The organism is Nocardia sp. NPDC127579 (assembly GCF_042672005.1).
In the GTDB taxonomy this organism is placed as follows: domain Bacteria; phylum Actinomycetota; class Actinomycetes; order Mycobacteriales; family Mycobacteriaceae; genus Nocardia.
Genome location: NZ_JBHXVZ010000008.1, coordinates 158158 through 215828, shown reverse-complemented (window position 1 = coordinate 215828; position 57671 = coordinate 158158). Strand labels below are relative to the sequence as shown.

The following is a 57671-nucleotide window of genomic DNA, read 5'->3' as shown; positions in this document are numbered from 1 at the left end:
TGGAGTGGCGCCCGAACGCCACGCGCACTGCGGGGGTCGAGCACCTGCGTTATCGGCAGGTCAATGTGGCCGCCGTATCCGCGGTGGATCTGCACGCGCTGCACACCACCGTCGAACGGGTCGCGATACCGCTGATCAACGGCTTCTGCGGGGACGGCTACGCCGATCTGATCAGCCAGTACGCTTTCCCGCTGACCTTCGCGGTGCTCAACGAGATCATCGGTTGCTCGGCCGATATCGGACAGCAGATCGCCAGCGGCATGGCCGCCATCTTCGAAGGCGTCAATGCCGACAAAGGCAACGCCATGCTCACCGACGCACTGATGCAGCTCACCACCCGCAAGCGCAAAGAGCCCGGTGACGACATCGTTTCGCGACTGATCGCGCACCCGGCCAACCTCACCGACGTGGAAATGGTCCACCAGCTGGTGACGCTCTACGGCGCGGGTATCGAACCCTTGCAGAACCTGATCGTGAACACACTGTTGTTCATGGTCACCGATGACCGGTTCGCCGGGAATCTGCTCGGTGGCAGCATTTCCACCCGCGACGCGCTGGACGAGGTGCTGTTCAACGATCCGCCGATGGCCAACTTCTGTGCGACGTTTCCGCGTCAGCCGATGCTCATCGACGGGACGTGGCTGCCCGCGCATCAGCCGGTCCTGATCAGTATGGCGGGCTGCAACAACGATCCCGCCATCAACGCGGGGGAGTACACCGACAACCGTTCGCATCTGGCGTGGAGCCTGGGGCCGCATTCCTGCCCGGCCCGGTCGGTGGCCTACCTGGTCGCCCAGGAGGCGATCGACCAGATCCTGGACGCCATTCCGGAGATGAGTTTGGGCGTGGCGTCGGCGGCGCAGCTCGAATGGCGGCCGGGGCCGTTCCATCGTGCGCTGGTGTCGCTTCCGGTCACCTTTCCGAAATCGCCACCGTTGCACGTGTTCTGAGCGACGTTCTTCCGGGGGGATCAGTGCGGGCGAAGTGGGTCGTACGCGGCCTGGGCATGGTCGTGACGCTGCTCTGTGTGCTGGCGATGGCTCGGTTCGTGTGGCCGCAGCCCGGGCCGGGCGAGCAGCCCGGCTGCACCTATCGGCAACTCGCGTTCCTGCGTTCGGCGCTGGACGACGGTGCCGATCACGAGGCGCAGGAGCTGTTCCCCGAAGGCTATGTCTTCATGAACGCGCTGTACGGGCTGTCGTGGTTGCAGGCGGGCGAACGGGACATGGCCCGGCGCCCGCAGGCGTTGCGGGAATCCCGGTGGGCGCTGCGACGATTGGAATCGGCCAGCGGTACCGCGGTGTTCGATCCGCGCATGCGGCCCGCCTACGGCGTGTACTGGGCCGGGTGGTCGAACTGGCTGCGCGGCCGGGTCATCGCGCTCGGCGGTGGGGACGACGAACTGGTGCGGCGGTTCGAGGCGGCCACCGCGGAGCTCGCCGACGCCTTCACCGCCTCGGCCACACCGTTTCTCGCGGCCTATCCGGGACAGGCCTGGCCGGTGGATTCGACGGTGGCGATCGCCTCGCTGCGCCTGCACGATCGACTGCGGGTACCCCGCTTCGGCGCGGTGGTCGACCGCTGGCTCGCGGCCGCGCGGGATCGCCTCGATCCGGCGACCGGGCTGCTGCCGCACGAGGTTTCGGCCACGGACGGCTCCGTGCTGGAGGGTGCGCGGGCGACCTCGCAGACCTTGATCCACCGCTTCCTGCCCGAGATCGACGCCGAGTTCGCCCGCACCCAGTACGCGGCGTTCCGTCGGCAGTTCCTCGCCTACCCGGGGGGTTTCGGCCCCGCGCTGCGTGAGTTCCCGCACGGGCGCGACGGTGCCGGCGACGTCGATTCCGGACCGCTGGTCGCGGGAATCAGCCTGTCCGCCACCGTGGTCGGAATGGGTGCGGCCCGGGCCAACGGTGACCGGGAACTGGCGACGGCACTGGGCGCGACGGGGGAGTTGCTCGGCCTGCCCGTCACGGTGCCGGGCAGTAAACGCTATGCCTTCGGGCTCATGCCGATCGGCGACGCGTTCGTGGTGTGGTCGGCCACCGCGCGACCGGTGGTCCAGCCCGCGGCGGACTTCGCGATCCGCTGGTGGTGGCGGCTGCCGTGGCTACTGCTCGTCACCGTCGTCGCGCTGGCGCCGTGGATCCCGCTGCTGTGCCGCCGGATCCGGGCCCGGACCGCGAAAGCGTTCAGAGCTGGGTGATCGTGCCCAGCAGGGTGAGGGCGGGAACGGTGCCCTGTGCCGCGGCGGCCTTGACGAAGCGGCGATCGGTGCCGACCAGCACGCAGGCAGCCGCCAGCATCGACCCGCAGCCCATGATGATCAGCGCCCAGCCCGCGGCCGGGCACGGCCGGACCAGCGCGACGCCCACCACGGTCCCGATGGCCAGGAATAGGTTGTAGAACCCCTGATTGAAGGCCCACGGCCGGACGGCCTGGAGTTCGGTGTCGTCGACCAGGAAAAGCCCGGCGTGCACTTTGCGGTCGGTGAAGCGCAGGCTCTCCAGCGTGAAGATGTAGAAGTGGATGAGCGCGGCCAGGACTGCCAGGATCTGTACTACAGCGAGCACGGGCCCTCCTCGGATCGATCACTCGGCATGGCGCACGGTAGCCGGGAGGTTGCCGGTCGGCCAGTCGCCGCGCCGCACACCCATCGATGATCGCACCGCCGGGCAGTCGCCGGGCCGGATCGCGCCGCTCGGGCTCAGCCGGGCTCGGTCCAGTTGTAGGTGAGGTCGGCGGCCCGGGACCAGCGGCCGTATTCGCGGTCGCGGCGCTGCGCGGACATGGCAGGCCGCCAGCGGCCCGCGGTACGCCGGTTGCGGCGCAGCCCGGTCATATCGGGCCACAGTCCGACGGCCAGCCCCGCGGCGTAGGCGGCGCCCAGGGAGACGGTCTCGGAGTACAGCGGACGTTCCACCGGGATGCCGAGCGCGTCCGAGATCTGTTGCATCAGTAGATTGTTGGAGGTCATACCGCCGTCGACACGGAGCTCGGCGAGTGTTCGGCCGGTATCGGCGTTCATGGCCGCCACCACTTCGCGGGTCTGCCAGGCGGTGGCCTCGAGCACCGCGCGGGCCAGATGGCCCTTGGTGATGTAGGAGGTGAGCCCGGCGATGACGCCGCGCGCCTCCGCGCGCCAGCGCGGCGCGAACAGACCGGAGAACGCCGGAACCACATAGCAACCGCCGTTGTCCGCGACCGTGCTCGCGAGCGTTTCGATCTCGGGTGCCGCGTCGATCAGATCGAGGCGGTCGCGCAGCCACTGCACCAGGGTCCCGGTTGCGGCCATCGACCCTTCCAGCGCGTAATGCGCTGCCTCGCTGCCGATCTGGAAGGCGACCGTGGTGAGCAAGCCGTGTTCGGAGGACACGGGCGCGGTGCCGGTATTGGTGAGCAGGAAGCTGCCGGTGCCGTAGGTGCACTTGGCCTCGCCCGCGTCGAAACAGGTCTGCCCGAACAGGGCGGCCTGCTGGTCGCCGAGCGCCGCCGCGATCGGGATGCCCTGCGCGGTCCGGCCGTATATCTCTGCGTTGGACCGGATTTCGGGCAGGATCGCGCTCGGGACGCCGAAGAACTCGAGCAGCCGGTCGTCCCAGTCCAGGGTGCGCAGGTTCATCAGCAATGTGCGCCCGGCGTTGGTCACGTCGGTGACGTGCACCCCGCCCTCGGGTCCGCCGGTGAGATTCCAGATCAACCAGCTGTCCATGGTGCCGAACAGGATCTCGCCGCGCTCGGCGCGTTCGCGCAATCGCGGTCGATGGTCGAGCATCCACCGAATGCGCGGTGCCGCGAAATAACCGAGCAGTGGCAGTCCGCTGCGCTGCGCCACGTCGGCGGCGCCGGGCCGCCGCGCCAGCTGACCCACCAACTCCTCGGTGCGGGTGTCCTGCCAGACGATGGCGTTGCCCACGGGTTTGCCGGTTCGCCGCTCCCACAGCACGGTCGTCTCGCGCTGGTTGGCGATGCCGATGGCCACCACCTGATCGGCCGCGATCCGCGCCTTCGCCGTGACCCGGCCGACGAGACCGTCGACGTTCTTGCGGATCTCGAGTGCGTCGTGCTCGACCTGCCCGGCCGCCGGATAGATCTGCTGATGCTCCCGCTGTGCCACCGACACCAGATGCCCCGCGGCGTCGTAGAGGATGGCGCGACTCGAGGTCGTTCCCTGATCGATCGCCATCACATACCGCGCCTTGCCCGCCAGGTTCACCGCTGCCCTCGCGCCGTCGAACCCATGGCCGCCCGCATCTCACCCACCCGCCGATCGGGTAGCTCCCACACCACCACACGTCGAGAGCATCCGAAGGGAGTTGTATCGGGCCTGTTCAGTCCAGCAACGGCCCGATTCGACTCCTGTCGAGGGACAGGGGAATCCGGGGTGCGGCAGGGTGTTCACCGGGGGCGTTCGGTGGTCAGGTCGCGGGAGATCGCCGCGGCGGTGTCGCGGACCAGGGCCACCAGTTTCGCGTGGGTGGTGTGGTTGTCGAGGCGGTCGATCGCGGCCACGATCCCGATCGCGCCGATCACTCGGCCGCCCGCATCGCGGATCGGTGCGGCCAGGGCGGCGCGTTCGGCGTGGAATTCGCCTGTGTCCTCGGCAAATCCCTGTGCGCGGACGCGCGCGATCTCGGCCTGTAGGGGACGCGGCGCGGTGTGCGTGCGTGTCGTATAGGCCGGTAGCGCGGCGGTGGCGCGTTCGGTCAGTCCCGGGGTGTAGGCCAGCAGGACTTTCCCCAGAGCGGTTGCGTGTAAGGGGAGTTCGACTCCGAGCCGCAGGGATTGGGTGCTGCCGTCGGGTCGGAAGACATGGTGCACGATCGCGACTCGGTCGCCGCGCAGCACCCCGATGCGCACGGACTCGCCGGAGCGGGCGGCCAGGGTGTCGCCCCAGTTCATCGCGTAGGAGCGCAGCACATTCGCATCGAACGGGCGTGCGGTCAGCCCGAGCGCGGCCGCGCCGATTCGGTACTTTCCGGAGTGCGGGTCCTGATCGATGTACCCGACGCCCTGCAGGGTGCGCAGCAGGCCGTGGGCGGTCGGCTTGGCCAGGTCCAGCGCCCCCGCGAGTTCGCCGACACCGATGCCGAAGGGCGCGTCCGCGACCACGCCCATGATGGCGGCGGCGCGTTCGATGGACTGGATCGGGCCCGGCACCCTCCCACGGTAGCGCGGAAGCGTTCGACATTGTCGAACAGGTGCCATTGTCGCCCGGTCACACCGTCCTTAGGTTCGGTACTGGATCGGCCCGATCGGGGGCCGGACGGACGACGGAGTTGTGATGGCGGACCTCATCGGAGCGGTCGACCAGGGCACCACCAGCACCCGGTGCATGGTGTTCGATCGCGCGGGCACGGTGGTCGCACACCATCAGCTCGAGCACGAGCAGATCCTGCCGCGACCGGGCTGGGTGGAACACAATCCGGTCGAGATCTGGGAGCGCACCTCCGCTGTCATCCAGACCGCGCTGCACAGCCGTGGGCTGGGTGCGAACGATCTGGCCGCGCTCGGGGTCACCAATCAACGTGAGACCACGGTCATCTGGGACCGGCACACCGGTCGGCCCTACTACAACGCCATCGTCTGGCAGGACACCCGAACCGACCGGATCGCCGCCGAACTCGACGCCTCCGGCGCCGGCCGCCTGATCCGCCACCGCGCGGGTCTGCCGCCGGCCACCTACTTCTCCGGCGGCAAGATCCGCTGGATCCTCGACCATGTCGACGGCGTGCGCACCGCGGCCGAACGCGGTGACGCCCTGTTCGGCACCATCGACACCTGGCTGCTCTGGAACCTGACCGGCGGTACGCGCGGCGGCGTGCACGTCACCGATGTGACCAATGCCAGCCGCACCATGCTCATGGATCTGGAAACCCTGGACTGGGACGACGAACTGCTCGCCCTGTTCGACGTGCCGCGCGCCATGTTGCCCGCGATCCGCCCGTCCGCGGACCCGACCCTGTACGGCTGCACCACCACCCACGGACCGCTGGGCGGGCCGGTGCCGCTGGCGGCGGCGGTCGGGGACCAGCAGGCGGCCATGATCGGTCAGGTCTGCCTGGACGCGGGCGAAGCCAAGAACACCTACGGCACCGGCAACTTCCTGCTGCTCAATACCGGTGCGACACCGGTCCGTTCGGCCAACGGTCTGCTCACCACCGTGTGCTACCAGTTCGGGGCGCGGCCCCCGGTATACGCGCTGGAGGGTTCGATCGCCGTCACCGGTTCGGCGGTGCAGTGGCTGCGCGACCAACTCGGCATCATCCAGGGCGCCGCGCACAGCGAGACGCTGGCCGGGGAGGTCGCCGACAACGGCGGCGTGTACTTCGTGCCCGCCTTCTCCGGATTGTTCGCGCCGCACTGGCGTTCGGACGCGCGCGGCGCCATCGTCGGGCTCACCCGCTACGCCACCAACGCCCACATCGCCCGGGCCACGCTCGAGGCCATCTGCTATCAGACCCGCGATGTCGCCGATGCCATGTTCAAGGATTCCGGTGTGCCGCTGGAGGTGCTGAAGGTCGACGGCGGCGTCACCGCGAACAGCCTGTGCATGCAGATCCAGGCGGATGTGCTCGGGGTGCCGGTCAGCCGCCCGATGGTGTCGGAGACGACGGTGCTCGGCGCGGCCTACGCGGCGGGCCTCGCGGTCGGATTCTGGTCCTCGCCCGAGGATCTCCGGCAGAACTGGCGGGAACGTACCCGCTGGCAACCGCAATGGACCGACGAGCAGCGTGCCGCGGGTTACGCGGGCTGGAGCAAAGCCGTCGGCCGGACCCTCGACTGGGTCCCGACTCACCAGGAAGCGTGATCATCGTGCAGAAGGAAACCGAAATGCGTTCGCTCACAGCTCCCGTCGCGTTGAGCCCGGCGGCCCGGCAGCGGGCCCTGGATGCCATGGCCGCGACCGAACTCGACGTCCTGGTGATCGGGGCGGGCGTGGTCGGCGCCGGTGCGGCGCTCGACGCGGTCACCCGCGGACTGAGCGTCGGACTCGTCGAAGCCCGCGACTACGCGTCCGGCACCTCCAGTCGCTCGTCGAAACTGGTGCACGGCGGGCTGCGGTACCTCAAACAGCTCAACTTTCGGCTGGTGTTCGAGGCGCTGCGGGAACGGTCGCTGATCCTGGACACGCTCGCGCCGCATCTGGCCAAGCCGGTCGAATTCGTCTACCCGCTGGAGAAGCCGGTCCTCGACCGTGCCTGGGTCGGCGCCGGGGTCGGCGTCTACGACGTGCTCGGCGCCGGTCGCGGTGTGCCCGCGCATCACCGTCATCTGGGACGGGCCGCCACCACGCGCCGTTTCCCGGGCGCCAAGCGCGGGACCGTGCGCGGCGGCGTCAGCTTCTACGAGGGTCAGCTCGACGATGCCCGCCACACCATGATGCTGGCGCGCACCGCCGCCTCCTACGGTGCGCACGTCGCCTCCAGTGCGCGGGTGGTCGACTTTCTGCGTGCGGACGGCCGGGTGGTCGGCGCGCTGGTGCAGGATCTGGAATCCGGCCGTAGTTTCGAGGTGCGGGCTCGCCGGGTGGTCAACGCCGCCGGCGCCTGGACCGACGAACTCCAGGAAATGCTCGGCGGTGCGAGCCGATTCAGGATCAAGGCGTCCAAGGGCGTGCACATCGTGGTGCCGCGCGATCGGATCGACTCCGAAACCGGTCTGATCACCGAGACCGAGAAGAGCCTGCTGTTCGTGATTCCGTGCCCGTGGAGCGACGAGCACTGGGTCATCGGCACCACCGACACCGGTTGGGAGCACGACCTGGCACACCCCGCCGCCACCCGCGCCGATATCGATTACATTCTGGCGCAGGTCAATCGGCTGCTGGAGACGCCGATCGGGCATGAGGACATCGTCGGCGTGTACGCGGGTCTGCGGCCGCTGCTGGCCGCCGGTGATTCCGAGCAGACCGCGAAGCTGTCCCGCGAACACGCGGTGGTGCGGCCGGTGCCCGGACTGGTCCTGGTGGCGGGCGGCAAGTACACGACCTACCGGGTGATGGCCAAGGATGCCATCGACCTCGCGGTGGCAGATCTGCCCGGGCGCACCGCGAAATCGTGCACCGACCGTGTGCCCCTGGTCGGCGCGGAGCACTACCGCGAGTTGTCGAGGTCGCGGGCCCGGCTGGCCGAGGTCTTCGGCGTCGACCCGGCCACCGTCGATCACCTGCTCGGCCGCTACGGCAGCGCGGTCACCGAACTCCGGGCGCTGATCGAGGCGACCCCCGAACTCGCCGCGCCCCTGGGTAATTCGCGTTATCTCGAGGCCGAGATCGTCTACGCCGTCACACACGAGGGCGCTCTACACCTCGACGACGTCCTCGCCCGTCGCACCCATCTGTCGGTGGAGTCCACGGCCCGCGGCGTCGACATCGCCTCCGAGGTGGCCGAGCTCATCGCACCGTACCTCGGCTGGGACCCGGCCCGCACCGGTCGGGAGATCTCCATCTACCACCGCCGTGTCGAAGCCGAATTGGCCGCCAATCGTCAGTCCACCGATGCCGAAGCGGACGCGATCCGTGTCTCGGCCCCGGATTCCCGGACCTCCTTCGGCTTCCCCCTGGAAGACCAGCTCACCGTCTGATGCACCGGCCCGCGGTGAAGATGATTCGTGTGTGACCGGCGACAGGCCCGGCCTATCGAAATTATCACCGCAATTTGGTCTTCAACAAGAATTGTTTTCGAGATTGTGGATCTGATCTCGCACAATATTCACAATCCTTGGGAAAGGGCTCGGTGTGTTGGGCCTTCGTTGTCGAGGTCAGGAGTGTCGATGAAAATCGGGGTACCACGGGAAGTCAAGAACCACGAGTACCGGGTGGCTTGCACGCCGGCGGGGGTACGGGAACTGGTGGCGCGCGGGCACGAGGTCGTGGTGGAGGCGGGGGCCGGGGCGGGGTCGGGGTTCGACGATGCCGCGTTTGCGCTGGCGGGGGCGCTGGTGCTGGAGACGGCGGACGCGGTGTGGGGGAGCGCGGACCTGGTACTCAAGGTGAAAGAGCCGGTGGCGCAGGAGTATTCGCGAATGCGGTCCGGGCAGGTGCTGTTCACCTACCTGCATCTCGCGGCCTCCAGGGAGTGCACCGACGCGCTGCTGAACTCGGGCATCACCGCCATCGCCTACGAGACGGTGACGGCGCGTGACGGGTCGCTGCCGCTGCTCGCGCCGATGAGCGAGGTCGCGGGGCGGCTCGCACCCCAGGCGGGGGCGTATCACCTGATGCGCAGCGAAGGCGGGCGCGGCGTGCTCATGGGTGGTGTGCCCGGTGTGCGCCCGGCGCGGGTCGCGGTGCTCGGCGCCGGGGTGGCCGGTCGCAACGCGATCGCCGTCGCGCTCGGCATGCACGCCGAGGTGACCGCGCTCGATGTGAACATCGCCCGGCTGCGCGAGATCGACGACCAGTACCGCGGTCACGTGCGGACGATCGCGTCCAACAGCCAGGAGGTCGAAACAGCGGTGTGCGCCGCCGATCTGGTGATCGGCGCGGTCCTGGTGCCGGGCGCGAAGGCGCCCACGCTGGTGTCGCGCGATCTGGTGGCCCGGATGAAGCCGGGCTCGGTGCTGGTCGACATCGCCATCGATCAGGGCGGTTGCTTCGCCGATTCGCACGCCACCACCCACGCCGAACCGACCTATCGCGTGCACGACTCGGTCTTCTACTGCGTCGCGAACATGCCCGGCGCGGTGCCGAATACGTCGACCGTGGCGTTGACCAACGCCACCCTGCCCTACGTGCTGGCGCTCGCCGATCGCGGCTGGCGCGACGCCGTGGCCGCGGACCCGGGTCTCGCCGCGGGGCTCAGCACCCACTCCGGCAGCCTGCTGTCGGAATCGGTCGCCGCCGCCCACGGGTACACCGTGGGCGATCCCGTGATCGCCGCCTGAGTGGTCAGGTCTGGGCGAGCGTGATCCGCGGCCGTAGGTGCTCGAAGATGAGAATGGTCTCGGTGGACGACACCGCCGGGTGCGCACTGAGATGTTCGAGCACGAAACCGCGCAGTTCCTCGGTGTCGGCGGTGGCGACATGGATCAGATAGTCGTCACCGCCCGCGATGAAGTACACGTTCAGCACCTCGCGCAGCACCGAGAGCTGCTGCCCGAACTCGGCCAGGTGCTTGCGCGAATTGCTGTGCAGCCGAACGGAAATCATCGCTTGCAGGCCGCGGCCGAGCGCGGCGGGATCGATCTCGGCGTGGAAGCCGCGAATCACGCCGCGTTCGACCAGTGAGCGCACCCGCCCCAGGCAGGTCGACGGCGCGATCCCGGCGGCGGCGGCCAGCGCGTTGTTGGTCATGCGACCGTCGCGCGCGAGATGGTCGAGCAGCACCCGATCGATGTCGTCGATCTGCACCGGGGTCCGCGGCCGGCTCGGCGCGGGCGGTAATCCCGCCGCCGACACTGCGCCGCGCCGTCGCTCGGTCCTGCCGTGTTCGCTCACAGGGGCAACGGTACCGAAAATGATTCGCTGAGATGCGGCGAGTTCGAATCATCGTTAGCCAAGCTGGTCTGTGCTGATAGTTGTTCGCTATTGTTCCGTCGCGGCGGGTCGCTGGCTATGCGCTAGCATCGATGCCGTGGACATCTACTGGCGCACAGTCACCCCGCCCCCGGTCGTCTGACCGGGCGCACTTCCGCGTAGCTTCCAGCCTCTGACCGGGCTGTCCTCGGTGTGCCCGTTTCCGAATCATTCCCAGGCATTCGAGAACGGAACGACTGTGTCCAACAACGTCACCTCCTTCGGCGGCTCCACCCCCATCCTCGCGGCTTCGGTGCTGTGGGGCACCACCGGAACCGCAAGCTCCCTGGCCCCCGCCGGCGCCCCGGCGGCCGCCATCGGCTCGGCGGGCCTGGCCCTCGGTGGTCTGCTCCTCTTCGCGGCTGGTCATTGGAAACCCCTGCGGGACAGGGAAATACGGCATCCTTACACGCGCAGGGAGGGGTGGTTGCTCCTGCTCGGCGCGGTGGCCGTCGCAGGCTATCCGGTCACCTTCTATCCCGCGGTCGCGCGCACCGGCGTCGCGGTCGCGACGGTCGTCGCCCTGTGCAGCGCACCGGTCTTCGCCGGTGCGCTGGCGTGGGTCCTGGGCCGTTCGAAACCCTCGGCGCGCTGGGTGCTCGCTACCTCGGCCGCGGTGATCGGCTGTGCCGCACTGGTATCGGGTGGATCCAGTGCCGCGATCGACCCGGCCGGGGTCGCGCTGGCGACCGTCGCCGGGCTGGTCTACGTGGTGTACTCCCTGGTCGGCGGCGAACTCATTACCGGCGGCCACGATTCGGACCGTGTGATGGGTGTGATGTTCGGCGCCGCGGCGCTTTTCGTGCTGCCGGTACTGCTGTGCACCGAGACCGCGTGGCTGTCGGGCACACGCGGTCTCGTGGTGGCGGCGCACCTGGCGGTCTTCACCACCTTCCTGGCCTACCGCCTCTTCGGCTACGGACTGCGCCACACCACCGTCGCGGTCGCGACCACCCTGACCCTCGCCGAGCCCGCGGTCGCCGCGGTGCTCGGCGTGACAGTCCTGGGTGAACGCCTTGCGCTCGTATCCTGGTGCGGCCTGGGGATTCTCGCGTCCGGACTGGTACTGCTCAGTCTTTCGCCAAGGGCCCGCTAGCGGTCTGCTCGAGCTTGGAGTGGGTGCGGGAGTAACCGATGTAGATCACCAAACCCACCACCAGCCAGGCCCCGAATCGCAACCAGGTCTCCCACGGCAGCGACAGCATCAGCCACACGGAGGCGATCACGCCGATGATCGGAATCACCGGCATGAACGGCAGCCGGAACGAGCGCTGCGCGTCCGGGCGGGTGTAGCGCAGCACGATCACCGCGACACACACCACGACGAAGGCCATCAGAATGCCGATATTGGTGAGTTCGGCGACGGTGTTGATCGGCAGCAGCCCGGCCAGGATCGCCGACCCGATACCGACGATCCAAGTGACCCGGGTCGGCACCTTGCGCACCGGATGGGTCTTGGCGAACCATTCCGGCAGCAGCCCGTCGCGGCTCATCGCGAACCACACCCGGGTGACGCCGAGCATGAAGGTCAGCACCACGGTGATGATGCCGACGATGGCGCCGATCGCGATGATATTGGCGACGCCGGGCATGCCGACCGCCTTGAAGGCGCTGGAGAACCCGCTCTCCGGATCGATCTCGGTGTATTTCTGCATACCGGTCAGCACCAGCGTCGCCAGGACGTACAGGACCATGGCGATGGCCAGCGAGTAGATGATCGCCTTCGGCAGATGCTTGCGGCCGTCGACCGATTCCTCGGCCGCGGTACTCATCGCGTCGTAGCCGAACACCGCGAAGAAAACTGTTGCGGCGCCAGTGAATACGGCGGCGGTGCCGAACGGGAAGTACGGGCTGTAATTGGAGCTGTCGATGTGGAAGACGCCGAGCACGATGATCAGCAGCACCAGTGCCACCTTGATCCCGACCGCGACGGTCTCGAACCGGCCCACGCTGCGGATGCCGCGCGCCAGCAGCCACGCGGTGCCCAGACAGAACAGCATCGCGAAGACGTCGACCACGCGGCCGTCCTCGGTGCCGTACGCGCCCAGCATCCAGGTCGGCAGATCGATATCGACCTGTTCGAGCAGGAATTTGAAGTACCCGGAGACGCCGATCGCGACGACCGCGGCCACCGCGACGTACTCCAGCAGCAGATCCCAGCCGATGAACCAGCCGCCGATCTCGCCCAGCGCCACATACCCGTAGGTGTAGGCCGATCCGGCCTTGGGGATCATGCCCGCGAACTCGGCGTAGCAGAGCGCGGCCGCCGCGCTGGCGATGCCCGCGATCAGAAACGAGATCAACACGGCGGGTCCGGTCACCGAATGTGCAACCGACCCGGCGAGGGCGAAGATGCCGGCGCCGATGATGCCGCCGACGCCGATCGCGGTGAGCTGCCAGAGGCCGAGGTGTTTGGCCAGCCGCTCGTCGTCGGGTATCTCGTCCTCGATCTCCTGGAGGGGTTTCCGGCGCAGCATCTGACGGCGCATCTCCGCGTTGAACATGCGACTTCCTTTCCTTCGCTGTGCCCTGCTCGGTCCAGGTGTACGGACACGAGCCGGGGACAGGACAGCCTGAGGGTGGTTAGGCGGCCGAGCCGACGGGTGGGCGAGCGCGGCTTCTGCTGGATTCAGCTAAACCGACCGGCGGGTGTGCCGGGCGGGGAATCGGTGAAATTGCCCGGCGTCAGGGCGCGCAGGAAGAAGGTGAGATTGGCCGGGCGTTCGGCCAGTCTGCGCATGAAGTAGCCGTACCACTGGTCGCCGTAGGGCAGGTAGACGCGCAGCCGGTGACCCGCGGCGGCCAGCCGCCGCTGCTCCGGGTCGCGGATGCCGTAGAGCATCTGGAACTCGAAATCGGCGTGCTCGCGTCCCGCTTCGCGGGCGTAGTGCCCGGCCGCCTCGATCAGGCGCGGATCGTGGGTGGCGATCATGGGGTAACCGGACCCGTCCATGAGAATGCGCAGACATCGCAGATACGCCGCGTCGACCTGCTCGGGGCGCTGGAAGGCGACGCTCGGCGGTTCTCGATAGGCGCCCTTGCAGAGCCGGATACGGGACCCGGCCAGCGCGCGGCAATCCGCCTCGGTGCGTTTCAGGTAGGCCTGTAGGACCGTGCCCAGGTCGGGAAAGTCGCCGCGCAGGTCCCCGACGATCGCGAGGGTCGAATCGGTGGTCGTGTGGTCCTCGGCGTCGATGGTGACCGCGACCCCGGCGGCGCGGGCCGCGGCGCAGATCTCCCGCGCGTGGTCCAAGGCGATCCGGGCGCCGTCCCGGGGCAGAGCCTGCCCCAGCGCGGACAACTTCAGCGAGATCTCCAGCGCGAGAGCGTCGTAGAACCCTTGCCCGTGTGCCAGCGCGGCCAGCAGTGACAGATAGTGCGTGACAGTGGCTCGCGCCTGGTCGATCTCGGTGGTGTCCTCACCGAGATAGTCGATGCTGATCCGGCGGCCGGAGGCCAGCAGCGGCGTCGCCACGGCGATGGCCTGGGCCTCGTCGTCGCCCGCGACGAAGCGGCCGACCAGCCGCCGGGTCGAGGACATCCGGCGCACGGTGCGTTCCAGGCGAGGGGAGCGGGCCGCGGCGAGCAGAGCGGGACGGAGCAGCATCACGGCTCCTGATGCGGGTAGCGATGCTCGGTCGGCGGGACGAAGGTCTCCTTGATGGTGCGGGCCGAGGTCCAGCGCAGCAGATTCAGCGGCGAGCCTGCCTTGTCGTTGGTGCCCGAGGCCCGGGAGCCGCCGAAGGGCTGCTGGCCGACGACCGCGCCGGTGGGCTTGTCGTTGACATAGAAATTGCCCGCGGCGAAACGCAATCCGGCGGTGGCGCGGGCGACGGCGGCGCGGTCGGTGGCGATCACCGATCCGGTCAGGCCGTACGCAGCGCCCTGATCGACGAGTTCCACCGCGGCGTCGAAGGATCCGGCCACCGAGTCGTCGTAGACGTGGACCGACAGGATCGGCCCGAAGTACTCGGTGTGGAACGCCTCGTCGGAGGGATCGTCGCCGAGCAGCACCGTCGGCTCGACGAAGTAGCCGACGCTGTCCTCGGCCCGTCCGCCGACCGCGATGGTCAGCCCGGCGGTGGCCTTGGCCCGCTCCAGCGCGTTCACATTGCGGTCGAACGCGCGCCGATCGATCAGCGCCCCACCGAAATTCGTGAAATCCGTGACGTCGCCGTACTTCAGCTCGGCGACCTGGTCGATCAGATCCGCGCCCATCCGCGCCCACACCGATTTCGGGATGAACGCTCGCGAGGCGGCGGAGCACTTCTGGCCCTGATAATCGAAGGCCCCCCGGATCAGCGCCGTGGTCAGTACCTCCGGGTCGGCCGAGCTGTGCGCGAGCACGAAATCCTTGCCGCCGGTCTCGCCGACCAGCCGCGGATAGGACCGGTACTCGCCGATATTGGCCGCCACCGACCGCCACAGATGCTGAAATGTCTTGGTGGACCCGGTGAAATGGATCCCGGCCAGGCGCGGATCGGCGAGCGCCACATCCGAGACCTTCGGGCCCGCGCCGTGCACCAGATTGATCACTCCCGGCGGCAATCCCGCGGCCTCCAGCAATCGCATGGTCCAGTAGGCCGCGACCGACTGGGTCAGTGCGGGTTTCCACAGCACCGTATTGCCCATCAGGGCCGGTGCGGTGGGCAGATTACCGGCGATGGCGGTGAAATTGAATGGCGTGACCGCGTAGACGAACCCTTCCAGCGGCCGATAGTCGAGCCGATTCCACACCCCGGGCGCCGAAACAGGCTGCTGCGCGAGAATGTCGCGCGCGAACCCGACATTGAACCGCCAGAAGTCGACCAGCTCGCAGGGCGCGTCGATCTCGGCCTGATACGCGGTCTTGGACTGACCGAGCATGGTGGCGGCCGCGATCGTCTCCCGCCACGGCCCCGCCAGCAGATCCGCCGCACGCAGGAAGATCGCGGCGCGTTCCTCGAAACCCAGTGCGCGCCAGCCGGGTGCGGCCTCGGTCGCCGCGGTGATCGCGGCGCGCACATCGGGTGCCTCGGCGGCGGTGACGGTGCCGAGGACAGCGGCGTGGCGGTGCGGCTGCACCACGTCGATCACCGGTCCGGCGGTGCGGCGATGCACCCCGCCGATGACATTGTTCACCTCGGTGGGTTCCCCGCCGAGCGTTTCCAGTCGCGCTCGCAGGCGGGCCCGTTCGGGGCTGCCCGGAGCGAAGGAGCTCACCGGTTCGTTGGCGGGCGGGGGCGTGGTCGCGATGGCGTCCATGAATTCCTCCTGGAGAGCGCGGTAGCACTGGCAGTGAGTGAACTCCGGAAATCGCTGCGAAGGATCGGCCGATCGGACAAAGATGGGCCCGAAGTGTTGTCCGATCGACCGAAGGTTGCTCTGCCCATGCGTGTCCAGCTCGACGGTGCGACCGATCTGTTCGGGCTGGCCCAGCTGGTCGCGCAACACGCGGGCGGCATGGTCTCCATCGAGGATCCCGAATCCCACGTGCTGGCCTACTCGGCCTCCGGCGACGCCGCCGATCCGCTGCGGATCCGGTCCATCCTGGGCCGCGAGGGGCCACTGGAGTACCTGCGGGTGCTGCGCGAATGGGGTGTGTTCGACCGGTTGCGGCGCGCCGACGAGGTCATCGACGTTCCGGCGCACCCGGAGCTGGATATCAAGCGGCGCTTGGTGATCGGCATTCGGCAGCCGTCCGCGGACGGCTCGCTCGCGCCGCGGGTTCTCGGGGCGATCTGGTTGCAGCAGGGCGACCGCGACTTCGAACCCGGCGCTGCGGAAGTGCTGCGCGGTGCGTCGGCGATCGCCGCGCGGATCATCACCCGCATTCTCGACGCACCGTCGACGGAGGCGCTGATGGTGCAGCGGTTGTTCGGGGTGCGCGGGGAGGGTGTCGATATTCCGTCGGTCGCCGGGGCGCTGCACATTCCGCTGGGTGGTCCGGTGGCGGTGCTCGGCTTCGCCGCCGACCGGGGCGCCGACGCGCTGGGCGGGCTGATCCGGTTGCACGCCAGCGCGTTTCGACGCGACTCGGTCACCATGGATCTCGGGCGGGTGTACGTGCTGCTGCCTGGATTTCGCTCCGAGCGGGCGGTCACGGCGTGGGCGCGGCAGCTGGTCGAGCGGTTCGAGCGGGACCGGGCGATGCCGGTGCACGCGGCCATCGCGATCCCGGTCGGCGAGCTCGGCGCGGTCGCGGCGGCCCGCCGGGAAGTCGACCGGGTGCTGGACAGTACGTCGGGATCGTTTGCGCGCGGCCAGGTCACCACGCTTGCCGAATCACGAACAGCGGTGCTGCTGGGCGAGATTCTGGATCTGCTGCGCGGGAATCCGGAGCTGCGCGATCCGCGGTTGGACGCACTGGACGCCTACGACAACGAGCACGCGGCGAATCTCCGCGCGAGTGTACGGGCCTACCTGCGCACCGGTGATGTCCGGTCTGCGGCGCGCGATCTGCGGATCCATCCGAACACGTTGCGCTATCGGATCCGGCGGGTCGAGCAGGTGACCGGGATGAGCCTGGCCGACCCGCACGATCGGTTGCTGCTCGAGGTGCAGCTCGCGTTGTGAATACGACGGGGCTGCGCCGATGTCCCCTCCATTGCGGACATCTCACCGGCGACGCCCCGGGTCTAGAAGCGATACAGCGGAACCACCGTGCACGGCACCGGGACCGGATGCACCGGGTCCAGGGCGTTCCCGATCAGCGCCACCGCGGTCGGTGAGTACGGCTGCGCGAAATGCTGGGAGTAGTCGGTCGGGCAGGCGTCATCGATGTACTGGGTGGTGGCGTGGGCGGCTCCCTCGGGCGGCAGCATTCCGCCGAGCATCCCCATCTCGTCGGCGCGTCCGGTGATCTCGGAGTATCGGATGGTCGGTTGCAGGACAAGGGCTTTGCCCAGCGACCACGGATCGAGAATGTTCAGCCACAGCGGCGGCACCTTGCCGTTGTAGAGGATCGCGTCGTAGAGATCCTTCGGGATGACGCGGCGGGCGAGTTCCCCGGCGTCGACCGGTAGGCCCGTGACGGAGTACGGCGAGGACAGCAGCACCATGCGGTCCACCTTCGCGGCGGCGTCGAACTCGTTGACATAGAAGCGGGCGAGCACCCCACCCTGCGAGTGGGAGACCACATCGATCTGCCGCGCGCCGGTCGCGGCGAGCACCCGGTCGACGGTGGCGGCGAGTTCGGGGGCCGACAGCGGGATCGGGTCCATGCCGTTGAGTCCGGGGGCCACGTCGTAGAGGGTGCGGCCGTAGTCGAGGGTGAAGACGCAGTAGCCCTGATTGGCCAGGTACGGCGCGACCGCGGTCCAGTTCACCGCGGCGGAGAGGAACGTCGAGCCGACCAGCACCACCGGTTTCGGGTGGGCCGGCGAGGGGCGGCAGGTGTAGTCGTCGGCGCCGGGAACCGGTGCGTCCCAGGTTGTTCCGGCGATCCGCAGCATCTCGGTGTTGCCGTAGTGCACGGGCAGTTCGGTCGCGTGCGCGGTGCCGCAGGTCAGAACGGCGGCCGCGCAGGCCAGCAGTGTGCGGGTGAACCGCATCCCCATCAGGTCTCCTACATCGTCGAACGCCCCGAGACTAACATGAACCTGAGTCATGTTCAGGTTTTCTGTGAAATAGTGGCCACGTGATCGCCCGCAATCCAGGCCCCCGCCGCGCACCGGTGCAGCAGCGCAGCCGTGCCCGCGTCGAACGAGTCCTCCAGGCGGCGTCCGAACTGCTCGACGAGCAGGGACTCGACGCCGTCACCACGCGCAGCCTGGCCGAACGCGCGCGAATCCCGGTCGCCACCCTCTACCAGTACTTCCCCAACCGCGAGGCGGTGCTCGCCGAACTCGCCACCCGCGCCGTCGACCGCGTCGACCAGGAGCTGGGTACGAGACTCGCGGCCCTGACGGCCACCTCGTTACCGGAAGCCGTCGAACAACTCCTGGAGTTGCACCGCGTCCAATACCGTTCGCACCCCGAGATAGTCGCCCTCTACTACGCCCACCGCGGCTCCGGCCACTTCCCCGACGCCCATGCCCACCGGTCCCGCATGGCCGCCGCCGTTCACGGCCTGCTCCTGGACCGCGGCTGGCTCGCTCCCGGCACCGACGTCCTGGTCACCGAGGTGGCCATCGAATCCGCCGACGGCATCCTGGAACTCGCCTACCGCCGCCACCCCGAAGGCGACCCGCGAACCGTCGCCGAAGCCACCCTCGCCATGACTCGCTACCTCGAGGCCTACGCCCCGAAGTAGCGAATGTCGCTACCGCACCGAGCGCCTGGCTGTGGCTGCCGAACGGGCCGCGCTTCAGGCCGGGTCCGAGTCGGCGGCGGATTTGGCCTGGCGCAGTACGGTTTCGAGCATGGCCGGCGTGAGCCGGCCCGTGAAGGTGTTCTGCTGGCTGACGTGGTAGCAGCCGAAGAGCTCGATCGGATTTCGATCGGAGTCCTTGGGGGAGAGGGTGATTCGTGCACCGTGCGCGAATTTGGGGCGGGGGCGCGGGATGGTCCAGCCGGCCGTGTCCAGGACCGGGAGCAGGGCCTGCCAGCCGAAACCGCCGAGAACGACGATGGCGCGGAGCGTGGGGGCCAGCAGGGCCAGTTCGGTGTCGAGCCAGTGACGGCAGCGGTCGCGTTCCTCGGGAAGCGGTTTGTTGTCGGGTGGGGCGCAGTGGACCGGAGCGGTGACGCGGGCGCCGAGCAGCCGCAGCCCGTCGTCGCGGTGCACCGCCGTTGGTTGATTCGCCAGTCCCGCGGCGTACATGGCTGCGTACAGCACATCGCCGCTGCGATCGCCGGTGAACATCCGCCCCGTCCGGTTGCCGCCGTGCGCGGCCGGGGCCAACCCTACGATGAGCAGCCGCGCATCGGCCGGACCGAACCCGGGAACCGGTCGCCCCCAATAGGTTTCGTCCCGGAATGCCGCCCGCTTGGTTCGCGCGACCTCCTCCCGCCACGCCACCAGTCGCGGGCAGGCCCGGCATTCGGACACGGCAGCGTCGAGTTCACTGACTGTGCGGCACATGCCTCGACTCAACCATGCCCGCCCCGTCATCCGCGGCATTGCCGAGGTCGCCCTGCGCCGACTCGGGTCGGTGCCGACCCCGGCGAAGGTCGATCCGGCGCGCGTGCCCGAGGTCCTCGGGCGATGGAGCTTGCGGGCGACTGGCCCGGGACGACGAACCGCGTCCTCCGCGAGCACGCGGCAGCGGCGACCGTCCTGCGACGACAGCACCGCGGCAACGCAGTCGTCCCGGCGGGTGCCGGTGCGCAGTTGGTGCGACGGGGGAGCACGACGGTGGATCATTCGAAGAAGGCCGACCGTAGGTAACTGAATGGTCGCTAGTGAGGTGATCGGCGCTGCCGAGTACGGGGGGAGGGGCATAGTTGGCGGCGATGATCGTGTCCAGAGATATAGGAACGGAGCTGTGATGTCGGAACCGATCTACGGCGAACTGGACAATCGAGCCGCGCGGGTGGCCGATCAAGTAGTGCGCTGGCGGCGGCATCTGCACCAGAATCCGGAGCTGTCCAACCGTGAGGACGCGACCTCGAAGCTGATCGCCGAGCATCTGGGCTCGCTCGGGCTCGACGAGGTGCGCACCGGAATCGCGGGCCACGGTGTTGTCGGAGTGCTGAAGGGGAGCCGAAAGGGAGATCGGGTGGCGGCCCTGCGCGCCGACACCGACGCGTTGCCCGTACCCGACCTGTGTGGGGTCGACTTCGCGTCGCAGGTGGTCGACGAGAACTATCCGGGCGGACCGTTCCCGGTCTCGCACGCCTGCGGCCACGACTGTCACACGGCAATGCTGCTCGGTGCGGCAACCGTCCTCGCGGGTGTGCGCGAAAGCCTGCCCGGCACTGTGCTTTTCGTCTTCCAGCCGGCCGAGGAGGGTCCGCCTGTCGATGAGAGGGGCGGCGCCGCCCAGATGCTCGCCGAGGGTGCGCTCGATGATCCCGTCCCCACCATGGCCTTCGGCTTCCACGTCACCCCGCTCCCCAAGGGGTACGTCGGCTACCGGGTCGGCAACCAGTTCGGCGCTTCCTGCCTGATCAAGATCGTGCTCACCGGCCGGCAGGTGCACGGCTCCACACCCTGGATGGGAATCGACCCGATGCCGCCCGCCGGCGCCGTTCTGACCGGTATCGGCCAGCTCTACCGGCAGGTGAACGCCTTCGATCCGGTGACGGTGAGCATCGGCCACATCGAGGATGTCGGGCGGTTCAATATCATCGGCCAGACCGTCACCCTGTGGGGCACGATCCGCTGCGCCGTCGAATCGGATATGGCCGACGTGCAGCGGCGCGTCGAGAATCTCGCGACACACACCGCGCAGGCCTACAACTGTACTGCCGCAGTGGAATTCCTCCAGGATGTGCCTGCGGTCCACAACTTGCCGCAGTGGATCGAGGCGGGACTGCCGACCTTCCGGCGGGTCGCGGGTGCGGACCGGGTGCTGGAAACCCCGCCGACGCTCGGTTATGACGATGTCTCGGAGTTCGTCAACAAGTACGGCGGTCTCTATGTGACGCTGGGCGTTCAGGATTCGGAGATCGGCCCGCAGGGGATGCCGCAGCCGACGCCCGGCGGGCGCGGCATGGTCATGAACCACAATCCGCATTTCTACGCCGACGACGACACGTTGGTCACCGGCGTGCGCCTGCACAGCCATGTCGCCTACGACCATCTCGCCGGGGCGCTCGCACCGCCTTCCTGAAACGTGTTCTAGACAAAAGTGGGGAACTGTCTTACCGTGACGACATGTCGTCAGGGTTGTCCAGCAACGTCCGGTTCGAATTGCGTTCGGGGGTGAGCTGGCGGGATCCATGGCCGATGTACGCGGCGCTGCGCGACCACGACCCGGTGCACCACGTGGTGCCCGACGCCGATCCGAGCTCGGATTACTTTGTGCTGTCCCGCTATTCGGACGTGTACGAGGCGGCGCGCGATTCGTCGACCTACTCCTCGGCCTCCGGCATCACCATCGACTACCAGGACCTGGAGAAGATCGGGCTCGGCGAGAATCGGCCGTTCGTGTTCACGGATCCGCCCGAGCACACCGACTTTCGCAAACACGTGTCCAAGGGCTTCACGCCGCGGCAGGTGAGCGCGGTCGAACCCGCGGTGCGCGCGTTCGTCATCGAGCGGATCGAACGATTGCGCGCGGCGGGCGGCGGGGACATCGTCGCCGAGCTGTTCAAGCCCCTGCCGAGCATGGTGGTCGCGCACTATCTCGGTGTGCCCGAGGCGGATCGGTCCCGTTTCGACGGCTGGACCGAGGCGATCGTCGCGGCCTCGGCGCAGGGCAATGTGGCCGACGCGCAGGCGGCGGTCGGGGAACTGCTCGGATACTTCACCGGCCTGATCGAACAGCGCCGCGCCGCGCCCGCGGACGACACCATCTCCCACCTGGTCGCCGCCGGAATGGGCGCCGACGGCGACTTCGCGGGCATCCTGGCCATTCTCGGCTTCGCCTTCACCATGATCACCGGCGGGAACGACACCACCACCGGAAACCTCGGCGGTGCGGTGCAATTGCTGCACCGCTATCCCGAACAGCGGCGGCTGCTGGTCGAGGATCCGAGCCTGATCCTGGACGCGGTCGAGGAATTCCTGCGCCTCACCTCACCTGTCCAGGGCCTCGCGCGGACCGTGCGCCGCGATATCGAACTGCACGGCACCACCATTCCGGCCGGCCGCCGAGCGCTGCTGCTGTACGCGTCGGCCAATCACGACGAACGTGAATTCGGCTCCGATGCAGGCGAACTGGATGTCCGGCGCAAACCACGCCAGATCATGACCTTCAGTCACGGCAACCACCACTGTCTCGGCGCGGCCGCCGCCCGCATGCAGGCCCGGGTCGCGCTGGAGGAACTGCTGGCTCGCTGCCCCGATTTCACCGTCGACCTCGACGGCGTGCGCTGGTCGGAGGGCAACTACGTGCGCTGGCCCACGAACGTCCCGTTCCACGTCGCATGAGCGGCTGGCTGCGCGACGAGCGGACCGACGCGGCGGTGGAACGTATTCTCGACGCCGCCGGTCGGCTCTTCGCCGAACGCGGTGTCGCCGACACGGGAATGGCGGAAGTCGCCCGCGCGGCGGGTTGTTCGCGGGCCACGCTCTACCGCTACTTCGACAACCGGCAAGCCCTGCGGCTCGCGTTCGTACACCGGGAAGCCCGGCGGCTGGCGGCAGCGGTCACCGAAGCGACGGCCGACATCGCCGATCCGGTCGAACGTCTCGTCGCCGCGATGCTCGCCGCCGTCCACGCGGTCCGCGCCGACCCCCTGCTCATCGCCTGGTTCACACCCGTCAACGCGGGTTTCGCCGGTGACATCGGGCAGTCCTCGGTGGTGATCGAGTCGATGGCCGCCCAGTTCCTCGGCGGCGACCGGTCGCTGCTGGCCCGCTGGATCACGCGAGTGATCGTGTCGCTGCTGACGGTTCCCGGCCGCGACGCCGCCGAAGAACGCGCCCTGCTGGAGCACTTCGTCGCTCCGTTGCTCGAGCGATCGTCGCAGGTGTAGCCCGACATCGAGTCCGGCGAAGGCGCTTGCCATGCAAAAACCCGCCTGTTCGACGTCGGCGATTCTCGGAAAGCCGCGCGATTCGGTCGGCCGAACCGGTCGATTCGCGAGCGTGTCGTGCAGGCGGTCCGGCGACCTAGGGTGCGGCGCCCACCAGCACCGCGACGACGCGGCGCAGGCGATCGACGTCGCCGCGGATGCCGGCGGCGCGGTCGTTGTAGAGGAACGCCTCGGCCAGGCGTACCAGGGAGTAGGCGAGCAGCGGGCGCTCGAGCGGGGGCCGGTAGCCGTCCTCGGCTTCGACGCGGGCGATCAGATCCTCCACGGCGGCAACGGCTCTCGTCTGCACGGGGCCATCGCCCGCCGTGATGATGCGCAACCCGGACAGCGGCTCGTTCTCGAAGTAGCGCCGGAACGGTACATTGTCGGATTCCCAGCGGGCCACCCGGTCGAACACCTCCAGGACGCGGTCCGCGCCGCGGGTGCGGCAGCGCGCGTCCGCGCGGGCGATCAACCCCTCGTACTCTTGGACCAGCATTGCGCCCAGCAGCCCGTCGCGGGAACCGAACCAGCGGTAGATGGAGGCGCGGCTGAGGCCGAGTTCGGCGGCGATCGCCTGCACGTCGACCCGCTCGCCGGCCAGGAAAGCGCGGCGGGTGAGGTCGAGGACCTGTTCGCGGGTCGCCGAGGCCGGACGGCCGGGGGAACGAGCGGGGTTGCGCATCGGAGGAATAGTACAGGCCGTAACGTATGTCTCGAACACCGACCATTCACGTCAGGAGTCTTCATGACCCGCACCGCCATTGTCACCGGTTCCGCTCGCGGTATCGGTGCGGCCACCGCCCGTCGCCTCGCTGCCGACGGCCTCGCGGTCGCCATCCTCGACCTGGACGAATCCGCCTGCAAGACCGTGGTCTCGGAGATCGAGGCCGCCGGCGGCAAGGCCCTGGCCGTCGGAGTCGACGTCTCCGACGAGCAGTCGGTGCAAGCCGCCGTACAGCGGGTCGCCGACGAACTCGGCGCGCCCACCGTGCTGGTGAACAACGCCGGCATCCTGCGCGACAACCTGCTGTTCAAGATGTCGCTCTCGGACTGGGATTCGGTGATGAACGTGCACCTGCGCGGCTCGTTCCTGATGAGCCGCGCCGCCCAGAAGTACATGACGGAGGCCAAGTGGGGCCGCATCGTCAACCTGTCCAGCACGTCCGCGCTGGGCAACCGCGGCCAGGCCAACTACTCGGCGGCCAAAGCCGGCCTGCAAGGCTTCACCAAGACCCTCGCGTTCGAACTCGGCAAGTTCGGCGTCACCGTGAACGCCATCGCCCCCGGTTTCATCCAGACCGACATGACCGCCGCCACCGCCGAACGGGTCGGTGTCCCGTTCGACCAGTTCATCGCGGCCGCCGCCACCCAGATCCCGGTGCAGCGCGTCGGCCAGCCCGACGATATCGCCAATGCCGTGTCCTTCTTCGTCGGTGCGGCCGCCGGATTCGTCTCCGGCCAGGTCCTCTATGTCGCCGGCGGACCCACCTGCTGAAGCCATGCGGATCTTCAACGGCATCGCCGAACTCGAGCAAACCGCCGGCAGCCATCTCGGCTACAGCGACTGGCACACCGTCACCCAGGAACAGGTGAATCTGTTCGCCGAGGCCACCGGCGACCACCAGTGGATTCACGTCGACCCCGTGCGCGCGGCCGCCGGCCCCTTCGGCGCGACCATCGCCCACGGCTACCTGACCCTGTCACTGTTGCCGCTGCTGGCATCGCAGGTCTACCGGGTCGACGGGCTGAAGATGGGAATCAACTACGGCGCCAACAAGGTTCGCTTCCCGGCTGCGGTGCCGGTGGGCAGCCGGCTCCGAGCCGGCGTCGAACTCCTTGCCGTCGACCGGAAGAACTCCGGCGCGCAGATCTCGACCCGGGTAACCATCGAGATCGAAGGCGGTGCCAAACCGGCCTGCGTCGCCGAACCGATCGCGGTCCTAGTCGACTGATCGCCGCGCGTCCCGGCTGTACGGGCCGGGACGCGGGGCGAACCCTGGACCGGGTGCGCCCCGCGTCTCGGAGCGGAAACGCGCTGGCGCGAACCGGCATGCCGGCGCGGGGTGAGCGGTTACGATCGGGCGCACTGGACCGGCCGGTGCGGGTTGGGGCGTGGCGGCATCCTGCGACGAGGGGCTGCGTTATGGGTGAGCGGAAGATCGGCGGGTATGTCGTTCGGTGTGGGGTGGTCGTGGTCCTCGGAGTCGTGACCGCGCTGGCCGGCGTGGGCGGGGCGGGCGCGACGGCGACGCATATCGGAGTGCTGCCGGATATCAATGTGGGGTCGGCGACCAATTACGGGACCGGGTGCAGTTATACGATCCAGGCGATCGTCGATGACGCGGTCGCGGCGGTCTACATCTTCGACAACGGTGTTCTGTTGCGTGCGTTGCGGCCCTCGGGTGGGACCGCCCTGCTGAACTGGGTTCCGGCCACAACCGGCGTGCACACGCTGAGTGTCGCGCAGGCTCCGGACACGGGCGCCACCGCGAGCATCGACGTGCGGGTCGGGACCGGGCACCATATCGGGTACGGCTGCGTCGTCACCGGCTAGCGGGGGCTCGCTTCGATCGCGTCCCGCACCGAGGTCTCCTCGTCGCCGAGGAACTGCGGGTCCGGGTCGGTCGCCATTTCCCAGACCGCCTTCGTGGCTGCGATCTGGTCGCGGACCCAGCATTTGATCCACACGCCGTTGGGCGGCTGATCGTTGTCGCCGACCGCGTCGGTGGCGATTCCGGCCGCCTGACACAGTGACACCGTGCGCGGCACGCTGAAATCCTGCGTCACGACGATGGCCCGCCGCACCCCGAAGACCTTGTAGGCGCGAACACAGGACTGATAGGTGTCGAACCCTGCGTAGTCCAGCGCGATCTTCGACTTCGGAACGCCCTTGCCGATCAGATACCGCCGCATGGCCTCCGGCTCGTCATAGGTCCGGCGGCCGTTGTCGCCGGTCAGCAGGAGCGCCTTCACCTTTCCGCTCTCCAGCAGCCGCTGCCCGATATCGAGACGCGCCGCCAAATAGGGCGACGGCTGCCCATCGTCGTAGACCTGCGCCCCGAACACGATCGCCACATCGGCCGCCGGTACCGCCGCGGCCGTGTACTCGTGGCCGCTGGCCCGGAAACGCACCCAGCCCACCGACCCCAGTACGGCGAGTAGTCCCGCCAATCCGGCATAGGCCGTCCACCGCAGAATCGCGCGCGGTTTGATCTCAGGAATCCCCACTCCTCTATCCTGCCGGATCTTCGAGGTCTCGACACCTATCCGTCGAAAGTGCCACGACTGCCACACGACCGCGCTTGCCCGTTGGGGGGGACGGTCAGCTGGTCGGGATGAGAGCCGCCAGCGCGGTGGAAGTGGTGGGGTGCCGGTCCAGCAGGGCGGCCAGAGCCTTGTCGGTGGCGGGGCCGGCGGTCGGCCACTCGGCGGGGTGGCCCAGTAGCTCGGCGAGCGCGTCGCAGGTGGCCGGGTTGGCACGGAGGAGATCGGCGGCGGGACCGCCGTCGGCAACCAGCGCCGCGGCAACCGGTTTCGGCCCCGCGACCCAGGGCGGCACCCACGAGTCGATCGCGGACAGCGCGGCCGGGAAGGTACGCCCCGCCTCCCGGGTGAGGGACGGAATGAGCTCGCCCGCTTGGCCTTTCAAGGTCGCGATGAGCTTCGGCAGCCAGGGCAGCAGCGCCGCGTCCGGAAGCCGGCCGAAGGCCTTGGACAGCACCTCCACGATGAAGGGCTTCAGGGTCGGCACCGGGTCCATCGCCTGGATGAAACCGGTCAGATACTGCGGGAACGCGGGGACGACCAGTGGATTGGCGAGCATGTCGTCACAGCGGGTACGCAGGTCCGCCAGGGTGAGCAGGCCCAGTTGGTAGCGCGTGGCCCACAGCAGCGCGACCTTGGCCGGTGCCTCGGGATGCGATTGCAGCACAGCGAGTTCCAGCTGGTTGTGATCGCAACCCAGCGAGAGCGCCAGATTCTCCATGCCGAACAGGAAACCCAGCATGGCCGCGACCGGGCGTACGCCCGTGTCCTCGTCGGCGAACGCCGTCGGCAGCAGGGTGCAGTAGTGGGCATAGCCCGCCGTGACGAACTTGCCGCACCATTCCGGCAGCCCGGCGTCAGTGGATCGGAAATAGTTGAGCAGCAACCGGATTCGACGCAGCACCTCGGGTGCGTCGTCGACCGAGCGCTCGGCGGCCAGCAACTCCACCGCCCGCGAGCCGAGCTCGTCGGCCAGTCGCGACGATCCCAGATACAGCAGCGCGTCCTCGACGGCTTCCAGCGCCACGGCCGCCGTGGCGTCGGGGTCGTTGACCGCGCGCCGCAGCCGCTGCTCGAGCACCTGCTCGAGCGTCACGCCCTCGTACCCGATCTGCACCAGTGCCCGCTGGTGTTTCCCGATCGCCAGATCCCACGACTCCTGGATCGATCGTTCGCCGAGGGCCCGTGCCCCCATGATCGGGCGCACCGCCTCGGAAGGCATGAGCCGCCGCAGAATCCACAGCAGATCCGAGCACGGTTGCAGGTGCGCGTCGGCTTTCAGATCGAGCAGGCAGCGCTGCACGGTGCGCTTGGTCAGGTCCAGGCCGAGCGGCTCGAGCCGATCCAGCACATCCTGGGCCAGCGGGGGCAGCGCCGCGTACCCGACCTGTCCGATCCGGTCACCGCCGAGCAGGATCTCGCACAGCCGGCGCACATCACGTCGGCCGGGCGTGCTGTCCTTCTCGATGCAGGTGATGGCCGCGTCCTGGAAATCGTAGGGCGTCGGGCGGGCCCGATTGCGCATGCCCGCCAACAGGATCGAGGTCTCGTAGATCGCGATGGCATCGGCCGTGGAGGCCAGATAGCCATTGCGCCGGGCCAGCCGCACGATATCGACCGACCACTCCAAGAGCTCGGCCTCGTCGAGCGTGTCGAGTTGCGGTGGGCTGGACAGGAACTCCGAGAGTTTGTCCGCCGCGGCGGCGGGCAACGGTTTCACCTTCGCGCGGCGACTGGCTTTCGCGGGCTGACCGTTCAACTGGAAAGGTTTGATGCCATTGCGGCGCAACCCCTTCGACCAGGTGGCCGCGGCGATCGACACCGATCCCGAAGCGAGCCCGAACTGTGCCTCGATCGCGGAGTGGCTGGACGGAATCAGCCCGTACTGCCACTCGGTCGCCGAGCGTGCGGTGATCTCGTACGGCGCGTCCGAGGCCAGCCCGAACTGCTCGACGCGACTGGCGGCGTGGAACGCGCCGCAGATATAGAGGCAGTCTGCCGGATCGGCGCCGCTCGCGGCGAGGTGCTCGCGCATGCGGGTCCACATGTAGCGTTCCCGGTCCTCGTCACGGTCGAGATCGGTGCGGCGCAGCCGCCGGAACAGGCTGCCGATCAATACCATGACCTGACGGTAGGTGTCGTAATCGGCGGTGCCCAGCGGCTGTTCGACGTACTGATCCCACCATTCCGACCAGTGCCGGACCTTGCCATGGTGCAGCAGATACTGTTCGAGCTCGGCGAAATGCGGGCGCATGTCCCCGATTTCGATGCCGACCGCATCGCCGTGCAGGCCGGCCTCGGCGCTGTCGGGCGCTTCGGCGGATTCGAGCGCTTCGGCGGGCGTCCACTGGAAGACATGGTCGGTGGACCGGTCGACCAGCACCAGCTCGACGCCCGGAGTGTCGAGCGCGTAGGCGATGGCCTGATACTCGGCCGACGCCTCGGTGATCGGCGCGACCACCGACAGCGGCGCCCACTCCTTCGGAAAGCCGTCCACCGCACCGGCCCAGGCCTGCACCGCGACCGGCAGCTTGCAGTTGCGCAACTCCTCCAGCATCGGGCGCAGATCCTCGCACAGCTCCAGATAGAGGACGCTGGGCCGCTTCTCGTGCAGCCGCCGCGCCATCGCCAGCGCGGAGGCCGGCGAATGGTGGCAGACCGGGAAGATCTCCAGTTCCTCGCGCAACGCCCGGTCGACGTCGTCGACGATGCCGGTCAGGATGCCGGCGACCGCGTCGGCATCGCCGGCGAACTGGGCGGCGGCGGTGGTGAGTTGATCGCGCAGCGCGCCGAAGTCCTCGCTCACGAGAGCCTCGCGATCGCGTCGCGGCCACCTTCGAGGAACTGCGTCCAGTCACCGTGGCCGTTCTTGGAGCGCGGTTCGACGACCCCGTGCCAGAACTTGTTGAGAATGGCCAGATCTTCCGGGGCGCGCCGCGCCAGCGACCCGACCAGCGAACTCGCCAGGGTATCGGCGCGCAGTGTGCTGTCACCGAAGAAGCGGCTGTGCAGGATCGCGTCCTCGAGGACGCCGATCTGCTCCGCGGTGGACAGCGCCGACTCCAGCTTCTCGTCGTCGCTGGACGCGGCCGCTGCCGCGGCACGCAGATCGGCGAACGACTCCAGCAGGATATCGAGCAGGGTGGGCGGCACCTCCAGCTCGATCTGATGCCGGCGCAGCAGCTCGGCCGTGCGGAACCGCACGATCTCGGCTTCGCTGCGCTTGTTCGTCACGACCGGAATACGCACGAAATTGAAGCGGCGCTTGAGCGCCGAGGACAGATCGTTGACACCCCGGTCACGGCTGTTGGCCGTGGCGATGATCGAGAAGCCGGGCTTGGCGAAGACGATATTGTCGTCGTCGAGTTCGGGAATGGAGACGTACTTCTCGGACAGGATCGAGATCAGCGCGTCCTGCACATCGCTGGTCGAGCGGGTCAGTTCTTCGAAGCGGCCGATCACGCCCTGTTCCATCGCGGTCATGATCGGTGACGGGATCATCGATTCCCGCGACTGGCCTTTGGCGATGACCATGGAGATGTTCCACGAGTATTTGATGTGGTCCTCGGTGGTGCCGGCGGTGCCCTGTACGACCAGGGTGGAGTTGCGGCTGATCGCGGCGGACAGCAGTTCGGCCAGCCAGCTCTTGCCGGTGCCCGGGTCACCGATCAGCAGCAGGCCGCGATCCGAGGCCAGGGTGACGATGCTGCGCTCGACGAAACTGCGGTCACCGAACCACTTCTGATCGATCTCGCGATCCAGCCCGTCGGCCCGTTCGGAGCCGAGAATGAACAGGCGCACCATTGTGGGGCTGAGGCGCCAGGCGAACGGCTTGGGGTTGTCGTCGATGGATTCGAGCCAGGCGAGTTCTTCGGCGTATTTGACTTCGGCGGGGGCGCGCAAGGTGTCGGACATGTGCAGGTCTCCTAGTCGAGAAAGTTCTTGAGTTCGTGGACGAGTTTCTGGATGCGGCCAGAGATCACCGGGGTCCCCATGGTTTTGAAGCGGTCGCGAAACCACGGGTTCACGCTCTGATGGCCGGAGCTGTTGACCGAGCCGACCGGGATGAACTTCACCCCGTTGCGGTGCACCGCCTGCATGGTCTCGAACAGCGGCTGGGACCGGTCGAACTCGTAGAAGTCCGAGATCCACACCAGCACGGTGTTCTTCGGGTCGACGATCTTGGGCTGGGCCATGGCCATCGCGACCGGGCCGTCGTTGCCGCCGCCGAGGTTGGTGCGCAGCAGCACCTCGAACGGATCGTGCACCCATGGGGTGAGGTCGATGGCGCGGGTGTCGTAGGCGATCAGGTGCACGTCCACCTTGGGCAGCCCGGCGAAGATGGACGCCAGGATGGTGCAGTTCACCATGGAGTCGGTCATGGAACCGGACTGGTCCACCACCACGATCATTCGCGCGGGAGTGGTGCGTTTCGCCGTCTGGTGGTAGTAGAGCCGGTCGACATAGAGACGTTCGTCGCGCGGGTTCCAGTTGGGCAGATTCTTCCAGATGGTGCGGTCTACATCGAGATTGCGCAGGATCCGTTTCGGCGGCACCGAGCGGTCGACCGTACCCACGCTGGTCTGCTGGACCTGGGTGCGCAGGACCTCGGCGACCTGATCGACGTAGCGCCGGATCAGCGATTTGGCGTTGGCCAGTGCCACGCCGGACAGATTCGACTTGTCACGCAGCAGCTGTTCGATCAGCGACATGCTCGGCGTGAGCTGCGCGGCCAGATTCGGGTCGGCCAGGACCTCACGCAACCGCATCCGCGAGACCAGATCGCTCTCCAAACCGGCCAGCACGGTCGCCATCTCGCCGCCGCTTTCGGCGCCGAGCGCGCGCCGCAGCCATTGCGCATCGCGCTGCCAATCCGCGAGCCGGGTGGCACTGACACTGCCGGTACCCGTCGCGAAGACATTGAGCAGCAGCTTCGACACGAGGGCCGCGCTGCGCACCTCGTCCGCGTCGATACCGTCGCCCGGATCGGCGTGCTCGGGCTGTTCGCCGCCGGCGCGGATCGCGGCGCCGAGGGTGTCGAATTCGCCTTCCAGCTCGGGGAAACGCTGCACCACGTTGTCGATCGAGACGCCGGGGTCGAGCAGCGCTACCGGGAGGCCGTGGTCCTCGGCGATCCCCACGGCGGCGGATTCCAGGGCCGCCTGCGGTTCGTTGTCGAAGATGCCGGCGAGCAGCCGCCAGTAGAGGATTTGCCGCCGGGTCTCGTAGGTGGTGGGCTCCGCGGTGGCCCGAGTGCTCGAATCGTCGTGCGTCGTCGAGGTCATTTGCGCAGCAACCGTCCTGCTCGTTCCCGCAGCACCGAGACGGTGTCACCGGATTTCGCGTACGCCTTCACGACCTTGGGATCCGTCGGGCCGCAGGCCCAGTCGCCGCTGTGCAGTTCGGTCACCGTGCTCTTGACCTTCTTCTGCACTGCGAGCGGACGCAGACTCCACTGACCGGCGTCCCAGCGCAGCAGTCCGAGGCACGCGGCCGAGCCGGTGAGCGAGGCGGGGGTGAGCGGACCGCAGCTGGGCAGCCGGTCGAGTTCGATCGCCAGGCGGTGCCCGTCGAATTCGAACGCACCATCTTTCACGCGATAGCCCTCGACCAGTACCGGGTGCGCCAGATGCACCGGATCGCGATCCAGCGGGGCCGTCGCCGGTCCCGTCGCCGCGGCGAGCTGGATGCGTGCGGTGGCGAACGGATCCGCGGCCTCGGCCACCACGGCACGGTCGTCGTGCCAGAGCAGGTCACCGGTCGCGGTGAGCGGCATGTCGGTGATCTCCAGGGCGCGGTGCTCGGCGAGCGCTTGCAATAGGTGCCGATGTGCACCGAGCAACTGCCAGACCGCGGGGCCGACAATGGTGTCGACCTTGGCCGCGGACACGGCGGCCCGCACCAGCCGGGTGCCGGCTGCTCCCTCGAGCACGCCGTGAACCTGTGCCTGCACCGCGGTGGCGTGCTCGTGGACGTCGACGCCGAGAATCAGCAGGCGCCCGGAAACCGGTGTGCTCGTGGCGGATATCTCGCCGCGCCAGGACAGCAGCAGCGCCCGAGCCCAGAGATCGGCCCAGCGTTTGGCCGGAATCGGATCCATGGTGGCGACCGGACACGACGCGCTCAACTCCACGGTCAGACCGTCCAACAGGACAGCGAGTCGCCGCAGACCGGGCTCGGCCCAGAGGGCCTCGACCGTCTGGTCGGCGGCCGCGACGAGATCGTGGTCGACACCGCGCCATCCGGTGATCGCCAGCTCCTGGAGCCAGGACCGGCAGCCCACCACCAGGTTCGGGGGCGCGGGCGGGGCCGAATCGACCGGTGCCCATTCCGATCTCGGCCGCCCTAGAACGGAATCGATCTGCTCGGTGAGTGCATCGTGCATCGCGCCGAGTAGCGCCGCACGGGCACCGGCCAGCGCCGAGAGCTCCTCCGGGCCGATCGATCCGGTGCCGAGCTTCTCGACGGCGTTCTGCACCGCCGGCCCCAGCGGCGACGCGCCGACCGCGGCCGCGAGCGCGGACATCGCGGCAGCCTGCTCGTCACCGATCCGGGCAAATCCGTGCACGAGCGCGGCATCGAACCCGGCGATCACGTCGAGCGCTTCGGCGACTCCGGCCGGCTCCTCGAGCAGTTGCGAGAGATGTGTCGCGAGCATCAGCGCGCTACCCCCGTGGCCGGAAACCAGTGCAGCTCGGGAATCGGCGCGGAGCTGCCGGGCAGTTCCAGATAGGCCAGATGACGCAGGAACCGGCTGAAGACCGCGGCCGCGGGCGCCGGTTCGCGAGTGCCGTTCAGCGCCGCCGACAGCTCGCGCGCGTCGGTGGCCTCTACCCGCAGGAAACTCGCCACCCGCTCCACCCCGTACTGAAGCACCGCCTCGGTGACCAGTGCGTCGAGATGTTTGCACTGCCAACCGCCGTTGAGACCGCCGCACGGGCGGTTGTTGTTGGTGCTACAGCTCAGGCCGTGGGTCTGCGCCGAAATCGACGACACGTAGACCCGCGCGATATCCGAGCCACTGGACACCACGCCCTGCAGGCGGCCATCGGCCATCTCGACGAAAGGCACCTTCGCCAGCTTGCGGGGCGCGACCGGTGGGACCACCCGCACCACCGACGCTCGCTCCCGATCAGAGGTCTGCATGTTCCCTCCCGTTGCTTGTCATGGTGATCAACTTACGCGAGGGCACCGACAAGTTCCGGGCCGTGGAAACGTCTGTCTATCTGGTCGTTTGTCTTGTCTCGCAGTGGGATTCGACCTGTCGGAGGGGGCTGGTACGGTCCGCGCGGAGCGGCCTGCGGGTATCCCCCGGGCGGCAGCGGGCGCGGCTCCGAAATCGACGATCTGTCGCGAACCGGCGCGCGTCGACAGCGCCCGCCCGACCCGGCGTGCTATCGAGGAGACATGACCCCGAAGCGCTCCTCCTACGACGTCGTGATCGTCGGCGGCGGCCACAACGGCCTCGTCGCCGCCGCTTATCTGGCACGGGCCGGCCGTTCCGTGCTCCTGCTGGAGAAAGAGCCGAATACCGGTGGCGCGGCCGTTTCGGCGCGGATGTTCCCCGGGATCGATGCGCGCGTCTCGCGGTACTCGTATCTGGTGAGTCTGCTGCCCGCGCGGATCGTCCGGGATCTCGGATTGCGATTCGAAGTGCGCCGTCGGCGGATCTCGTCCTATACGCCCGTCGGTGCGGGCGGCCTGCTTGTCGATACCGGCTCCGCCGAGCGCACCCGGGCGAGCTTCGCCCGGCTCACGGGCTCGGATCGGGACTTCCGGGCCTGGACCGATTTCTACGCCGCCACCGGCCGGCTGGCCGAGCGGGTGTTCCCGACGCTCACCGAGCCGCTGCCCTCGCGCGCCGAGCTGGCCCGCCGGGTCGACGATCCGGTGATGTGGGAGGCGATCTTCGAGCGCCCGCTGGGCGAAACCATCGAGGCGACCTTCGCCGACGACACGGTCCGCGGTGTCGTGCTCACCGACGCGCTGATCGGCACCTTCACACACGCCCACGATCCCGCGCTGCTCCAGAACCGCTGTTTCCTGTACCACGTCATCGGCGGCGGCACCGGCGACTGGGACGTACCCGTCGGCGGCATGGGCGCGCTGACCGACGCGCTGGCGGCGGCGGCTGGTGCGGCGGGCGCCGAGATCATCACCGGCTGCGCGGTCACCTCGATCGAAACCGACGGCGGCACAGCCGAAGTCGCCCACGATCAGGGAGTCACAGGCGCTGGTCACGTGCTGGTCAACGCGTCCCCCTACGAACTGGAGCGGCTGCTCGGCACCCCGGCGTCACCGAAACCCGAAGGGGCGCAACTGAAGCTGAACATGGTGCTGAACCGCCTGCCCCGGCTGCGCGACAGCGCCGTTGATCCGCGCGATGCCTTCGCCGGTACCTTCCATATCGCCGAGTCCTATACCGAGCTGGAGCGGGCCTATCGTGAAGCGGTCGCCGGGCGGATTCCGAGCGCTCCGCCCGCCGAAATCTATTGCCACACATTGACAGACCCCTCCATCCTGGCGCCGGAGGCCGCTGCGGCGGGCCTGCACACGCTCACCCTGTTCGGGTTGCACACCCCGGCGCGGCTGTTCGAGTCCGATCCGGTCGCCGCCAAGGCGGCGGCGGTGAAAGCAACGCTGACACAACTGGATTCGGTGCTGGACGAACCCATCGCGGGCTGTCTGGCGCGCGACGCCGACGGAGCGCCATGCCTGGAGGCCAAATCGCCGGTCGATCTGGAGCGCGATATCGGACTGCCCGGCGGCCACATCTTCCACCGTGATCTCGCCTTCCCGTACTCCGAGGACGACCGCGACGATCCAGGTAGCCGATGGGGTGTGGGAACCGACCGGAAGACGGTATTCCTCTGTGGCGCAGGCGCGGTGCGCGGCGGGGGAGTCAGCGGAATCGGCGGCCACAACGCCGCCATGGCGGTGCTCGAGTCCTGAGCCGGACAGAGTCCACGAACCCGCTCCGGCGGCCGTCCGATCGGCAGTACAGTCACCGCGACGCAACCGTTGTTCTCGTTCAGGAGCCAGCATGGCCAGCAAGCGCAAAGACCTGATTCGCACCGATATCCCGCACTCGGCCCGGATCTGGAACTACTGGCTCGGAGGGCGGGACAACTACGAGGTCGACCGGATGGTCGGGGAGTCGTCGGTTCAGGGCTACCCCGATATCAAGACCATGGCCGTGCAGTCGCGGCAGTACCTGATCCGTGCGGTGCGCTACCTGGCGACCGAGGCGGGGATCCGGCAGTTCATGGACATCGGCACCGGCTTGCCCACCATGGAGAACACCCACGAGGTCGCGCAGCAGGAGGCGCCGGACGCGAAGATCGTCTACGTCGACAATGATCCGCTGGTGCTCGCCCATGCCCGGGCGCTACTGGTCAACACCACCGATGAAGGCGTCACCACCTACCTGGAGGGCGATTTCAACGAACCCGAGTCGATCATCGCCGACGCCCGCAATGTCTTGAACTTCAAAGAGCCCATCGCGGTGCTGTTCATGGGCGTCCTGGGGCACGCGCCCACCACCGAGGACGCGCGCCGGATCATCTCGACCATGATGGACGCGGTTGTCCCGGGCAGTTATCTGGCGCACAACGACGGCACCGACGACGACGAAGGCTATGTGCGCCTGTGCCACAACTACGCGAAAACCGGTGGCGTTCCCTATATTCCACGCTCGAGCAAGGAGATCGCGAGCTACTACGAGGGCCTGGAACTCGTGCAGCCGGGAATCGTCCCGCTCAACTACTGGCGGACCGACGAGCAGGAACGCGGTGTCCGGCCCGGCTCGGTGTGGGGCGGGGTTGGGCGCAAACCGTAACGCGCACAGAATCTCCACAGCGCTCCCCGCGCATCCGCACAGGCGCTTCCTAGGGTTTGGCCCATGGTGCAGAGCAGCGTTGCGGCCGCCGATTTCACGCGGTGGGCCGGGGAATTCGAAGCGAAAGTGACCGCGCGGGCCGTCGCCGGTGACCCGGATTGGGTTCGCGGCGCACGGCTCGACCCGGCCGTGGTGCGCAGTGTGCAACGGTTTCAGGTCGGGGAGAGTGGTGACGGCGCGAATTTGATCGGTAAAGCGGATCGGGCCGGGGATCCGGTGTATTCGGCCGCGGCGCGGCTGTTCATCGCGGAAGAACGCAACCACGCGCGCATGCTCGGCCTACTGCTGGAGGCGGCCGGTGCGCCGGTGATTCGCGGGCACTGGACCGACACGGTGTTCGTCCGACTGCGGCGGGCACTGGGTCTGCGTCTGGAACTGATGGTGTTGATGCTCGCGGAAGTCGTTGCGCTGCGCTACTACCGCGCGCTGCGCGACGGCACCTCCGATGCGCTCACCACCCAGGTGGCCGGGCTGATCCTCGCCGACGAGCAGCGCCACGTGCCCTTCCACTGCCAGCGATTGCGTGTCGCGTTCGCCGCGAACTCTCGTCCGGCACGGCTTTTCGCGGTCGCCGCCTGGTGGTTCATGCTGGCCGGCGTCACTGTCGTGGTAGCCGCCGATCATGGCCTCGCGCTGCGGCAATTCGGTGTGCGGCGGTCGGATTTCGTGCGGGACGTGCTCGCCTCGTTCGCCGCGATCGCGCCCGCCGCCATCCCGGTCCGGAATGCCGGATTAGGAAAATCTTAGGATCGCTAGATATTGTCTGGGTTCGCTACACTGGGTAGTGCAGTGTCGATGTAGTGAGCGGGAAAGAGCGAGATGAGTTTTCGGCAGATCGTCGCCGGTGGCGGGACACAGCGGATCCAGAGCAAGTTCCGCTTCCGTCTGCGGGTCGCAGAGTCCGAAAAGTCGGCCATCGAGCGGGTTCTGGGCGCACGCCAGAGCAGTCCGCTGTCGTAGCCGCACGGGCATCGAAGCACCGGCTTGGGCCGATGGGCGCCAACGCCGGATTCGGTCGCGAAACGGAAAGTGCCCCATCGGCAGCCGGCCATCGCGGTGTCGGTCGGTGCACGATTGCCCCGCGATAGCTCAACGCAACCTTTGTTGCGACAGCTGACAGACTCAGGGTGCGCGGCCGCCGATGCGCCGGGTGAGCTCGATCGCGGTGTATCGCACCTCGGCCGCCAAGGGCGACCAATCGGCAGCACACGGCACGGAATCGCAGAAATGGCGCAGTGTCACGCTGATCGCGGCGATCGGATGGTGGGCGTGATCGAAGATGGGATGCGCGACGGACGCGAAACCCGGTGTGATGTGACCATCCTCGCAGGACCAGCCGCGGCGGCGTTCCTCGGACAGGACGGCGCGCAAAGCCGCCAGCGTGGTGGGCCCGCGTTCGGTCCGATGCACGAACCCGGCGGCGGACGGAAACAGCGCGCGGACATGCGGCGGCGGCAGATGCGCGAGAATGGCCCGGCCCGACGCCGTCAGCTGGGCCGGCAACCGCACACCCACATCGGTCACCAAGGTTTCGGGACGGGCGGGATGCTCCTTGATCAGATACAGCAACTCGTTGCCGTGCAGCACGCCGAGGTGCGCGTTGTGGCCGACCCGCTCCACCAGCTCCCGCAGCAGCGGTGCGGCCAATCGCTCCAGCGGATCGTGGCGCAGATAGGCAGAACCCAATTCGAATGCCGCGATACCGAGACCGTACCGGCGTTCGGCCGGCAGATGGGTGACGAAACGGGCCTGCTCCAGTTCGGCGAGCAGATGGTAGGTGGTGGAGCGAGGCAGCCCGAGTTCGCGGGCGAGGGTGGCGGCCGACACCGGCCCGGCTCGGGTCGCCAGTAGGCGCAATACGGCCAGACCGCGGCGCAAAGCGGGGATATCGGTCATCGCCACCTCTGAGTGTCTGAAATACCAGACTGAATCCGGCGTGGCCTCATTCTGCCCGGGCCGCCGCGGTTGTGGAATGGATCCCATGCCACAGGTCGAATTGGATGGGCCGCTGACGCGGGAAACGGTCGTCGCCGTCGCGCGCGGTGACGCGACGGTGCGCCTGAGCGCCGCCGCCGAGAAGCGGGTAGCCGTCGCGCGAGCCCACGTGGACGCACTGGCCGTGGGTGGGCAGCCGACATACGGGGTATCGACCGGATTCGGCGCGCTCGCGACCCGCCACATTCCGCCGCAGAGCCGGACCGCGCTGCAGCGGTCGCTGATCCGCTCGCACGCGGCCGGCGCGGGCCCGGCCGTGGAGCGCGAGGTCGTGCGTGCACTCATGCTGCTGCGGCTGCGGACCCTCGCCACCGGCCACACCGGGGTGCGGCCGGAAACCGCGCACACGCTCGCGGCGCTGCTGAACGCGGGAATCACACCCGTGGTGCCGGAATTCGGCTCGCTCGGCTGCTCCGGTGATCTGGCGCCGCTGGCCGCGGTCGCCCTCGCCCTGATGGGAGAGGGCGAGATCGTCGACGCCCACGGAGTGCGGCCCGCCGCGGACGCCTTGCGCGCGTACGGGATCGAGCCGGTGGTGCTCGCCGAGAAAGAAGGACTGGCACTGACCAACGGGACCGACGGCATGCTGGGCATGCTCGTCCTCGCCCTGGACGACCTGCACCGGCTGCTCGACATCGCCGACCTCACCGCGGCCATGAGCGTGGAGGCACTGCTGGGCACCGACCGGGTCTTTGCGGCGGAACTGCAAGCGCTGCGCCCGCATCCGGGCCAGGCCCGCGCGGCGCGCCGGATGCGCGCGGCGCTCGCGGATTCGGAGATCGTGGCGAGTCACCGCGGGCCCGACTGCAATCGAGTGCAGGATGCCTACTCCCTGCGTTGTGCGCCCCAGGTGCACGGGGCGGCCCGCGACACCGTGACCCATGCCGAACTCGTCGCCGACCGCGAACTCGCCGCCGCTGTCGACAATCCCGTGGTGCTCGCCGACGGCAGGCTGGAATCCAACGGCAACTTCCACGGCGCACCGGTGGCGTACGTGCTGGACTTCCTGGCCGTCCCGGTCGCCGACGTCGCGAGCATGGCCGAGCGGCGTACCGACCGCATGCTCGACGTCGCGCGCTCCCATGGTCTTCCGGCGTTCCTGGCCGATGACCCGGGGGTCGACTCCGGGCACATGATCGCCCAGTACACCCAGGCGGGGGTGGTCAGCGAACTGAAACGGCTCGCGGTGCCCGCCTCGGTGGACTCCATTCCGAGCAGCGCGATGCAGGAGGACCACGTCTCGATGGGCTGGTCCGCGGCCCGCAAACTTCGCAAAGCCGTCGATTGTCTCACCACCGTCCTCGCCATCGAATACCTCACGGCCGCCCGCGCACTCGACCTGCGTGCCCCGCTGCGCCCGGCCCCCGTCACCGCCGCCGCCGTAGCCCTGCTCCGGTCCCTGGTTCCCGGCCCCGGCCCCGACCGCCACCTGGCCCCCGAAATAGCCGCCGCCGAAACCTTGATCCGCACCGGCGCTCTCACCGAAGTCCTGACCCGCCACCTCCCTGCCGAGTGACCCGGCCTGCGCAACGGTCGAGCCCGCACCGCGCGAGTGATCCATACGCCCGGTCGCGACCAGCACGCGGTCACCGCCCGCGCGTAGCCACTGGGCGACAGCCGTGTCGTCGGTGCTCACTGCAACCCCGAGATCGCCGGTGTGAGCGGGGCGTCGGCCACCGTGTCGTCGGAGGACCGCAATCACCTGGCAGCTGGGCCGAAACCGTGCCATCACCGCAATGGTCTGCCCCGCCGGCGCGATCGAGGGCAACCAGCACGACCGTCACCCTGCCCGCGGGCACCAGGTCCACCGAACACCGCTCGGCGATGGGCGTCTTGCCCGATCCACAGGCCGCATGCAACTGCCTGCCCCCGCCGTCCTCGGCCGGTCCCGCCGCGACCGCTTGCACCGTTTCGAGGTGATACAGCCGCCACCGCAGCACCGATCCATCGCCCACGACCTCGGCAGCGGCCGCTGCACGACCGTCGGACGCCGGGTGCTCATCGGTGGTGGGATGAGATGGTGCGGATTCCCGTGAGTTCGTGCCGGGTGGGCCGCCTCCATCGGGGATCCGCCTGCGCCGATACCGCCCGCGGCACCCCATCCGGCCAGCGCGAAGCGGTTAACCATGAGCAAGGGCACATATTGTGGCACAATACAATTCACGTGGGGATCCACAGCAACCCCGCTGCCGCACCGTCGGCAGCAGTTGCGGTGGATCCAGTTCGGGTGTCTGGCTATAGGTTCGACTGCTCAGGATGGTGATGCGACTCAAAACAGTGGTCTCGCACCGGTTCGCTTCCAGAGCGACGTCACTTCTCCAGCAGCGCAAGGCTTTCCGTCGGCGCAGGTGAGATTTTCCGCCCTGATGACATTGTCCAACCCGGTTTCGGCGTGTAATCGCATGCCCTCCGGGGCTGGTCGCCTTGCCAGGGCCCAGTAGCAGCTCTAGGAGACTCGCCTCAATCTACCGGTATCACCGGTGCCCATTGGGTGGGCTTCCTCATGCCCAGCGGCACACCCTCGCTCGCTGGGATCGCACGAAAGTAGAAGGTGGAGTTATGGTATCGCGTGAGTACGCAGGTGATCTCGTAGGTGATCTCGCAGGTCTATTGTTCCACAAAGATCGCCGAGCCGCGGCCGAGCGGTACAACACGATCTTCGCAGAGCCCGCATTCGATCTGGACTGGTGGGACGCCGCCAAGGACCCGGGTAAACGGGCCTACGAGCGGTATCTACAGCTGCTGCCCCGGATTTCGGCCTGCGATATCGCCACCGACCTGCGGGAGCTGGTCGCCCTGCACGAGCAGGCCACCGTCGTCGACACACACCTCGGCGCTCTGCTCACGGTGCAGATCAATCTGGTGCTGGGCACCCTGCTCGAGGCGACTTCGAACAGCGAGGTCGAGGCGGCCAAGCAAGAACTGCTGGAAGGCAGCGCGGTCGGTGCCTACATCCTGACCGAGCTCGGTCACGGCAGCGACCTTCCCGGCCTGGAGACCACCGCCACCTTCGATCCGGCCGATGGCGGCAGCTTCGTCATTCACACCCCCACGGCCACGGCGATCAAGTACATGCCCACGACCGCGGCGCCCCCGGTGCCGGGGGTAGCACGGTTCGGCATCGTGTTCGCGCGGTTGATCGTCGACGGTGTCAAACAGGGCAATTACCCGTTCCTGGTGCGATTGGTCGATCGCGACGGCACCATCCGCCCGGGCATCACGATTCGCCCGATGCCGGAGAAGCCGGCCATCGGTATGGACAACTCGCTGACGCGCTTCGACCATGTGCGAGTGGGCCGCGAGGCCCTCGTATCCCATACCGGCACAACCATCGATGACGATGGCCGGCTGAATGCACCGATCTCGCGCGACAATCAGGTCTGGCGTGCCATCGCCCGTGTCCGGCTGGGACGACTATGCATCTCGGCCATGGCAGCGGCGATATCGCGGGCGGCGCTGTCTGTTGCCCTCCAGCACGCCACCCAGCGCGATATTCCGAGCATGGACGGTGGCCGCATCGCACTGGCCGACCTGCGAGCCCACAATGCCCGCCTGCTCGAGGTTGCGGCGGACACCTACGTCGCCAGCGCGGCGGTCGAGCTGGCGATCGACGCCTTCGAGAACGCCGGCGACGACGAGCATGCCAACGAGATCACCGATCTCGTCTCCCTGACCAAGTACCTCACGACCACCACAGCGCTGGGCGTGACCAGCGAGGTCCGTGACCGGCTCGGCGCGCAGGGGATGTTCGCACACAATCGCATCGTGGAGTTCCGCGCGCTTCGTGATGCCGCGGCTACCGCCGAGGGCGACAGCTACGTCATCGCCCTGCAGGCAGCGTATCGCCGGATGATTGCCTGGGAGAACCCCGCGCACGGTCGCCCCGGGGCCAGCGCGGAGGTCTGTGACACCGATTCACCGGAGGCATGGCTGGACTGGCTCAACGCCCGCGAAACCTACCTCCAGCGACGCGCACGCGAGACCTACGACACCACCGCGGGCAGTCGGCAGGAACGCTGGGACCGTGCCGGGAATGTGGCGCTCGAGGCCGCTGCCGCCGGCACCGCCAATCACGCCGCGCGAGCTCTGGCCGATCGGGCTCAGCAGCTGCCCGAACCCGCACGCCAGGTCGCGGAGGATCTCGTGGTCCTTTTCGCTGTGCGCCAGGCGATCGCGCACAGCGGCGCCCTGCTGTTCGACGGGCCGCTGCCCAAGCTGGGCAGGTCACTGATCGAGATCCGCGAAGAACTGCTCGCCCGCCTCGCACCGCATCTGGGGGCGATCGTGGAAGCGTTCGAACTGCCGCCCACCCTGGTCCGATCCGGATTCGGCACCGGATCGGAAACCTTCGTCACGAAGCACAGTGCAGCGCTGAACAATTCGTGATCTCTCCGCGGTCGGAGGCCGGTCATGGCCGCCTCCGACCGCGGTAGTGCCCGGCCGCTAGCCGCGCGGGTCGAAGACCACGGGCAGCGCTGCCAGTGACCGGTGGACGAATCCGGGGCGCCACTCCAGCTCGGCGGCCGGGTCGAGTCCGAGCGCCGGCAACAAGTCGAAGAGGAAGTCGATCGCGTGCCGAGCGACCTGGGTCACGACGTCCTTGGCCGGGCAGACATGCGGGCCGGTGCCCCAGGCGATATGGGATCGGTTGTCGGTGAGCGGGCCGAAAACGGCGGGATCGGTGTTGCATGCCGCCATGCTGATGACCACCGGCTGATGGGCGGGAAGCCATTCACCGTCGACATAGATGGGCTGGGGCGGATAGGTGAACCCGAAATTGGCCAGGGGCGGATCTGTGAAGAGGAGTTCGTTGACGGCATCGGTCGTCGTCAACGACGCGGGACCGAAGTAGCGTGGGTCTCGCAGCATCAGCAGCAGCGTGTTGGAGATGAGGTTGACCAGCGGCTCGATGCCGGCGCCATAGATGGTCACCAGCTGCTGGATCAGTTCTTCGCGGGTGAGAGCGGCCGAGTGCGCGATCAGCCGCGATGTCACATCATCGCCGGGATACTGGGTTTTGAGGTCCACCAGCTCGCCCAGCCCCGTCTGGAACATCATCTGGCCCTCGGCCGCGCGGTCGCCTTCGAACATCATCGCCATTCCGGTGGCGACCTTCTGGCCGATCTCCGCCGGACAGCCGACCATGTGGTTCACATAGGCGAAGGTGACCGGAAGAGCGTATTGGGTGAGCAGGTCGGCGTGACCGTCGTGCCGGAAGGTTTCGATGACCGGGACCGCGAACTTCTCGATGTCGTCCTGCACCGTGAAGAGGTTGATCGCCGACATGCTGGCAACACTCGCGTCGCGATAACGCTTGTGCTCGGCACCGGCACTGCGCAGTGCGTTCTTCCGATGTTCCATCATCGGCTTCACAGGACATTCGTCGGGAATGTTCTGCTGCCAGGTGCGCGGATCGGCGGGAAAGTGGGGCTCGTCGTTACCGATGCGGACCGCCGTCTGATAGCCGATCACCAACGTCGCGGGAACGCCCGGCGATAGCTCGACCGGCGCCAGAGTCTTGTGCCGAAGGCGCATCTCCCCGTAGACCTTGTGTGGATCGGCAGCGAACTCCTCGGTGTACAAGGGGATGAGCTGCCCCTCGCCGAGGGGACCGACCGGCATGCCCGGCGATGCGTGAGGTGGTCGAGGATCGTATTGTCTGGTCAACGCCTTCTCCAGGTAATGGAACAGAAATCGTCAGAAATGCAGCCGAACCGATGAAGCGTCAGCGCGAGTCGACCGTCGCTCCGCCGACACCACCGTGGCGACGGGTTGCTCGTTCTGCGCTGGCTGGTCGCGACCGTGCCTCACCAACCGAGTCACGAATCATGGTGGAGGACAGCTCGCGCAGCACGTCCAGCACCTGAGGTGTAGCTGCTCGCGCACATGAGGACCGTCCACGGATCCCGATCGTACTCGTTCTCCCGAGACACACAGCGCCTAACCATAATTCGCCGTCCCGACACCGCCGGAGAGGCGAACCGGTCGGTCGATCGCTATCGAGAGCGGTTGTGGCTCAGCACCATTCACACAACGACAGCATAGGCGCGGGGCGGCGACCGCCAGATGTCATCGCATGGCGGGAAAGCGGAGGATGCGGTCGTCGGCCGGGTCGGGGGTGCCGCGGCCGTCGGTGTTGGAGGTGGTGAGCCAAAGGGTGCCGTCGGGGGCGGTGGCGATCGTGCGGAGGCGGCCGTAGGTGTTGTGGAAGAGGGCACGGGGGTCGACGAGGGTGTCGCCGGTGAGGGTAGCGGTCCAGAGGCGTTCGCCGCGCAGGGCGGCGGCGTAGAGGGTAGTGCCGGCGATCGCGATGCCCGAGGGGGAAGCGGCCGAGGTGGGCCAGGTCAGCACCGGGTCGGTGGAGCCGCGAGCGGTGCCGCCGGTGCCCTCGACAGCGGGCCAGCCGTAATCGTTTCCGGGCTCGATGATATTGATCTCGTCGAGGCGGTTCTGGCCGAATTCGGCGGCGAACAAGCGGCCGGAAGCATCCCAGGCCAAGCCTTGGACATTGCGGTGGCCGCGGCTGTAGACCGGCGATCCGGGGGTCGGATTGCCGGGCGCGGGCCGGCCGTCGGGTGTGATTCGCAGGATCTTTCCGTTGGGGCTGGTGGGATCGGGGGAGCGGTCGGGCGCGCCCGCGTCGCCGGTTCCGACATAGAGCATGTCGTCCGGGCCGAAGGCGATCCGGCCGCCATTGTGGTTGCCCGCCTTGGCGATCCCGGAGAACACCGTCTCCTGCGGGCCGCCCGGGCGGAATCGCACGATCCGATTGTCGTCGGCGCCGGTGAAATACGCGTATACCAAACCGGTTTCGGCGTAGTCCCGGGCTACGGCCAACCCCAGCAGTCCGCCTTCGCCGCGCGCCACCACACCGGATACCTGGTGGACCTGTTCCGGCTCCCCACGGCCTACTCGCAGCACCCGGCCGCTGTCGCGCTCGGAAACCAGTGCCGCGCCGTCGGGCAGGAACGCCAATCCCCATGGCACCTCGAGTCCGCGCGCGATCTCTTCGATCGGCGCCGGCGACTCCGGGGTGCTCGTCGGACTGCTCGCGGGCTCAGGCCCCGCGCAAGCCGCGAGAATCGCGGTCAGCGCGACGAGTACCGGTGCACGTCGTCGAGCGCTCATGTCTCCGGTCTACCCGAAACGGTCGCTGTTTCACAGTCCGCCGTTGGCGCTCAACACCTCGAACGCCGCATCGGCGGTCGGCCACAGCGCGTCGATTTCGGCGCGCGCCGCCGGTGCGAGAGCCGGGTCTTGCAGCGCGAGACCGTTGCCGAAGATGAGCACATTGGCGCCCGCGTCGGCCAGGCGCAGCAGGGGGCCGCTGGCGACACCGGCCCCGAGCACGGCATCCAGCCCCGCACCGACGAAGTAGAACCGCCACAGCGGCCCGAGATCGCCGCCGTAGACCTGTTTGGTGGAGTCGATGATCAGAGTGCCCTGCTGGGCGATGGCGTCGACGATACGGAAATAGTCGCCGGCATTGTCCGGGGTGCTGCGCACGGCCGCGACAGCGTAGGACAGGTCGACGGTGAGGTGCGCGTTGTATCCGGCCATGGCGACGCGTGCGGCGGAGAGCTCGCACCGGCGGGCCAGGCCGAAGTAGTGGGCCCAGTGCGGCGCGGCGGTCGCTCCGGTGAACTCGGCGTGCAGGCTGTCCAGGAAGCGGGAGAGCAGGTCGAGGCTGATCCGGTGCGCCCATTCGGGATCGGCGAAGGCCGCCGGATCGCGTTGCAGCGGCAGGACGGCCGCGTATTCGACACCGTCGAGACCGAGGGCGAGCAACCCGCGCCGATCCCGGTGCCGCACCAGGATTTCGGTGATCCGATGATGGTTGTCGATGGCGCGCTCCAAACGGTCCATCGACGACCCGGTCAGCATGGCGGTATCGGAAAGCCACCCGATCGTGTCGATCTCGCTCGCGGACAACGGTGTGCCACAGACACTGTCGACGACGTCCGCGTGCGCGGGAGCGGCACCGAGCACTACAGCGAACACCGCGGTCAGCAGCGCGTTCCGGGCACCAGCGATCGTCATCGAAACTCCGAGTTCGTCAGCTCTCGACCGCCGTCGAGACCATCAGGCAGCGGACAACACCGTCCGGTCGAATCCCGCAGCGCGGGAGTGGGGAAGCAGCGCAAGCGTATCCGAGACGATCGTGCTCGGCGACGCGACGTGCCGTCAGGATTTGCGCAGGGTGCCTGCGATCGTTCCGCCGTAGTAGCCGGGGGTGCTGTAGGACAGCGATCCATCCGGGAGCAGCTTGACGGTAGAGGTGTTGCCGTCGTCGGCACAGCCCCCGGCGGCGTCGGGGGCCAGGCGGGCTTGGAAGGTCAGCTGAGTGTCGGTGGCCGCGGTCAGGGTCTCGATGCGAGTGCAGCGGGTGCCGAAGACCTTGCCGGTGTTCGCCGAGGTGGCGACCTCTTCGCCGAGCGTGCCGTCGGTGATGGTCAGCTCGATGTCGAAGGGGATCAGACCGTCCTGGGCGGAGCCTTTCCACCTGCCGACGAAAGCTTTCGGCACCGCGTCTCCGGCCGGAGCCGTACTGCTGGACGACGATGGCGTCGACGAGGTCGCCGGGGCCGGCGTGGTGGGCGTGGGGGTCTGCGCGGTCGAGTCGGCGCTGGCGCCGGAGTCGTTGTCACGCAACTGGTTACCGACCAAGAACGCCGCACCTGCGATCAACACGATGACCGCCAGCAGACCCGCGATCAGGCCCACGCGCCGCTGGGGCTTCGGTGCGGCCGGTACCGACTGGGCCAACTGGGTCGGCTCGGTGCGGCTCGTATAACCCGATGCCGCATGCTGTTCCGGCATCTGCGCGGTGCCCGGCCAGGGCGGCGGCGTGTGGCCACCGGGCCACTGCTGTCCGGTGTCGGCCGAGAATTCGGGTGTCGAGTGGCCGGAATCCAGATCGAGCAGCTGCACGGCGCGCGTGCTGACCTCGTGCAGGACCGGTCCGGGCAGCCAGCCGCCGCCTTCGGGCACGCCGAGCCGGGTCAGCTCGTCCAGGATCTGATGCGGGGTGGGCCGGGCGGCCGGATCCTTGGCCAGGCAGGCAGCGATGATCGGCCGCAACCGTTCGGGCACCGCGTCCAGGTTCGGTTCCTCGTAGACCACCCGCCACAGCATGTGCACGGTCTCGCCGGTGCCGAACGGGCCTTGTCCACGGGCCGCGAACACCAGGACACCGCCGAGCGCGAACACGTCGCCGGGCGGGCCCACGGCGTCCCCGGTGACCTGCTCCGGGCACATGAAACCCGGTGAGCCGATGACCTTTCCGGTGGTGGTGAGCTGGGTGTCCTCCACGGCGCGCGCGATGCCGAAGTCGATCACCTTCGGACCGTCCACGGCCAGCAGCACATTCGACGGTTTCAGGTCGCGGTGCACCACGCCCGCGCCGTGCACGGCGATCAGCGCTTCGGCCAGACCACGCGCCAGGACCAGCAGCGTGTCCTCGGTGAAGGTGCCGAACCGGCGCACCGCGTCGTCGAGCGGCAGCCCGGCGACGTACCCGGTGGCCAGCCACGGCGGGTTCGCGGCGACGTCGGCGTCGAGCACGGGCGCGGTGAATCGGCCGCCGACCCGCTGGGCGGCGACGACTTCGCGTTCGAACCGCGCGCGGAACTCACCGTTGCCGACCAGGTCCGGCCGGATGACCTTGACCGCGACGGTGCGCCCGCCCGCATTGCGGCCGAGGTACACCTTGCCCATCCCTCCGGTGCCCAGGACACCGAGGATGCGGTAGTCGCCGATCCATCGTGGATCGTTCACGCCAAGCGGTTGCACAGGCGACAGGCTACTCAGGTCTAGGGCTGCCAGGTGATGCGACCGCCCTGGAAGTCCTGTGCCTTGCCGCCCTGGTAGTCGTATTCGTCGCTGGTCGGGTAGCCGTAGCGGCCGCCGTCGCCGCCGGCCCGGGCCCAGCTGTCGCGGATGGAGCCCCACACCGCGTGCGCGCCGGTCTTCGCCGACCAGTAGATGGCTCCGCCGGGGAAGAGGTTGTAGCGGCCGCCCTTGGCGCCGGCGGCCTCGTCGGTGAGCGGGAACCCGAGCGGGCTGTTCTCCCAGCCGAGCTGCCCCCATTTGTCGCGGATGTAGCCGCCGATCTGGTGTGCGTCGGTGCCGACGGAGTAGTAGATGGAGCCGCCCTGGAAGTGGGCGAACAGGCCGGATCCGGCGGGCGACTCGCTGGTCACCGGATACCGCAGGGCGCCGTTTTCCGCGCCCAGTCCGACCCATTTGTCGCGAATCGGCCCGGAGACGACGTGCGCGTCGGTCGCGGCGGACCAGTAGATGGCGGCGTTGTTGGCGAAGGTCTGGAACTTGCCGCCATTCGCCGCGTCGGCTTCGGCGGCGGTGGGCTCGCCGAGGGCCGCCGTTCCGCCCGCTCGGTCGAATTCCGCTTCGATCGCGCCGCCCACCTCGAAGGGGCCGACCGGTCGCGCGCCGGCGGTTGCCGCGCCCATGGTCAGGGCGAGGCCGACGGCGACGAGTGCGGTGGCCACGGCGCCGGTCTGGTGCGCGGCGGCAGGGCGGTCGGTACGACGAAACGATCTCAAGAGAACTCCTGTGCGAATAGCACTCGAACGGCGCGGGATTCTGTGTTTTCGGGCCTTCGATGTGAACTGGCGCACAGCTACGTCGATGTGCGACGGCATGGGTGGGATCGGCGCCTGTGCGCGGATTGTTAGCAGATCCAACGGTTGCCCTGCTCACACACCCGGATCGCCGGGCGTATGAGCAGGGCCGGAGTTCACAGGTGCGACTGCACTTTCGACGCGATCAACTCCAGGTGGTCCAGGTCCTGGAGGTCGAGAACCTGGAGGTAGATCCGCCGGCTGCCCACTTCGGCGTACCGGCCGATCTTGTCCAGCACCTCTTCGGGTGATCCGGCCAGCCCGTTGCTCTTGAGCTCGTCCACCTCGCGCCCGATCGCGGCGGCCCGCCGTGCGACCTCGGCATCGCTGGCGCCGACGCACACCACCAGCGCGTTGGAGTACACCGGTTCGACGGTGCGCCCATAGGCCGCGCAGGCCGCGCCGACCCGCGCGAAACTCCGGGCGCTGTCCTCGACCGAATGGAACGGCACATTGAATTCGCTCGCGTACTGTGCGGCCAGTCGCGGCGTGCGCTTCGGGCCGGTGCCGCCGATGATGACCGGCACCGGGTCCTGCACCGGTTTCGGCAGGGCGGGGGAGCCGCTGAGCTGGAAATGCGCGCCGGCGAAATCGAAGGTGTCACCCGATTTCGTGGACCAGAGTCCGGTGATGACGGCCAGCTGCTCCTCGAAGCGGGCGAACTTGTCGTCCGGGAACGGAATGCCGTAGGCGGTGTGCTCGGCGGCGAACCAGCCACTGCCCAAACCCAATTCGACTCGGCCGCCGGACATCTGGTCGACCTGGGCCACCTGGATCGCGAGTGGGCCGGGCAGCCGGAAGGTGGCGGCGGTGACGAGGGTGCCCAGCCGGATCCGCTCGGTCTCGCGGGCCAGCCCGGCCAGGGTGATCCAGGCGTCGGTGGGCCCGGGCAGGCCGTCGGAGTCGCCCATGGCCAGGTAGTGATCCGAGCGGAAGAACGCGTCGAAACCCAAGTCCTCGGTGGCTTTCGCTACCGCCAGCAGGGTGTCGTAGCTCGCGCCCTGCTGCGGCTCGGTGAAGATACGCAGTTTCATGGGATCCATCGTGCCCGAGGGATCTGGGGTCAGCCGAGCCAGGCCGGGGCCGGGCAGTCACCCGAGATCACCGGAATGCAGACACCGGTCGCGTCGGAGAGGAGGAACCCACTACCTACCGCCAGGCAGCCGACGGCGATGCCCCCGAAGATCAGCACCCACAGCAGCCCGGGCAGACGGGTGAGGCGGGCGAGCTGATCGGCATCGGAATCGACGCCGCCGGGATTGCGCTGACGGCGTCGCCGGCCGCGCTGCAACTCCAGCACCGGACGCGCTCCGGCCAGCAGCAGGAACCACGCGCCGAGGTAGGCGAAGGCGGCCTGCACCGTGTCGGTGCCGAACCAGGACACCGCGAACGTCAGTGCGCCCAAACCGAATACGGTGACCACGCCGTAGACGTTGCGCACCTTGATCAGCACGGCGGCCAGCAGCACGATCGCGGTCCACAGCATGAGCGTGATGCGGTTCGCGCCGAGCAGCGCCGCGAAGCCCAGGCCGAGCAGCGGCGGCGCGGGATAGCCGGCCATAGCGGTCAGGATCATGCCGAGGCCGTAGGGCTTGCCGCTGGAGACGGTGAGCCCGGAGGTGTCCGAATGCAGGGTGATGCTGTTGAGCCGCCGCCCGGTGAGCAACGCGAACAGCGCGTGCCCGCCCTCGTGCGCGATGGTCACCACATTGCGGGTCACCCGCCACACCGGTGAATAGGCGACCAGTATCAGCGCGATCACGCCGGTGAGCACCACCAGCTGCCACGACGGCGGCAGCTGGGTCGTCTGTAGCCGATCGGCGATAGACGCGCCCCGGTCGATCAATTCCGCATTGTCCACCGCCGCACCCTATCGGCGCGCTCGGACGCGGTCCACCAGACGAATTCACCGCGCGGGATGCGCAGCGATCCGCGGGTTCCGGACGCCGGTGCTTGCCTACACCGCGCGGGCCGCATCGGATGCGGCCGAGGCGCGAGCTGTTTCGAGGATGTGCAGTGCGGTCACGGCATCGCGCGGGTCGACGGGAACGGGCGCGCCGTGCAGCACGGTGTCGGCCATGGCGGTGTAGAAGGCGAGGTAGTTGCCGGGCAGGGTCGGGATCGGGCGCGATCCGGGGTCGGCGCCGAGCGTGCCCCACTCCGTGGAATCGACCGTGCCCCACGAAGGTTCGCCGGGACGCCGACCTGCACGCAGGGCTGCCTCCTGGGGATCCAGGCCGTCCACGACGTACCCGGCCGCCGAACCGAGCACTCGGAAGCGGGGCCCCAGGCGCGGTGTCACGGCGCTCATCCAGAGGTGCGAGCGAACACCGGATTCGTGGGTGAGAGCCAGGAACGCGTCGTCGTCGGTCCGGATTCCGGCTCGACGGCAGTCCAGTTCGCAGTACACCGAGCGGACCGGCCCGAACAGTGTCAGTGCCTGGTCGAGCAGATGCGTGCCCAGGTCGAGCAGGATGCCCGCACCGTCCGCGGCATCGCCGACCTCGCGCCAGCCGCCCTTGGGGACCGGCCGCCAGCGTTCGAAACGGGATTCGAAGCGGCGTACCTCGCCGAGTTCGCCGGTGTTGATCAGGTGCCCCACCGTGCGGAAATCGCCATCCCACCGTCGATTCTGGAATACCGTGAGCGGCAGGCCGTCGCGGTCTGCCTGTGCGACAAGGGCTTCGGCGTCGGCGGAGGTGACCGCGAACGGCTTGTCCACCACCACCGCGACTCCGGCGGCCAGCGCTCGCTGCGCCAGCGGGGCATGGGTGCGGTTCGGTGTGGCGATCACGACCAGGTCGATGCCGGACAGGTCCGCGAACAGCGCGTCCGCGTCGGGCAGTACGCGCACCCCCGGATGTTCCCGCTCGGCCTGCGCCGCCCGTCGCGCCGATCCGGTGACCACCGCGGCCACCCGCATGCGCGGTTCGGCGGCGATCAGCGGCGCGTGGAATACCGATCCCGCCAGCCCGTACCCGATCACGGCAACCCCGACACTGTTCATATCGCCGACGCTACCGCCGCGCACCGGTCCCGTCGGTGAGCACCGCGGCGGCTCGGGCGCGCGGCTCATCCGCCGGTACTACCGGAGACCGACCCGCGATGGGTCTTCGGTATGACGACAGCGCCGGTGATCCGCCCATAGCGTTGTGCTATGACCTCCGGTTCCCGTGTCCGCCGCCTCGCCCGGATCGCACTGCGCGCCGGGATCGCCGCGCTGGCGCTGGGGGTGCTGGCCGCCGCGGTCCTCGGCATCGGATCCTGGCGGTGGGCTCGTATCGACGACGCGAAGGCGGCCATGACCACTACGGGCCCATACGACAGCACGCTGGATTCGCTGCGGAAGCACCCGCTGCCCGCCTGGTTCCAGGACGCCAAGTTCGGGATCATGCTGCATTGGGGCCCGTATTCGGTCCCGGGTTTCGCGCCGACCGGTCGGACCTTCACCGAGACGGTCGTCGGGGACTACGACCACGCGCTGACCCGCAGCCCGTATGCCGAGGACTACGCCAACCAGATCAAGGATCCGGATTCCCCGGCGGCGGCCTATCACCGTGCCACCTACGGCGCGGCCGACTACGCCGATATCGCGCGGAAGTTCGAGGCGGAACTGGCCGGATGGGACCCGGACGCCTGGGCCGAGTCGTTCCGCGCCGCCGGCGCCTCCTACGTGGTGCTGACCGCCAAGTACGCCGACGGCTACGCCCTGTGGCCTTCGGCCGTGCACAACCCGCATGCCCCCGATTTCCGATCGAAGCGCGACCTGGTCGGGGAGCTGGCGGCCGCGGTGCGGGCGCGGGGGATGAAGTTCGGCCTCTACTACTCCGGCGGCGTCGACTGGACGTTCCAGCCTCGCGTGGTGAACACGCTGGGGGACTACCTCTTCCTGCCCTACGGCGCCGACTACGCCGATTACGCGGAGGCGCAGGTGCGTGAACTGGTGCAGCGATATCGGCCGGACATCCTCTGGAACGACATCGGCTGGCCCACCGGGCAGCAGCGGTTGAACGCGCTGTTCGCCGACTACTACAACACCGTTCCCGAGGGCGTCGTCAACGACCGCTGGCAGACCGCGTCGTTCCGGAAGCAGATCATGGGGTGGCAGCCGCTGCGCTGGGGATTCGATCGCTTCATGGAATGGGTGGTGTCGCGGCCCGGCGGCGCCGATCGGCTCGCCACGCCACCCGCCGTGCCGCACAGCGACTTCCGCACGCCCGAGTACACCGGTTTCGACACCGTGCAGGACACGTTCTGGCAGCAGGACCGCGGCATCGGCGGGTCTTTCGGCTACAACCGTCAGGAAACCGACGCGGACTACGCTCGCCCGGCGGACCTGCTCGCCGACCTCGCCGAGGCCGCCGCGAACAACGGCGCGCTGCTGTTGAACGTGGGTCCGAGCGGCGGTAGCGGCGTGATCGTCCCCGAACAGCAGGCTCGGCTGGAAGCCATCGGCGCGTGGCTGGCGGTCAACCGGGAGGCCGTCGACGGGACCCGGCCGTGGCAGACGTCCACGGCGTCGGCCGCGGACGGTACCCGCGTGGTGTTCACCCGGCGCGGTTCCGAGATATACCTGATCGTGCTGGGGTGCCCGACCGGTCCGGTCACCGTGCGCGGCGTGGCGCTGGCCGGTACCGCCCGGCTCCTCGGTGCTACTGGAACCGTGACGCTGACCCGGCAGGGTCCCGACACCGTGCTGGACGCGCCGTTCACCGGTGAGTTCGGGCCGGTCGTCCGGATCGGCTGAGGGCAGCAGGCCAGAGTTCGGGAACTGGCTCTGTATTTGCGGGCCAGTCAACGGCATTCTGGTCGAATGCTGGTTCGTCGTCTGGCCGCGCTGTACAGCGGGCTGTGGTTGTACGGGTTCTCCATGGCGGTGATGATCCGCGCGGGGCTCGGGCTGGACCCGTGGGATGTGTTCCATCAGGGCGTGGCCGCGCATGTCCCGCTCAGCTTCGGCGCGGTCACCGCCGTCACCGGTGTGGTGGTGCTACTGCTGTGGATCCCGTTGCGGCAGAAGCCCGGTCTGGGCACCATCAGCAATGTCATCGTGATCGGCCTGTCGGTCGATGCCGGTTTGTGGCTGCTGCCGGACTGGGATTCGATACTTACCCGGGCGGGTGCGATGCTGCTGGCCGTCGTGCTCAACGCGGTTGCCACGGTGCTGTATATCGGCGCGGGAATGGGGCCGGGTCCACGCGATGGCCTGATGACTGGTCTGGTTCGCCGCACCGGATGGTCGGTCCGGTCGATCCGCACCAGCATCGAGGTGACGGTGTTGGCTGTCGGGTTCCTGCTCGGCGGCAGCGTCGGCATCGGCACGCTGGTCTACGCCTTCGGCATCGGACCGCTGATCCAGCTGATGGTCCCGCTGGTCGACCGCTACCTGCCCGGATTCCACGATCATCGCCGTGAGCCGGTTCCCGAAACCCCGCTGGCGACCGCCTGATCCCCTTCGCGGCCCCGGCGGCTCGCGTCGTGGCATGACCATCGGCTGTTAGCCAGCCGGTAGCGTGTCGCCTCGAACGAGGAAGGGAAACAGCCATGACAACCTCCGACCGTCGGCTACCAGCGGACGTGGAGTCACCCCGGACGGCCGGACCGGTCGAAGAGGGCTACGCGCGCGGACTGAATCCGCGCACCATTCAGATGATCGCCATCGGCGGCGCCATCGGCACCGGCCTCTTCTACGGTGCCGGCGGCGCGATCGAGCAGGCCGGCCCTGCGCTCATCCTGGCCTATCTGGTCGCGGGTCTGGCCATCTTCGTGATCATGCGGGCGCTGGGCGAGCTGCTCACCTACCGCCCGGTGTCCGGCAGCTTCGCCGAGTACGCGCACGAATTCCTCGGTCGCTTCGCCGGATTCGTGACCGGATGGTCCTACTGGGCGGTGTGGGTGGCGACCTGCATGGCCGAGATCACCGTCGCCGGCAAGTACGTGCAGTACTGGTTCGATATCGATGTCTGGATCACCGCGCTGGTGGTGCTGGCGGTGATGTACGCGGCGAACCTGATCTCGGTGCGCCTGTTCGGCGAGGGCGAATTCTGGTTCTCCACCATCAAGGTGACTGCCATCGTCGGCATGATCCTGCTCGGCATCGGCGTGCTCACCATCGGGTTCGGCCACGCGACCAATCCGACGGTCACCAACCTCTGGGCCGACGGCGGCGTGTTCCCGAACGGATTCGGTGAGTCGCTGCTGGTGTTGCAGATCGTGCTGTTCGCCTATGTCGGTGTCGAACTGGTCGGCGTCACCGCGGGGGAGGCACGCGAACCGCGCAAGACCCTGCGCAAGGCGATCAACACCCTGCCGTTCCGGATCGGGCTGTTCTATGTGGGCGCGCTCGTGGTGATCATGTCGGTGTCGAGCTGGCGCAACTTCCACGAGGGCAAGAGCCCGTTCGTGGAGGTGTTCCAGCAGATCGGCATTCCGGGCGCGGCCGGTCTGATCAATTTCGTGTTGCTCACCGCGGCGCTCTCGTCCTGTAACTCCGGTATCTACTCGACCGGTCGCATGCTGCGCACCCTGTCGCTGCACGGCGAGGCCCCCGCCGCGTTGAACAAGCTCAGCTCGCGCGCGGTGCCCTATATCGGGATCACCGCCTCGGCCGCGGTCATGGTCATCGGCGTCATCGTGAACGTGATCTCACCGGACAAGGCGTTCGCCTACATCACCTCGGTGAGCACGATCGGCATCATCTTCGTCTGGGGCATGATCCTGGTCTGTCACCTCATCTACCGTGCCCGCGTCAAGCAGGGCCTGCTTCCGGCCAGCGACTACCGCCTGCCGGGTGCACCGATCACCACCTGGCTGGCGCTGGCCTTTCTCGCCCTGGTCGTCGTCCTGCTGTTCCTCACCGAGAGCGGCCGCACCGCCATCGCCGTCGGTGTGGGCTGGGGTGTTCTGGTGTGCGGCGGATACTTCGCCCTGACCCGGCTGAAGACCGCCCGGTAACCCCGAATCCGCCTGCCGCGCAACGGTGCGCGCGCGGCAACGGTGCATCGAATGCGGAAATCAGCGGGTTTCCGGCATGCGGGGGAGCATGAGCGAGGCGGCGATCATGACGACCGTCGCCACCGCGACAGCGATGAACACCAGGTGCACCGCCGCGGACAGGACGGCGGGCGCCGGGTGGTCGGCGCCCTGCACCCGGGAGTTCACGATGGCGCCGAAGGCGGCGACACCGACCGCGCTGCCGATCGAACGGGCGAACATGTTCGTCGAGGTGACCACGCCGCGTTCATGCCATTGCGCACTGGACTGCGCCGCGATGATCGACGGCGTCGACACCAGGCCCATACCGAGGCCGATGAGGAAGCACGATCCGGCCAGCTGCCACACCGTCGACCCCTCACCCGCCAGCAGCAGCGACGCGGCGCCGACGGCCGCGACACCGCTGCCGATCAGCGCGCTGTTGCGGAACCCGATGCGCATGTACACCTTTCCGGCCAGCGAACCGGTGATCGGCCAGCCCAGGGTCAGCGCGCCCACCCCCAGCCCGGCGACGAGCGCGCTGCTGCCCAGCACGCCCTGGGCGAATGTCGGGACATAGGAGGTCAATCCGAGCAGCACCGAACCCACCAGCAGCGAGATCACGCTGCTGGCCACCATCACCCGCCGGGTGAGGACCCACAGCGGCAGAATCGGATTCGCCGCGCGCCGCTCCACCAGCGCGAACACCACAAGCGCCAGCCCGCCGCCGACGAAGATGCCGATCCCGACCGGCGAGGTCCAGGCCCAGGCGTGGCCGCCTTCCAGCAGTCCCAGAATGAGGGCGCCCGCGCCGAGGGTGAGCAGGGCGGCGCCCGGATAGTCGATTCTGGTGTGCCGCTGCTTCGGCGCTGCTTCCTTGAAGTGCCGCAGCAGCATCCACGCCGCCAGCGCGGACAGCGGCAGATTCACCAGGAAGATCCACCGCCAGCTCAGATACTCCGAGAACAGGCCGCCGAGCAGCGGGCCGAGCACCGACGAGGTGGCCCACACGGCCGCGATGTAGCCCTGCACCTTCGCGCGTTCGGTCAGCGTGTACAGATCGCCGGCGATGGTCAGCGTCATCGGCTGCACCGCGCCCGCGCCCAGCCCCTGGATCGCGCGGAAGATGATCAACCCGAGCATGCTGGTGGCCAGGCCGCACAGCAGTGAACCCAGGGCGAACACCGCGATGCCGAACAGCAGGACCGGTTTGCGGCCGAAGGTGTCGGCGAGCTTGCCGTAGATCGGCACCGTCACGGCCTGGGCCAGGAGATAGATCGAGAACAGCCACGGGAACTGCGCGAACCCGCCGAGCTGCTGGGTAATGGTCAGGATCGCGGTGGCGATGATGGTGGAATCCAGGGCGACCAGGCCCGTCGAGAGCATGAGTGCCCCGAGGACGGCGCCGCGCTCGGACCTGAGCCCGACGCCGGACGACACGGTTTCGGTCGCCACCGGCGGCCCCTTTCGTTCGTTGGACTAACTTGTTCCAACGAACGTATCGTCCCCGTAGCTATTCCCGCATGGAACTTTTCCGCCCGGTCAGGGCTTGCGACCCACGCCCGCCCAATACCAGGCCGATTCCGGGTCGACGGCCTCGGCCGAAGGGTGCTCGGCCAGGTCGGGCCGCCAGGTGACGACCGGGACCACGCCCGGGTCGATCAGCTCGGTACCGGCGAACAGCGACTCGGTGCCGGCGCGGCTGCGGGGATGGAAGGTGATCCCGGCGGCCTCGGCCGAATGCGTCACCCGGGCCATCGCGCGCTCGTCGAAGTCGGCGGTCGGATGCGTGATCACCAGGTAGCTCCCGGAAGGAGCCGCGTCCAGCAGT

Annotated in this window: 50 protein-coding genes (2 of these 50 only partly in view); 23 read left to right on the top strand and 27 right to left on the bottom strand. The window is 68.4% G+C overall.

Features of this window, described 5'->3' with window-relative positions; genetic code table 11:
• Both ACFVMC_RS26070 and ACFVMC_RS26065 read left to right on the top strand, forming a co-directional pair.
• Positions 1 to 950 carry the 3' portion of a cytochrome P450 gene (locus ACFVMC_RS26070; protein WP_379214426.1) on the top strand. 301 nt of this gene lie to the left of the window's left edge, so 950 of the gene's 1251 nt are visible here — the last part of the coding sequence; its start codon lies off the left edge, out of view; the stop codon is at positions 948 to 950.
• 23 nt (positions 951 to 973) lie between these two features.
• Complete coding sequence (locus ACFVMC_RS26065) at positions 974 to 2206, top strand: hypothetical protein (RefSeq protein WP_379214424.1); 1233 nt, start codon at positions 974 to 976, stop codon at positions 2204 to 2206.
• On the opposite strand, the gene ACFVMC_RS26060 is transcribed toward ACFVMC_RS26065, so the two are convergent.
• The 3 genes from ACFVMC_RS26060 to ACFVMC_RS26050 form a co-directional block, all read right to left on the bottom strand.
• A complete protein-coding gene (locus ACFVMC_RS26060; protein ID WP_379214422.1) occupies positions 2193 to 2573 on the bottom strand; it encodes a DUF1304 domain-containing protein in 381 nt (126 codons plus the stop codon). The two genes, ACFVMC_RS26065 and ACFVMC_RS26060, sit on opposite strands and share 14 nt — an antisense overlap.
• 134 nt (positions 2574 to 2707) lie before the next feature.
• Entirely contained in the window at positions 2708 to 4216 is a 1509-nt protein-coding gene (gene glpK, locus ACFVMC_RS26055; protein WP_379214420.1) for a glycerol kinase GlpK, read from the bottom strand.
• Positions 4217 to 4398: 182 nt separating this feature from the next.
• Complete coding sequence (locus tag ACFVMC_RS26050) at positions 4399 to 5160, bottom strand: IclR family transcriptional regulator (protein WP_379214418.1); 762 nt, start codon at positions 5158 to 5160, stop codon at positions 4399 to 4401.
• 124 nt (positions 5161 to 5284) lie between these two features.
• Here ACFVMC_RS26050 and glpK (ACFVMC_RS26045) point away from each other — a divergent pair, with 124 nt between their 5' ends.
• The 3 genes from glpK (ACFVMC_RS26045) to ald all read left to right on the top strand — a co-directional run bounded on the left by glpK (ACFVMC_RS26045) (position 5285) and on the right by ald (position 9888).
• Positions 5285 to 6811, top strand: a complete 1527-nt coding sequence (gene glpK, locus ACFVMC_RS26045) for a glycerol kinase GlpK (protein ID WP_379214417.1) — start codon at positions 5285 to 5287, stop codon at positions 6809 to 6811.
• Positions 6812 to 6834: 23 nt separating this feature from the next.
• Positions 6835 to 8586 (top strand): glycerol-3-phosphate dehydrogenase/oxidase, encoded by a 1752-nt coding sequence (locus ACFVMC_RS26040; protein ID WP_379214415.1) that lies wholly within the window; start codon positions 6835 to 6837, stop codon positions 8584 to 8586.
• A gap of 189 nt (positions 8587 to 8775) precedes the next feature.
• A complete protein-coding gene (gene ald / locus ACFVMC_RS26035; RefSeq protein WP_379214413.1) occupies positions 8776 to 9888 on the top strand; it encodes an alanine dehydrogenase in 1113 nt (370 codons plus the stop codon).
• A gap of 4 nt (positions 9889 to 9892) precedes the next feature.
• On the opposite strand, the gene ACFVMC_RS26030 is transcribed toward ald, so the two are convergent.
• Positions 9893 to 10402 carry an Lrp/AsnC family transcriptional regulator gene (locus ACFVMC_RS26030; RefSeq protein WP_379214728.1) on the bottom strand — a complete coding sequence of 170 codons (510 nt, stop codon included), beginning with the start codon at positions 10400 to 10402 and terminating at the stop codon, positions 9893 to 9895.
• A 316-nt stretch (positions 10403 to 10718) separates the two neighbouring features.
• On the opposite strand from ACFVMC_RS26030, the gene ACFVMC_RS26025 reads away from it, so the two are divergent.
• On the top strand, positions 10719 to 11615 hold the full coding sequence (locus tag ACFVMC_RS26025) for an EamA family transporter (protein ID WP_379214411.1): 897 nt from the start codon (positions 10719 to 10721) through the stop codon (positions 11613 to 11615).
• Here the strand turns inward: ACFVMC_RS26025 and ACFVMC_RS26020 are convergent.
• From ACFVMC_RS26020 to pruA, 3 genes are all read right to left on the bottom strand, one after another.
• A complete protein-coding gene (locus ACFVMC_RS26020) occupies positions 11590 to 13023 on the bottom strand; it encodes an amino acid permease (protein WP_379214409.1) in 1434 nt (477 codons plus the stop codon). The two genes, ACFVMC_RS26025 and ACFVMC_RS26020, sit on opposite strands and share 26 nt — an antisense overlap.
• A 125-nt stretch (positions 13024 to 13148) precedes the next feature.
• On the bottom strand, positions 13149 to 14126 hold the full coding sequence (locus ACFVMC_RS26015; protein ID WP_379214408.1) for a proline dehydrogenase family protein: 978 nt from the start codon (positions 14124 to 14126) through the stop codon (positions 13149 to 13151).
• On the bottom strand, positions 14126 to 15763 hold the full coding sequence (gene pruA, locus ACFVMC_RS26010) for an L-glutamate gamma-semialdehyde dehydrogenase (RefSeq protein WP_379214406.1): 1638 nt from the start codon (positions 15761 to 15763) through the stop codon (positions 14126 to 14128). The genes ACFVMC_RS26015 and pruA overlap by 1 nt, the downstream gene beginning before the upstream one ends.
• Before the next feature lie 126 nt (positions 15764 to 15889).
• Between pruA and ACFVMC_RS26005 the strand changes: the two genes are divergently transcribed.
• Positions 15890 to 17074 (top strand): PucR family transcriptional regulator, encoded by a 1185-nt coding sequence (locus ACFVMC_RS26005; RefSeq protein ID WP_379214405.1) that lies wholly within the window; start codon positions 15890 to 15892, stop codon positions 17072 to 17074.
• A gap of 62 nt (positions 17075 to 17136) precedes the next feature.
• On the opposite strand, the gene ACFVMC_RS26000 is transcribed toward ACFVMC_RS26005, so the two are convergent.
• On the bottom strand, positions 17137 to 18057 hold the full coding sequence (locus ACFVMC_RS26000) for a lipase family alpha/beta hydrolase (RefSeq protein WP_379214403.1): 921 nt from the start codon (positions 18055 to 18057) through the stop codon (positions 17137 to 17139).
• Positions 18058 to 18137: 80 nt separating this feature from the next.
• Here ACFVMC_RS26000 and ACFVMC_RS25995 point away from each other — a divergent pair, with 80 nt between their 5' ends.
• A complete protein-coding gene (locus tag ACFVMC_RS25995) occupies positions 18138 to 18752 on the top strand; it encodes a TetR/AcrR family transcriptional regulator (protein WP_379214401.1) in 615 nt (204 codons plus the stop codon).
• A 54-nt stretch (positions 18753 to 18806) separates the two neighbouring features.
• Here the strand turns inward: ACFVMC_RS25995 and ACFVMC_RS25990 are convergent, their stop codons facing one another.
• Positions 18807 to 19523: a uracil-DNA glycosylase gene (locus ACFVMC_RS25990; RefSeq protein WP_379214399.1), complete on the bottom strand. Its 717-nt coding sequence runs from the start codon at positions 19521 to 19523 to the stop codon at positions 18807 to 18809.
• A 406-nt stretch (positions 19524 to 19929) separates the two neighbouring features.
• Here ACFVMC_RS25990 and ACFVMC_RS25985 point away from each other — a divergent pair, with 406 nt between their 5' ends.
• The 3 genes from ACFVMC_RS25985 to ACFVMC_RS25975 are packed head-to-tail and all read left to right on the top strand — an operon-like array spanning position 19930 to position 23026.
• Complete coding sequence (locus ACFVMC_RS25985) at positions 19930 to 21216, top strand: M20 family metallopeptidase (RefSeq protein WP_379214397.1); 1287 nt, start codon at positions 19930 to 19932, stop codon at positions 21214 to 21216.
• A gap of 44 nt (positions 21217 to 21260) precedes the next feature.
• Positions 21261 to 22478, top strand: a complete 1218-nt coding sequence (locus tag ACFVMC_RS25980; RefSeq protein ID WP_379214395.1) for a cytochrome P450 — start codon at positions 21261 to 21263, stop codon at positions 22476 to 22478.
• Positions 22475 to 23026, top strand: coding sequence for a TetR/AcrR family transcriptional regulator (locus tag ACFVMC_RS25975; RefSeq protein WP_379214393.1), 552 nt, complete (start codon positions 22475 to 22477; stop codon positions 23024 to 23026). Before ACFVMC_RS25980 ends, ACFVMC_RS25975 begins: the two co-directional genes overlap by 4 nt.
• 136 nt (positions 23027 to 23162) lie before the next feature.
• On the opposite strand, the gene ACFVMC_RS25970 is transcribed toward ACFVMC_RS25975, so the two are convergent.
• Positions 23163 to 23750, bottom strand: coding sequence for a QsdR family transcriptional regulator (locus tag ACFVMC_RS25970; RefSeq protein WP_379214392.1), 588 nt, complete (start codon positions 23748 to 23750; stop codon positions 23163 to 23165).
• Between the two features lie 63 nt (positions 23751 to 23813).
• Between ACFVMC_RS25970 and fabG the strand changes: the two genes are divergently transcribed.
• From fabG to ACFVMC_RS25955, 3 genes are all read left to right on the top strand, one after another.
• Complete coding sequence (fabG, locus tag ACFVMC_RS25965; protein WP_379214390.1) at positions 23814 to 24563, top strand: 3-oxoacyl-ACP reductase FabG; 750 nt, start codon at positions 23814 to 23816, stop codon at positions 24561 to 24563.
• Positions 24564 to 24567: 4 nt separating this feature from the next.
• Positions 24568 to 25020 (top strand): MaoC family dehydratase, encoded by a 453-nt coding sequence (locus tag ACFVMC_RS25960; RefSeq protein ID WP_379214388.1) that lies wholly within the window; start codon positions 24568 to 24570, stop codon positions 25018 to 25020.
• Between the two features lie 191 nt (positions 25021 to 25211).
• A complete protein-coding gene (locus ACFVMC_RS25955) occupies positions 25212 to 25622 on the top strand; it encodes a hypothetical protein (RefSeq protein ID WP_379214386.1) in 411 nt (136 codons plus the stop codon).
• Here ACFVMC_RS25955 and ACFVMC_RS25950 read toward each other — a convergent pair.
• The 6 genes from ACFVMC_RS25950 to ACFVMC_RS25925 all read right to left on the bottom strand — a co-directional run bounded on the left by ACFVMC_RS25950 (position 25619) and on the right by ACFVMC_RS25925 (position 33478).
• On the bottom strand, positions 25619 to 26296 hold the full coding sequence (locus ACFVMC_RS25950; protein ID WP_379214384.1) for a vancomycin high temperature exclusion protein: 678 nt from the start codon (positions 26294 to 26296) through the stop codon (positions 25619 to 25621). The two genes, ACFVMC_RS25955 and ACFVMC_RS25950, sit on opposite strands and share 4 nt — an antisense overlap.
• A gap of 94 nt (positions 26297 to 26390) precedes the next feature.
• Positions 26391 to 29138, bottom strand: a complete 2748-nt coding sequence (locus ACFVMC_RS25945) for a DUF5682 family protein (protein ID WP_379214382.1) — start codon at positions 29136 to 29138, stop codon at positions 26391 to 26393.
• On the bottom strand, positions 29135 to 30247 hold the full coding sequence (locus tag ACFVMC_RS25940; RefSeq protein WP_379214381.1) for an AAA family ATPase: 1113 nt from the start codon (positions 30245 to 30247) through the stop codon (positions 29135 to 29137). The genes ACFVMC_RS25945 and ACFVMC_RS25940 overlap by 4 nt, the downstream gene beginning before the upstream one ends.
• Before the next feature lie 11 nt (positions 30248 to 30258).
• Positions 30259 to 31617, bottom strand: a complete 1359-nt coding sequence (locus ACFVMC_RS25935; protein WP_379214379.1) for a VWA domain-containing protein — start codon at positions 31615 to 31617, stop codon at positions 30259 to 30261.
• A complete protein-coding gene (locus ACFVMC_RS25930) occupies positions 31614 to 32990 on the bottom strand; it encodes a hypothetical protein (RefSeq protein ID WP_379214377.1) in 1377 nt (458 codons plus the stop codon). Before ACFVMC_RS25930 ends, ACFVMC_RS25935 begins: the two co-directional genes overlap by 4 nt.
• A complete protein-coding gene (locus ACFVMC_RS25925) occupies positions 32990 to 33478 on the bottom strand; it encodes a hypothetical protein (protein WP_379214376.1) in 489 nt (162 codons plus the stop codon). Before ACFVMC_RS25925 ends, ACFVMC_RS25930 begins: the two co-directional genes overlap by 1 nt.
• A 261-nt stretch (positions 33479 to 33739) precedes the next feature.
• Here ACFVMC_RS25925 and ACFVMC_RS25920 point away from each other — a divergent pair, with 261 nt between their 5' ends.
• From ACFVMC_RS25920 to ACFVMC_RS25905, 4 genes are all read left to right on the top strand, one after another.
• Entirely contained in the window at positions 33740 to 35284 is a 1545-nt protein-coding gene (locus ACFVMC_RS25920; RefSeq protein ID WP_379214375.1) for a phytoene desaturase family protein, read from the top strand.
• 91 nt (positions 35285 to 35375) lie between these two features.
• On the top strand, positions 35376 to 36170 hold the full coding sequence (locus tag ACFVMC_RS25915; RefSeq protein WP_379214373.1) for an SAM-dependent methyltransferase: 795 nt from the start codon (positions 35376 to 35378) through the stop codon (positions 36168 to 36170).
• Between the two features lie 63 nt (positions 36171 to 36233).
• Positions 36234 to 36977 (top strand): ferritin-like domain-containing protein, encoded by a 744-nt coding sequence (locus ACFVMC_RS25910; RefSeq protein WP_379214372.1) that lies wholly within the window; start codon positions 36234 to 36236, stop codon positions 36975 to 36977.
• 72 nt (positions 36978 to 37049) lie between these two features.
• On the top strand, positions 37050 to 37190 hold the full coding sequence (locus tag ACFVMC_RS25905) for a hypothetical protein (RefSeq protein WP_379214370.1): 141 nt from the start codon (positions 37050 to 37052) through the stop codon (positions 37188 to 37190).
• Positions 37191 to 37352: 162 nt separating this feature from the next.
• Here the strand turns inward: ACFVMC_RS25905 and ACFVMC_RS25900 are convergent, their stop codons facing one another.
• On the bottom strand, positions 37353 to 38126 hold the full coding sequence (locus ACFVMC_RS25900; RefSeq protein WP_379214368.1) for an IclR family transcriptional regulator: 774 nt from the start codon (positions 38124 to 38126) through the stop codon (positions 37353 to 37355).
• Between the two features lie 85 nt (positions 38127 to 38211).
• On the opposite strand from ACFVMC_RS25900, the gene hutH reads away from it, so the two are divergent.
• Positions 38212 to 39741 carry a histidine ammonia-lyase gene (gene hutH / locus ACFVMC_RS25895; protein WP_379214367.1) on the top strand — a complete coding sequence of 510 codons (1530 nt, stop codon included), beginning with the start codon at positions 38212 to 38214 and terminating at the stop codon, positions 39739 to 39741.
• Between the two features lie 1043 nt (positions 39742 to 40784).
• Entirely contained in the window at positions 40785 to 42611 is a 1827-nt protein-coding gene (locus ACFVMC_RS25890; RefSeq protein WP_379214366.1) for an acyl-CoA dehydrogenase family protein, read from the top strand.
• A gap of 57 nt (positions 42612 to 42668) precedes the next feature.
• Here ACFVMC_RS25890 and ACFVMC_RS25885 read toward each other — a convergent pair whose 3' ends face one another.
• The 8 genes from ACFVMC_RS25885 to ACFVMC_RS25850 form a co-directional block, all read right to left on the bottom strand.
• Positions 42669 to 43847, bottom strand: coding sequence for a cytochrome P450 (locus ACFVMC_RS25885; protein WP_379214364.1), 1179 nt, complete (start codon positions 43845 to 43847; stop codon positions 42669 to 42671).
• Positions 43848 to 44294: 447 nt separating this feature from the next.
• A complete protein-coding gene (locus ACFVMC_RS25880) occupies positions 44295 to 45353 on the bottom strand; it encodes a PQQ-dependent sugar dehydrogenase (protein WP_379214362.1) in 1059 nt (352 codons plus the stop codon).
• Positions 45354 to 45383: 30 nt separating this feature from the next.
• Positions 45384 to 46265 carry a DUF5995 family protein gene (locus tag ACFVMC_RS25875; protein ID WP_379214360.1) on the bottom strand — a complete coding sequence of 294 codons (882 nt, stop codon included), beginning with the start codon at positions 46263 to 46265 and terminating at the stop codon, positions 45384 to 45386.
• Between the two features lie 144 nt (positions 46266 to 46409).
• Positions 46410 to 48017: a protein kinase gene (locus ACFVMC_RS25870; RefSeq protein ID WP_379214358.1), complete on the bottom strand. Its 1608-nt coding sequence runs from the start codon at positions 48015 to 48017 to the stop codon at positions 46410 to 46412.
• Between the two features lie 20 nt (positions 48018 to 48037).
• Entirely contained in the window at positions 48038 to 48790 is a 753-nt protein-coding gene (locus ACFVMC_RS25865; protein ID WP_379214356.1) for an LGFP repeat-containing protein, read from the bottom strand.
• Positions 48791 to 48984: 194 nt separating this feature from the next.
• Positions 48985 to 49902, bottom strand: a complete 918-nt coding sequence (locus ACFVMC_RS25860; protein WP_379214355.1) for an LLM class F420-dependent oxidoreductase — start codon at positions 49900 to 49902, stop codon at positions 48985 to 48987.
• Positions 49903 to 49931: 29 nt separating this feature from the next.
• Complete coding sequence (locus ACFVMC_RS25855) at positions 49932 to 50729, bottom strand: M50 family metallopeptidase (protein WP_379214353.1); 798 nt, start codon at positions 50727 to 50729, stop codon at positions 49932 to 49934.
• Positions 50730 to 50825: 96 nt separating this feature from the next.
• On the bottom strand, positions 50826 to 51875 hold the full coding sequence (locus ACFVMC_RS25850; protein ID WP_379214351.1) for a Gfo/Idh/MocA family oxidoreductase: 1050 nt from the start codon (positions 51873 to 51875) through the stop codon (positions 50826 to 50828).
• 150 nt (positions 51876 to 52025) lie between these two features.
• Here ACFVMC_RS25850 and ACFVMC_RS25845 point away from each other — a divergent pair, with 150 nt between their 5' ends.
• The 3 genes from ACFVMC_RS25845 (at position 52026) to ACFVMC_RS25835 (ending at position 55822) form a co-directional block, all read left to right on the top strand.
• Positions 52026 to 53615 carry an alpha-L-fucosidase gene (locus ACFVMC_RS25845; protein WP_379214349.1) on the top strand — a complete coding sequence of 530 codons (1590 nt, stop codon included), beginning with the start codon at positions 52026 to 52028 and terminating at the stop codon, positions 53613 to 53615.
• 66 nt (positions 53616 to 53681) lie between these two features.
• Positions 53682 to 54317: a YitT family protein gene (locus ACFVMC_RS25840; RefSeq protein ID WP_379214347.1), complete on the top strand. Its 636-nt coding sequence runs from the start codon at positions 53682 to 53684 to the stop codon at positions 54315 to 54317.
• A gap of 95 nt (positions 54318 to 54412) precedes the next feature.
• Positions 54413 to 55822: an amino acid permease gene (locus ACFVMC_RS25835; protein ID WP_379214346.1), complete on the top strand. Its 1410-nt coding sequence runs from the start codon at positions 54413 to 54415 to the stop codon at positions 55820 to 55822.
• Between the two features lie 60 nt (positions 55823 to 55882).
• Here the strand turns inward: ACFVMC_RS25835 and ACFVMC_RS25830 are convergent, their stop codons facing one another.
• Both ACFVMC_RS25830 and ACFVMC_RS25825 read right to left on the bottom strand, forming a co-directional pair.
• Positions 55883 to 57295, bottom strand: a complete 1413-nt coding sequence (locus ACFVMC_RS25830) for an MDR family MFS transporter (RefSeq protein WP_379214344.1) — start codon at positions 57293 to 57295, stop codon at positions 55883 to 55885.
• 87 nt (positions 57296 to 57382) lie between these two features.
• Positions 57383 to 57671: the end of an SAM-dependent methyltransferase gene (locus ACFVMC_RS25825; RefSeq protein ID WP_379214342.1), read on the bottom strand. 551 nt of this gene lie beyond the right edge of the window; 289 of the gene's 840 nt are visible here — the last part of the coding sequence; its start codon lies beyond the right edge, outside the window — the gene reads right to left on this strand; it ends in the stop codon at positions 57383 to 57385.

Coding starts and splice junctions, on each gene's coding strand:
- glpK (WP_379214417.1), top strand. CDS start 5,285: ATGGCGGACCTCATCGGAGCGGTCGACCAGGGCACCACCAGCACCCGG.
- ACFVMC_RS26040 (WP_379214415.1), top strand. CDS start 6,835: ATGCGTTCGCTCACAGCTCCCGTCGCGTTGAGCCCGGCGGCCCGGCAG.
- ald (WP_379214413.1), top strand. CDS start 8,776: ATGAAAATCGGGGTACCACGGGAAGTCAAGAACCACGAGTACCGGGTG.
- ACFVMC_RS26020 (WP_379214409.1), bottom strand. CDS start 13,023: ATGTTCAACGCGGAGATGCGCCGTCAGATGCTGCGCCGGAAACCCCTC.
- ACFVMC_RS26015 (WP_379214408.1), bottom strand. CDS start 14,126: ATGCTGCTCCGTCCCGCTCTGCTCGCCGCGGCCCGCTCCCCTCGCCTG.
- pruA (WP_379214406.1), bottom strand. CDS start 15,763: ATGGACGCCATCGCGACCACGCCCCCGCCCGCCAACGAACCGGTGAGC.
- ACFVMC_RS26005 (WP_379214405.1), top strand. CDS start 15,890: ATGCGTGTCCAGCTCGACGGTGCGACCGATCTGTTCGGGCTGGCCCAG.
- ACFVMC_RS26000 (WP_379214403.1), bottom strand. CDS start 18,057: ATGGGGATGCGGTTCACCCGCACACTGCTGGCCTGCGCGGCCGCCGTT.
- ACFVMC_RS25990 (WP_379214399.1), bottom strand. CDS start 19,523: ATGTGCCGCACAGTCAGTGAACTCGACGCTGCCGTGTCCGAATGCCGG.
- ACFVMC_RS25985 (WP_379214397.1), top strand. CDS start 19,930: ATGTCGGAACCGATCTACGGCGAACTGGACAATCGAGCCGCGCGGGTG.
- ACFVMC_RS25980 (WP_379214395.1), top strand. CDS start 21,261: ATGTCGTCAGGGTTGTCCAGCAACGTCCGGTTCGAATTGCGTTCGGGG.
- ACFVMC_RS25975 (WP_379214393.1), top strand. CDS start 22,475: ATGAGCGGCTGGCTGCGCGACGAGCGGACCGACGCGGCGGTGGAACGT.
- ACFVMC_RS25970 (WP_379214392.1), bottom strand. CDS start 23,750: ATGCGCAACCCCGCTCGTTCCCCCGGCCGTCCGGCCTCGGCGACCCGC.
- fabG (WP_379214390.1), top strand. CDS start 23,814: ATGACCCGCACCGCCATTGTCACCGGTTCCGCTCGCGGTATCGGTGCG.
- ACFVMC_RS25960 (WP_379214388.1), top strand. CDS start 24,568: ATGCGGATCTTCAACGGCATCGCCGAACTCGAGCAAACCGCCGGCAGC.
- ACFVMC_RS25955 (WP_379214386.1), top strand. CDS start 25,212: ATGGGTGAGCGGAAGATCGGCGGGTATGTCGTTCGGTGTGGGGTGGTC.
- ACFVMC_RS25940 (WP_379214381.1), bottom strand. CDS start 30,247: ATGTCCGACACCTTGCGCGCCCCCGCCGAAGTCAAATACGCCGAAGAA.
- ACFVMC_RS25935 (WP_379214379.1), bottom strand. CDS start 31,617: ATGACCTCGACGACGCACGACGATTCGAGCACTCGGGCCACCGCGGAG.
- ACFVMC_RS25930 (WP_379214377.1), bottom strand. CDS start 32,990: ATGCTCGCGACACATCTCTCGCAACTGCTCGAGGAGCCGGCCGGAGTC.
- ACFVMC_RS25925 (WP_379214376.1), bottom strand. CDS start 33,478: ATGCAGACCTCTGATCGGGAGCGAGCGTCGGTGGTGCGGGTGGTCCCA.
- ACFVMC_RS25920 (WP_379214375.1), top strand. CDS start 33,740: ATGACCCCGAAGCGCTCCTCCTACGACGTCGTGATCGTCGGCGGCGGC.
- ACFVMC_RS25915 (WP_379214373.1), top strand. CDS start 35,376: ATGGCCAGCAAGCGCAAAGACCTGATTCGCACCGATATCCCGCACTCG.
- ACFVMC_RS25910 (WP_379214372.1), top strand. CDS start 36,234: ATGGTGCAGAGCAGCGTTGCGGCCGCCGATTTCACGCGGTGGGCCGGG.
- ACFVMC_RS25905 (WP_379214370.1), top strand. CDS start 37,050: ATGAGTTTTCGGCAGATCGTCGCCGGTGGCGGGACACAGCGGATCCAG.
- ACFVMC_RS25900 (WP_379214368.1), bottom strand. CDS start 38,126: ATGACCGATATCCCCGCTTTGCGCCGCGGTCTGGCCGTATTGCGCCTA.
- hutH (WP_379214367.1), top strand. CDS start 38,212: ATGCCACAGGTCGAATTGGATGGGCCGCTGACGCGGGAAACGGTCGTC.
- ACFVMC_RS25890 (WP_379214366.1), top strand. CDS start 40,785: ATGGTATCGCGTGAGTACGCAGGTGATCTCGTAGGTGATCTCGCAGGT.
- ACFVMC_RS25885 (WP_379214364.1), bottom strand. CDS start 43,847: ATGCCGGTCGGTCCCCTCGGCGAGGGGCAGCTCATCCCCTTGTACACC.
- ACFVMC_RS25880 (WP_379214362.1), bottom strand. CDS start 45,353: ATGAGCGCTCGACGACGTGCACCGGTACTCGTCGCGCTGACCGCGATT.
- ACFVMC_RS25875 (WP_379214360.1), bottom strand. CDS start 46,265: ATGACGATCGCTGGTGCCCGGAACGCGCTGCTGACCGCGGTGTTCGCT.
- ACFVMC_RS25860 (WP_379214355.1), bottom strand. CDS start 49,902: ATGAAACTGCGTATCTTCACCGAGCCGCAGCAGGGCGCGAGCTACGAC.
- ACFVMC_RS25850 (WP_379214351.1), bottom strand. CDS start 51,875: ATGAACAGTGTCGGGGTTGCCGTGATCGGGTACGGGCTGGCGGGATCG.
- ACFVMC_RS25845 (WP_379214349.1), top strand. CDS start 52,026: ATGACCTCCGGTTCCCGTGTCCGCCGCCTCGCCCGGATCGCACTGCGC.
- ACFVMC_RS25840 (WP_379214347.1), top strand. CDS start 53,682: ATGCTGGTTCGTCGTCTGGCCGCGCTGTACAGCGGGCTGTGGTTGTAC.
- ACFVMC_RS25835 (WP_379214346.1), top strand. CDS start 54,413: ATGACAACCTCCGACCGTCGGCTACCAGCGGACGTGGAGTCACCCCGG.